The 56,134-nt window shown below is 55.5% G+C and carries 57 protein-coding genes and 1 pseudogene (1 of these 58 running past the window's edge); 26 read left to right on the top strand and 32 right to left on the bottom strand.

What is annotated here, in order from left to right; translation table 11 throughout:
• Positions 1-99 precede the first annotated feature (99 nt).
• Positions 100-765, bottom strand: a complete 666-nt coding sequence (locus tag PUZ33_RS02670) for a MarC family NAAT transporter (protein ID WP_013096626.1) — start codon at positions 763-765, stop codon at positions 100-102.
• A gap of 256 nt (positions 766-1,021) precedes the next feature.
• Here PUZ33_RS02670 and marR point away from each other — a divergent pair, with 256 nt between their 5' ends.
• Genes marR through marB form a run of 3 tightly spaced genes read left to right on the top strand, consistent with a single transcriptional unit; the run spans position 1,022 to position 2,108 of the window.
• A complete protein-coding gene (marR, locus tag PUZ33_RS02665) occupies positions 1,022-1,456 on the top strand; it encodes a multiple antibiotic resistance transcriptional regulator MarR (protein ID WP_014831902.1) in 435 nt (144 codons plus the stop codon).
• Positions 1,457-1,476: 20 nt separating this feature from the next.
• Positions 1,477-1,857, top strand: coding sequence for an MDR efflux pump AcrAB transcriptional activator MarA (gene marA, locus PUZ33_RS02660; protein WP_008502237.1), 381 nt, complete (start codon positions 1,477-1,479; stop codon positions 1,855-1,857).
• 32 nt (positions 1,858-1,889) lie between these two features.
• On the top strand, positions 1,890-2,108 hold the full coding sequence (gene marB / locus PUZ33_RS02655) for a multiple antibiotic resistance protein MarB (protein WP_014831901.1): 219 nt from the start codon (positions 1,890-1,892) through the stop codon (positions 2,106-2,108).
• Between the two features lie 38 nt (positions 2,109-2,146).
• Here the strand turns inward: marB and eamA are convergent, their stop codons facing one another.
• Entirely contained in the window at positions 2,147-3,046 is a 900-nt protein-coding gene (gene eamA, locus PUZ33_RS02650; protein ID WP_014831900.1) for an O-acetylserine/cysteine exporter, read from the bottom strand.
• Between the two features lie 194 nt (positions 3,047-3,240).
• Here eamA and ydeE point away from each other — a divergent pair, with 194 nt between their 5' ends.
• Positions 3,241-4,458 carry an efflux MFS transporter YdeE gene (gene ydeE / locus PUZ33_RS02645; RefSeq protein ID WP_058680448.1) on the top strand — a complete coding sequence of 406 codons (1,218 nt, stop codon included), beginning with the start codon at positions 3,241-3,243 and terminating at the stop codon, positions 4,456-4,458.
• A gap of 47 nt (positions 4,459-4,505) precedes the next feature.
• Here the strand turns inward: ydeE and zinT are convergent, their stop codons facing one another.
• The 8 genes from zinT to PUZ33_RS02605 all read right to left on the bottom strand — a co-directional run bounded on the left by zinT (position 4,506) and on the right by PUZ33_RS02605 (position 12,520).
• A complete protein-coding gene (gene zinT / locus PUZ33_RS02640) occupies positions 4,506-5,144 on the bottom strand; it encodes a metal-binding protein ZinT (protein WP_058680449.1) in 639 nt (212 codons plus the stop codon).
• Between the two features lie 53 nt (positions 5,145-5,197).
• Positions 5,198-5,896: an urea ABC transporter ATP-binding subunit UrtE gene (gene urtE, locus PUZ33_RS02635; RefSeq protein ID WP_062676621.1), complete on the bottom strand. Its 699-nt coding sequence runs from the start codon at positions 5,894-5,896 to the stop codon at positions 5,198-5,200.
• Between the two features lie 9 nt (positions 5,897-5,905).
• On the bottom strand, positions 5,906-6,703 hold the full coding sequence (urtD, locus tag PUZ33_RS02630; RefSeq protein WP_014831896.1) for an urea ABC transporter ATP-binding protein UrtD: 798 nt from the start codon (positions 6,701-6,703) through the stop codon (positions 5,906-5,908).
• Positions 6,703-7,776 (bottom strand): urea ABC transporter permease subunit UrtC, encoded by a 1,074-nt coding sequence (urtC, locus tag PUZ33_RS02625; protein WP_014831895.1) that lies wholly within the window; start codon positions 7,774-7,776, stop codon positions 6,703-6,705. The genes urtD and urtC overlap by 1 nt, the downstream gene beginning before the upstream one ends.
• The gene (gene urtB, locus PUZ33_RS02620) at positions 7,776-9,350 is read right to left on the bottom strand and encodes an urea ABC transporter permease subunit UrtB (protein WP_058680451.1); all 1,575 of its coding nucleotides are present in this window, start codon (positions 9,348-9,350) and stop codon (positions 7,776-7,778) included. The genes urtC and urtB overlap by 1 nt, the downstream gene beginning before the upstream one ends.
• Before the next feature lie 24 nt (positions 9,351-9,374).
• Positions 9,375-10,646, bottom strand: a complete 1,272-nt coding sequence (urtA, locus tag PUZ33_RS02615) for an urea ABC transporter substrate-binding protein (protein WP_013096636.1) — start codon at positions 10,644-10,646, stop codon at positions 9,375-9,377.
• 200 nt (positions 10,647-10,846) lie between these two features.
• Positions 10,847-11,950 carry a cobalamin-independent methionine synthase II family protein gene (locus PUZ33_RS02610; RefSeq protein WP_062676619.1) on the bottom strand — a complete coding sequence of 368 codons (1,104 nt, stop codon included), beginning with the start codon at positions 11,948-11,950 and terminating at the stop codon, positions 10,847-10,849.
• 156 nt (positions 11,951-12,106) lie between these two features.
• The gene (locus tag PUZ33_RS02605) at positions 12,107-12,520 is read right to left on the bottom strand and encodes a rhodanese-like domain-containing protein (RefSeq protein WP_013096638.1); all 414 of its coding nucleotides are present in this window, start codon (positions 12,518-12,520) and stop codon (positions 12,107-12,109) included.
• A gap of 73 nt (positions 12,521-12,593) precedes the next feature.
• On the opposite strand from PUZ33_RS02605, the gene ftrA reads away from it, so the two are divergent.
• Positions 12,594-13,595, top strand: a complete 1,002-nt coding sequence (ftrA, locus tag PUZ33_RS02600; RefSeq protein ID WP_058680453.1) for a transcriptional regulator FtrA — start codon at positions 12,594-12,596, stop codon at positions 13,593-13,595.
• 157 nt (positions 13,596-13,752) lie between these two features.
• On the opposite strand, the gene PUZ33_RS02595 is transcribed toward ftrA, so the two are convergent.
• Positions 13,753-14,115, bottom strand: a complete 363-nt coding sequence (locus PUZ33_RS02595; RefSeq protein ID WP_014831891.1) for a hypothetical protein — start codon at positions 14,113-14,115, stop codon at positions 13,753-13,755.
• Between the two features lie 250 nt (positions 14,116-14,365).
• On the opposite strand from PUZ33_RS02595, the gene PUZ33_RS02590 reads away from it, so the two are divergent.
• Positions 14,366-14,596, top strand: a complete 231-nt coding sequence (locus tag PUZ33_RS02590) for a DUF2554 family protein (protein ID WP_046887478.1) — start codon at positions 14,366-14,368, stop codon at positions 14,594-14,596.
• Here the strand turns inward: PUZ33_RS02590 and PUZ33_RS02585 are convergent, their stop codons facing one another.
• Entirely contained in the window at positions 14,597-16,561 is a 1,965-nt protein-coding gene (locus PUZ33_RS02585; protein ID WP_058680454.1) for a peptidase U32 family protein, read from the bottom strand. It abuts the gene before it with no gap.
• An 80-nt stretch (positions 16,562-16,641) separates the two neighbouring features.
• Positions 16,642-17,169, bottom strand: a complete 528-nt coding sequence (locus PUZ33_RS02580) for a helix-turn-helix domain-containing protein (protein ID WP_058680455.1) — start codon at positions 17,167-17,169, stop codon at positions 16,642-16,644.
• A 92-nt stretch (positions 17,170-17,261) separates the two neighbouring features.
• Between PUZ33_RS02580 and PUZ33_RS02575 the strand changes: the two genes are divergently transcribed.
• Positions 17,262-18,428, top strand: coding sequence for a benzoate/H(+) symporter BenE family transporter (locus PUZ33_RS02575; RefSeq protein WP_058680456.1), 1,167 nt, complete (start codon positions 17,262-17,264; stop codon positions 18,426-18,428).
• Here PUZ33_RS02575 and PUZ33_RS02570 read toward each other — a convergent pair.
• Positions 18,408-19,280, bottom strand: coding sequence for a helix-turn-helix domain-containing protein (locus PUZ33_RS02570; protein WP_013096645.1), 873 nt, complete (start codon positions 19,278-19,280; stop codon positions 18,408-18,410). The two genes, PUZ33_RS02575 and PUZ33_RS02570, sit on opposite strands and share 21 nt — an antisense overlap.
• A 175-nt stretch (positions 19,281-19,455) precedes the next feature.
• Here PUZ33_RS02570 and PUZ33_RS02565 point away from each other — a divergent pair, with 175 nt between their 5' ends.
• Positions 19,456-20,352 carry a DMT family transporter gene (locus PUZ33_RS02565; protein ID WP_014831885.1) on the top strand — a complete coding sequence of 299 codons (897 nt, stop codon included), beginning with the start codon at positions 19,456-19,458 and terminating at the stop codon, positions 20,350-20,352.
• Between the two features lie 32 nt (positions 20,353-20,384).
• Here the strand turns inward: PUZ33_RS02565 and PUZ33_RS02560 are convergent, their stop codons facing one another.
• Positions 20,385-21,059: a DUF3313 domain-containing protein gene (locus PUZ33_RS02560; protein WP_058680457.1), complete on the bottom strand. Its 675-nt coding sequence runs from the start codon at positions 21,057-21,059 to the stop codon at positions 20,385-20,387.
• A gap of 135 nt (positions 21,060-21,194) precedes the next feature.
• On the bottom strand, positions 21,195-22,790 hold the full coding sequence (locus PUZ33_RS02555) for an ABC transporter substrate-binding protein (RefSeq protein WP_062676617.1): 1,596 nt from the start codon (positions 22,788-22,790) through the stop codon (positions 21,195-21,197).
• A 110-nt stretch (positions 22,791-22,900) separates the two neighbouring features.
• Between PUZ33_RS02555 and pepT the strand changes: the two genes are divergently transcribed.
• Positions 22,901-24,130: a peptidase T gene (gene pepT, locus PUZ33_RS02550; RefSeq protein WP_058680459.1), complete on the top strand. Its 1,230-nt coding sequence runs from the start codon at positions 22,901-22,903 to the stop codon at positions 24,128-24,130.
• Here pepT and tehB read toward each other — a convergent pair.
• Both tehB and tehA read right to left on the bottom strand, forming a co-directional pair.
• Entirely contained in the window at positions 24,127-24,720 is a 594-nt protein-coding gene (gene tehB, locus PUZ33_RS02545) for a tellurite resistance methyltransferase TehB (protein ID WP_058680460.1), read from the bottom strand. The genes pepT and tehB overlap by 4 nt on opposite strands.
• Positions 24,720-25,721, bottom strand: a complete 1,002-nt coding sequence (tehA, locus tag PUZ33_RS02540) for a dicarboxylate transporter/tellurite-resistance protein TehA (protein WP_058680461.1) — start codon at positions 25,719-25,721, stop codon at positions 24,720-24,722. The genes tehB and tehA overlap by 1 nt, the downstream gene beginning before the upstream one ends.
• 122 nt (positions 25,722-25,843) lie before the next feature.
• Between tehA and ydcK the strand changes: the two genes are divergently transcribed.
• Positions 25,844-26,824 carry a YdcK family protein gene (ydcK, locus tag PUZ33_RS02535; protein ID WP_058680462.1) on the top strand — a complete coding sequence of 327 codons (981 nt, stop codon included), beginning with the start codon at positions 25,844-25,846 and terminating at the stop codon, positions 26,822-26,824.
• Here ydcK and rimL read toward each other — a convergent pair.
• The 4 genes from rimL to PUZ33_RS02515 form a co-directional block, all read right to left on the bottom strand.
• Positions 26,819-27,367, bottom strand: a complete 549-nt coding sequence (gene rimL / locus PUZ33_RS02530; protein WP_058680463.1) for a 50S ribosomal protein L7/L12-serine acetyltransferase — start codon at positions 27,365-27,367, stop codon at positions 26,819-26,821. The genes ydcK and rimL overlap by 6 nt on opposite strands.
• Positions 27,368-27,412: 45 nt before the next feature.
• Positions 27,413-29,068, bottom strand: a complete 1,656-nt coding sequence (locus tag PUZ33_RS02525) for a glucan biosynthesis protein D (RefSeq protein WP_013096654.1) — start codon at positions 29,066-29,068, stop codon at positions 27,413-27,415.
• A 243-nt stretch (positions 29,069-29,311) separates the two neighbouring features.
• Complete coding sequence (locus PUZ33_RS02520; protein WP_014831878.1) at positions 29,312-30,085, bottom strand: ABC transporter substrate-binding protein; 774 nt, start codon at positions 30,083-30,085, stop codon at positions 29,312-29,314.
• A gap of 10 nt (positions 30,086-30,095) precedes the next feature.
• Complete coding sequence (locus PUZ33_RS02515) at positions 30,096-31,265, bottom strand: pyridoxal phosphate-dependent aminotransferase (protein ID WP_058680464.1); 1,170 nt, start codon at positions 31,263-31,265, stop codon at positions 30,096-30,098.
• A 113-nt stretch (positions 31,266-31,378) separates the two neighbouring features.
• Between PUZ33_RS02515 and PUZ33_RS02510 the strand changes: the two genes are divergently transcribed.
• Positions 31,379-32,221, top strand: a complete 843-nt coding sequence (locus PUZ33_RS02510) for a LysR family transcriptional regulator (protein ID WP_058680465.1) — start codon at positions 31,379-31,381, stop codon at positions 32,219-32,221.
• Here PUZ33_RS02510 and PUZ33_RS02505 read toward each other — a convergent pair.
• Together PUZ33_RS02505 and hglS are read right to left on the bottom strand one after the other, a co-directional pair.
• On the bottom strand, positions 32,208-33,713 hold the full coding sequence (locus tag PUZ33_RS02505; protein WP_058680466.1) for a carboxylesterase/lipase family protein: 1,506 nt from the start codon (positions 33,711-33,713) through the stop codon (positions 32,208-32,210). The two genes, PUZ33_RS02510 and PUZ33_RS02505, sit on opposite strands and share 14 nt — an antisense overlap.
• Positions 33,714-33,755: 42 nt before the next feature.
• Positions 33,756-35,099, bottom strand: a complete 1,344-nt coding sequence (hglS, locus tag PUZ33_RS02500; RefSeq protein WP_058680467.1) for a 2-oxoadipate dioxygenase/decarboxylase HglS — start codon at positions 35,097-35,099, stop codon at positions 33,756-33,758.
• Positions 35,100-35,627: 528 nt separating this feature from the next.
• Between hglS and PUZ33_RS02495 the strand changes: the two genes are divergently transcribed.
• The 8 genes and pseudogenes from PUZ33_RS02495 (at position 35,628) to PUZ33_RS02460 (ending at position 42,152) form a co-directional block, all read left to right on the top strand.
• Entirely contained in the window at positions 35,628-35,813 is a 186-nt protein-coding gene (locus PUZ33_RS02495) for a general stress protein (RefSeq protein ID WP_004150795.1), read from the top strand.
• Positions 35,814-35,902: 89 nt separating this feature from the next.
• Positions 35,903-36,397: a YciE/YciF ferroxidase family protein gene (locus tag PUZ33_RS02490; protein WP_014831873.1), complete on the top strand. Its 495-nt coding sequence runs from the start codon at positions 35,903-35,905 to the stop codon at positions 36,395-36,397.
• A 23-nt stretch (positions 36,398-36,420) separates the two neighbouring features.
• Positions 36,421-36,624: a hypothetical protein gene (locus tag PUZ33_RS02485; RefSeq protein WP_013096662.1), complete on the top strand. Its 204-nt coding sequence runs from the start codon at positions 36,421-36,423 to the stop codon at positions 36,622-36,624.
• 25 nt (positions 36,625-36,649) lie between these two features.
• A pseudogene (locus PUZ33_RS02480) lies at positions 36,650-37,149 on the top strand (ferritin-like domain-containing protein).
• A 15-nt stretch (positions 37,150-37,164) separates the two neighbouring features.
• Positions 37,165-38,037: a manganese catalase family protein gene (locus tag PUZ33_RS02475; RefSeq protein ID WP_020688584.1), complete on the top strand. Its 873-nt coding sequence runs from the start codon at positions 37,165-37,167 to the stop codon at positions 38,035-38,037.
• Between the two features lie 67 nt (positions 38,038-38,104).
• On the top strand, positions 38,105-39,508 hold the full coding sequence (locus tag PUZ33_RS02470; protein WP_013096665.1) for a cytochrome ubiquinol oxidase subunit I: 1,404 nt from the start codon (positions 38,105-38,107) through the stop codon (positions 39,506-39,508).
• The gene (gene cydB, locus PUZ33_RS02465; protein WP_020688583.1) at positions 39,508-40,518 is read left to right on the top strand and encodes a cytochrome d ubiquinol oxidase subunit II; all 1,011 of its coding nucleotides are present in this window, start codon (positions 39,508-39,510) and stop codon (positions 40,516-40,518) included. Before PUZ33_RS02470 ends, cydB begins: the two co-directional genes overlap by 1 nt.
• Positions 40,519-40,526: 8 nt before the next feature.
• Positions 40,527-42,152: an alpha-amylase family protein gene (locus PUZ33_RS02460; RefSeq protein ID WP_058680469.1), complete on the top strand. Its 1,626-nt coding sequence runs from the start codon at positions 40,527-40,529 to the stop codon at positions 42,150-42,152.
• On the opposite strand, the gene PUZ33_RS02455 is transcribed toward PUZ33_RS02460, so the two are convergent.
• The 4 genes from PUZ33_RS02455 to PUZ33_RS02440 are packed head-to-tail and all read right to left on the bottom strand — an operon-like array spanning position 42,153 to position 44,634.
• Positions 42,153-43,139, bottom strand: coding sequence for an SDR family oxidoreductase (locus tag PUZ33_RS02455; protein ID WP_058680470.1), 987 nt, complete (start codon positions 43,137-43,139; stop codon positions 42,153-42,155).
• Positions 43,140-43,156: 17 nt separating this feature from the next.
• Complete coding sequence (locus PUZ33_RS02450; RefSeq protein ID WP_058680477.1) at positions 43,157-43,663, bottom strand: 2-oxo-tetronate isomerase; 507 nt, start codon at positions 43,661-43,663, stop codon at positions 43,157-43,159.
• 11 nt (positions 43,664-43,674) lie between these two features.
• Positions 43,675-44,121 carry a DUF421 domain-containing protein gene (locus tag PUZ33_RS02445; protein ID WP_013096670.1) on the bottom strand — a complete coding sequence of 149 codons (447 nt, stop codon included), beginning with the start codon at positions 44,119-44,121 and terminating at the stop codon, positions 43,675-43,677.
• Positions 44,122-44,130: 9 nt separating this feature from the next.
• Positions 44,131-44,634 carry a hypothetical protein gene (locus PUZ33_RS02440; RefSeq protein WP_058680478.1) on the bottom strand — a complete coding sequence of 168 codons (504 nt, stop codon included), beginning with the start codon at positions 44,632-44,634 and terminating at the stop codon, positions 44,131-44,133.
• Between the two features lie 138 nt (positions 44,635-44,772).
• On the opposite strand from PUZ33_RS02440, the gene PUZ33_RS02435 reads away from it, so the two are divergent.
• From PUZ33_RS02435 to PUZ33_RS02420, 4 genes are all read left to right on the top strand, one after another.
• Positions 44,773-45,162, top strand: a complete 390-nt coding sequence (locus PUZ33_RS02435; RefSeq protein WP_013096672.1) for a YdeI family stress tolerance OB fold protein — start codon at positions 44,773-44,775, stop codon at positions 45,160-45,162.
• Between the two features lie 62 nt (positions 45,163-45,224).
• Positions 45,225-46,109 carry an SDR family oxidoreductase gene (locus PUZ33_RS02430; RefSeq protein WP_048972164.1) on the top strand — a complete coding sequence of 295 codons (885 nt, stop codon included), beginning with the start codon at positions 45,225-45,227 and terminating at the stop codon, positions 46,107-46,109.
• Between the two features lie 165 nt (positions 46,110-46,274).
• A complete protein-coding gene (locus PUZ33_RS02425) occupies positions 46,275-47,198 on the top strand; it encodes a LysR substrate-binding domain-containing protein (RefSeq protein ID WP_014831860.1) in 924 nt (307 codons plus the stop codon).
• A 266-nt stretch (positions 47,199-47,464) separates the two neighbouring features.
• Positions 47,465-49,849 carry a glucose/quinate/shikimate family membrane-bound PQQ-dependent dehydrogenase gene (locus PUZ33_RS02420; protein WP_058680471.1) on the top strand — a complete coding sequence of 795 codons (2,385 nt, stop codon included), beginning with the start codon at positions 47,465-47,467 and terminating at the stop codon, positions 49,847-49,849.
• A gap of 81 nt (positions 49,850-49,930) precedes the next feature.
• Here PUZ33_RS02420 and PUZ33_RS02415 read toward each other — a convergent pair whose 3' ends face one another.
• The 3 genes from PUZ33_RS02415 to PUZ33_RS02405 form a co-directional block, all read right to left on the bottom strand.
• Positions 49,931-51,622 (bottom strand): methyl-accepting chemotaxis protein, encoded by a 1,692-nt coding sequence (locus tag PUZ33_RS02415; RefSeq protein WP_058680472.1) that lies wholly within the window; start codon positions 51,620-51,622, stop codon positions 49,931-49,933.
• Between the two features lie 160 nt (positions 51,623-51,782).
• A complete protein-coding gene (locus tag PUZ33_RS02410; RefSeq protein ID WP_023619503.1) occupies positions 51,783-52,901 on the bottom strand; it encodes an S-(hydroxymethyl)glutathione dehydrogenase/class III alcohol dehydrogenase in 1,119 nt (372 codons plus the stop codon).
• A gap of 31 nt (positions 52,902-52,932) precedes the next feature.
• Positions 52,933-53,208: a metal/formaldehyde-sensitive transcriptional repressor gene (locus PUZ33_RS02405; protein ID WP_058680473.1), complete on the bottom strand. Its 276-nt coding sequence runs from the start codon at positions 53,206-53,208 to the stop codon at positions 52,933-52,935.
• Between the two features lie 560 nt (positions 53,209-53,768).
• Between PUZ33_RS02405 and iraM the strand changes: the two genes are divergently transcribed.
• Positions 53,769-54,152, top strand: a complete 384-nt coding sequence (iraM, locus tag PUZ33_RS02400; RefSeq protein ID WP_306294893.1) for an anti-adapter protein IraM — start codon at positions 53,769-53,771, stop codon at positions 54,150-54,152.
• A gap of 169 nt (positions 54,153-54,321) precedes the next feature.
• Here iraM and PUZ33_RS02395 read toward each other — a convergent pair whose 3' ends face one another.
• Positions 54,322-55,248, bottom strand: coding sequence for a LysR family transcriptional regulator (locus PUZ33_RS02395; protein ID WP_047024778.1), 927 nt, complete (start codon positions 55,246-55,248; stop codon positions 54,322-54,324).
• A gap of 82 nt (positions 55,249-55,330) precedes the next feature.
• On the opposite strand from PUZ33_RS02395, the gene PUZ33_RS02390 reads away from it, so the two are divergent.
• Complete coding sequence (locus PUZ33_RS02390) at positions 55,331-55,807, top strand: GNAT family N-acetyltransferase (RefSeq protein ID WP_029883812.1); 477 nt, start codon at positions 55,331-55,333, stop codon at positions 55,805-55,807.
• Between the two features lie 83 nt (positions 55,808-55,890).
• A protein-coding gene (locus tag PUZ33_RS02385) for an epoxyqueuosine reductase QueH (protein ID WP_058680474.1) crosses the window boundary here: on the top strand, positions 55,891-56,134 show its 5' end (the start). Its footprint extends 425 nt past the window's final position; 244 of the gene's 669 nt are visible here — the first part of the coding sequence; the start codon lies at positions 55,891-55,893; its stop codon lies off the right edge, out of view.

Here is a 56,134-nt window from a genome sequence, read left to right as displayed (position 1 = left end):
AAATAAGTAAAAGAAATAATTTTCAGAATTGATTTATATTCACATAAATTATCGATATAGGCGTAGGCCGGGTAAGCGCAGCGCCACCCGGCAAACACATCAATGATAGGTCTTAATAATCTCCAGCACGCCGTTAATAATAAACTGCACGCCCATACATACCAGCAAGAACCCCATCAGACGGGAAATCGCCTCGATACCGCCTTTGCCGACCCAGCGCATAATTGCCCCGGAACTGCGCAACGACGCCCACACAATAATGCCGATCAGTGCAAATATCAGCGGTGGTGCAACGGTCACGACCCAGTCCGGAAACGTAGTGCCGTCACGTACCGTTGAGGCAGAACTGATGATCATCGCAATGGTCCCTGGCCCTGCCGTGCTCGGCATGGCTAGCGGTACAAAGGCGATATTCGCACTCGGTTCGGTCTCCAGCTCTTCGGATTTGCTCTTCGCTTCAGGCGATTCATGCGCTTTTTGCGCCGGAAACAGCATGCGGAAACCGATAAAGGCCACAATCAGCCCCCCGGCGATACGCAGGCCCGGGATGGAGATCCCGAAGGTATTCATCACCAGCTGACCGGCGTAGTAAGCCACCATCATGATGGCGAACACATACACTGAGGCCATCATCGACTGATGATTACGCTCTGCGCTGTTCATATTCCCTGCCAGCCCGAGGAAAAGCGCTACCGTCGTTAACGGGTTGGCCAACGGCAGCAATACCACCAGCCCAAGACCAATTGCTTTTATCAAATCCAACATAGTGCGTCGTTGTCCTTATCCATGTTTATCACCGCAATTATAGGGTGAAAGTGTGACGTTGAGCCATGCACTCAACGTAACGATTATTTTCATCCGGGCACGATAACCCTGCGTTATCTGTATGATTTGAAAGACCCCAACAAAAGTTCATGAAACGTTTTAGCAATTCGTGGCATCCGCAGATCCATTCAGTTGACTTATACTTGCCTGAGCAATAATATCTGCCGTGACTAAACTACTTGCCAGGGCAACCATTGTGAAAAGCACCAGTGATATCTTCAACGACGTTGTTCCACTGGGTCGTCTTATTCATCTGGTTAACCAGAAAAAAGACCGCCTGCTGAATGACTATCTGTCGCCGCTGGATATCACCGCAACACAGTTTAAAGTGCTGTGCTCCATTCGCTGTCAGGTGTGCATCACCCCGGTTGAATTAAAAAAGGTGCTCTCTGTCGATCTGGGCGCGCTGACCCGCATGCTGGATCGTCTCGTCTGTAAAGGATGGATAGAACGAAGCCCTAACCCGAATGACAAGCGCGGCGTCCTGGTGACACTCACCAGCGACGGTGCGGATATGTGTGAGCAATGTCATCAATTAGTAGGACAAACACTGCATCAGGAACTAACAAAAAACTTAACGGCAGATGAAGTGGCAACGCTTGAGCTTTTGCTTAAGAAAATACTGCCGTAAACAGAAAAAGAGGTATGACGATGTCCAGACGCAATACTGACGCTATCACCATTCATAGCATTTTGGACTGGATCGAAGATAACCTGGAATCGCCGCTCTCCCTTGAAAAAGTGTCAGAGCGTTCAGGTTACTCCAAATGGCACCTGCAACGGATGTTCAAAAAAGAGACCGGTCATTCATTAGGTCAATATATTCGCAGCCGCAAGCTGACGGAAATTGCCCAAAAACTGAAAGAAAGCAATGAACCGATCCTTTATCTGGCGGAGCGTTACGGATTTGAATCGCAACAAACCCTGACGCGTACGTTTAAGAACTACTTCGACGTGCCGCCTCATAAGTATCGAATCACCAGCGTGCCGGGTGAATCCCGATACCTGTATCCGCTAAAACATTGTAGTTAATCATCGCCTGTAAAGACGTAACCGAGGAAATCATGAACCTTACCGCCTCCGCCGCCCTCGCCTTGCTGGTGCTGTTTTCCAGCCAGACCTTCGCGGAGCAAACACCCCGTGCAACGCAGCAAAATAATCATGATACGATGATTTTGCCGTCAGCACATGACCGGTCTCCCTATGATTTCAACCACATGGGGACTGGTAGCGACAAATCCGACGAATTAGGCGTGCCTTATTATAATCAGCACGGCCTCTGATTCGTTTTTGCCCCGCGGATGCGGGGCTTTTTTCTGCCCTATCCCCGCACCCGCGTCGCCCGACGCACGCGCAAGCCAAACACGTTGATATACAGTCCGGCCATGATCAGCACCGCCCCCAGCAGCTGTAATGCACTCAGCTTCTCATCCAGCAGGATTGCAGCGCTGGCCAGCCCGACGACCGGCACCAGCAGCGATAACGGCGCCACGCGCCAGGTTTCGTACCGCCCCAGCAGTGAACCCCAGATACCGTAGCCCACAATGGTGGCGACAAACGCCAGATAAACCAGCGACAGAATGGTGGTAAGGTCGATTTCAACCAGACTCTTCAGCATCACCGCGTGGCCGTCAAAAATCAGCGACGCGACCATAAACGGCACCACCGGGATCAGTGCGCTCCAGACCACCAGCGACATCACCTGCGGGCGTGCCTCATGCTGCATAATCAGCTTGTTGAAGATATTGCCGCAGGCCCAGCTCAGACCCGCCGCCAGCGTCAGCATAAAGCCCAGTAACGCCACATGCTGACCGTTCAGGCTGGCCTCAATCAGCACCAGCACGCCAAACACGGCTAAAGTGATCCCCGCCAGCTGTTTACCCTGCAAACGCTCGCCGAAGACAAACGCGCCAAGAATGATGGTAAAGAACGCCTGCGCCTGCAGTACCAGCGAGGCCAGCCCGGCCGGCATCCCGAATTTGATGGCACAGAACAGAAACGCAAACTGGCCAAAGCTGATGGTCAGGCCATAACCCAGCAGCAAGGTAAACGGAATTTTCGGGCGGGCAACAAAGAACAGTGCCGGGAACGCCACCAGCATAAAACGCAAGCCTGCCAACATCAGTGGGGGCATGTTATGCAATCCCACTTTAATGACCACAAAATTGAGTCCCCATACGATGACCACCAGCAATGCCAGCAGTCCGTCTTTACGCGTCATACCCTGCCCCTGATTTATTAATAATTTGTTAACACTTGAAGGTAACAGAAAAAAGCGCGTTACGAGAAGATCATTAATTCTGGCAGGCAGCTGAAGCACTTACGGATAAATTAGCCGCTATACAAGCCTCTTATGTCGTGATACTCCTTTTAGGACACAACTAAAAAAAGCATAAGCATTTGTCGGGCAGGAATATGAAACCATCTCTCAGGCGCTCAACCGCAGCGCTGCTGGCATCGTCATTGTTGTTAACCATCGGTCGTGGGGCCACGCTGCCGTTCATGACGATTTATCTCACGCGTGTGTTTAACATGAGCGTCGGGAATATTGGTTATGCCCTGACCATTGCGTTAACCATCGGCGTGGTATTCAGTCTGGGATTTGGCATTCTGGCCGATAAGTTTGATAAAAAGCGCTACATGCTGATCGCCATCGTGGCGTTTATCGCCGGTTTTGTGGCGATCCCGCTGGTCAATAACGTCACGCTGGTGGTGCTCTTCTTTTCGCTGATCAACTGCGCCTATTCCGTGTTTTCGACGGTGCTGAAAGCCTGGTTCTCTGACGTGCTGACCTCCAGTGAAAAAGCCCGCGTGTTTTCGCTGAACTACAGCTTTCTGAATATCGGCTGGACGGTCGGGCCGCCTCTCGGCACGTTTCTGGTGATGTACAGCCTGCAGCTGCCGTTCTGGCTGGCCGCGTTCTGTGCCGCCCTGCCGCTGGGGTTTATCCATTTCTTTGTGCAAAAAAGCGTTGCGTTAGATACCGCTGAGCAGAAGACAACGTGGCAGCCGTCGGTATTGCTGAAAGATCGGGCGTTATTCTGGTATACGCTCTCTGGCCTGCTCGCGTCATACCTCGGCGGGTCGTTCGCGAGCTGTATTTCGCAGTATGTCCTGGCCGCGCATGCAGACAGTGATTTCGCCGAAAAGGTGGTCGCCGTAGTGCTGCCCGTCAACGCCGCCGTGGTGGTGACGCTGCAGTACGCACTCGGTCGTAAGATCTCTGCCAGCAATATTCGCCCGCTGATGACCGCCGCGACGCTGTTTTTTATCGTGGGGCTGGGGGGCTTTATGCTCTCCGGGGAAAACCTGATTTACTGGGGCATCGCTGCCGCCATCTTTACGCTGGGTGAGATTATTTATGCGCCGGGTGAATACATGCTGATCGACAACATCGCCCCGCCGGGAATGAAAGCAAGCTACTTCTCCGCCCAGGCGCTGGGCTGGCTCGGCGCGGCAGCTAACCCGATGATCACCGGCATTATCCTGACCAACCTGCCGCACTGGTCATTGTTCGTGATTATGATGGCCGCCATTGTCGTTGCATGGTTGATGATTTTGCGTGGCATGAGCGTGAAAAATGAAGATAGCGTGTCGGGTGGCGCTGCGCTTACCCGACCGACAAAATCCTAATCGCAGGCCGGGTATGGCGTAGCCGTCACCCGGCCTGCAATAAAGCATCAGTGGTGCAACATCTCCTCCACCACCTGCTCTTTGTACATCTCGTTTGGATAATAGGTCGGCCAGTTATCCATCTCTTTCAGCAGCGCCTCGTGAGAGGTATCGCCCATAAAGATGTGGAAGTGGGAAGAGGCTTTTGGCGCAATGGTGTGGTCGCTGAACTGAACAAACTTCGGCGCCTTGCTGCCCGCGTCCTTACACTCAAACAGATAGCGAACACCTTTTTTGCCTGACGCGTAGGTCAGAATTTTGTAGCCGCTGTAATCATACTGACAGCGGCTGACCTCTTTACCTTTGTGGAATTCCATGACGTTATTTTCGATGCCGATAGCCTCCACGTCGGTGGCGTACCCCGTGCGGTAATAGGCTTTGATCTCGTCGAAGGTTTTATTGTCCTTCTGCGCCTTCTTTCTGAAGACCGGATCCAGCGAGCCATCCAGCAGGAAGGGATAAACGGACTGCCAGGTGCCATCCCAGTCGGACAGTTTCCGGTCCTTAACGTCTTTATCTGCAAACACGCCGTTTGCCGCCTTTTGCTCCGCTTCGGTCATCTGGTGACCGTGTGAGTGGGCAAACAGCTGGCCGCTGACCAGCAGCGCCCCCAGAGTCATCGCAAATTTTCCAATATGTGCAGCCACAACAGTATCCTCACTCCGTTTTTATAAGAATGAGGATGTTATATTATAACATTTCAGATCGCAACCAGTCCGCGAACGCCCTCCTGCTCCATGTTGTCTCCCCGTCCTCGCTGGATAATGGTGCCGCGAGACATCAGCAGATAGCTGTCTGCCAGCGCTGCCGCAAAGTCATAAAACTGCTCAACAAGCAGGATCGCCATGTCCCCCCGGTCTGCAAGCTGGCGGATCACGTGGCCAATCTCTTTAATCACCGAGGGCTGAATGCCTTCGGTGGGTTCATCGAGGATCAGCAGCTGCGGACGGCTCGCCAGGGCGCGTCCAATCGCCAGCTGCTGCTGTTGTCCGCCAGAGAGATCGCCTCCGCGTCGGTGCTTCATCTCTTTTAATACCGGGAAAAGCTGCCAGATCTCCTCCGGGACATGCTTTGCTTCGCGGGCTGAGAAGCGCGACAGCCCCATGAGCAGATTCTCTTCCACGGTTAAGCGCGGGAAAATCTCACGTCCCTGCGGCACATACGCGACCCCAGACTGTACCCGCTGGTGCGGCTTGCTGTGGGTGATCTTTTTCCCCTGCCAGATAACCTCACCCGTTTTCGCCGGGATCAGCCCCATCAGACACTTCAGCAGCGTGGTTTTCCCCACGCCGTTGCGCCCCAGCAGGCAGGTCACTTCGCCGGTAATGGCCTCAAAGCTCACGCCGCGCAGAATATGGCTTCCACCGTAGTATTGATTCAGTTCGTTAACCTGTAACATCAAGTCTCCTTAGCGTCCCAGATAGACTTCAATTACCTGCTCGTTGGCCTGTACCTCGCGCAGCGAGCCTTCTGCCAGCACCTGTCCCTGATGCAGTACGGTCACGCGATCGGCAATGGTTTCAACAAATCCCATGTCATGCTCAACCACCATCAACGAGTGCTTGCCTGCCAGGGTCCGGAAAAGCTCGGCGGTATACTCGGTCTCCGCGTCCGTCATCCCGGCGGCGGGTTCATCCAGCAACAGCAGATGCGGATCCTGGACCAGCAGCATACCGATCTCGAGGAACTGTTTTTGCCCGTGCGACAGAAGCCCGGCGCGGCGGTCGCGTTCACTGGCCAGCCGCAGCAGGACCAGCATCTCATCAATACGATCGCGCTGTTCGCCGTTGAGTTTGGCCCGCAGGCTTGCCCAGACGGACTTGTCGGTTTTCATGGCGATCTCAAGGTTTTCCCATACCGTCAGCGCTTCAAAGACCGTCGGCTTCTGAAACTTGCGCCCGATCCCCTGGCGGGCAATGGCGGCCGGTTCAAGCAGGGTCAGATCTACCGACTGGTCATAAACGGCTTTACCGCTTTTTGGCCGCGTTTTGCCGGTGATCACGTCCATCAGCGTGGTTTTCCCCGCGCCGTTGGGGCCAATTACGCAGCGCAACTCGCCCACGCCTATGTTCAGCGTGAGATCCGTCAGCGCCTGAAATCCATCGAAGTTGACGTTGATCTTATCCAGCTGCAGCACCGGGTCCGTCTGCTCGCGATAGCGATCCCCGGGCAGCTGGCGAGTAAATAATCCTTCGGCTGGCTGCATTATTTCTCTCCTTTACGAAACAGGCCGTAGACGCCGCGCGGTAAAAACAGCGTAACCGCGATAAAAATCAGCCCGAGAAACAGCTGCCAGTACTCCGGCATCGCGACGGTGAAGAAACTCTTCGCGCCGTTCACCAGCGCCGCGCCAATCACCGGGCCAACCAGCGTGCCACGGCCGCCCAGCGCCACCCAGATAGCGGCTTCAATGGAGTTGGTCGGCGACATTTCACCCGGGTTAATAATCCCGACCTGCGGGACATAGAGCGCCCCCGCCAGACCACACAGCACGGCGGAAAGCGTCCACACCAGCAGCTTAAACCCCTTCGGATCGTAGCCACAAAACGTCAGGCGGTTTTCAGCATCGCGTACGGCGGTCAGAATGCGGCCAAATTTACTCCTGGCGAGGGCAAAACCGGTGCCGAGCGTCAGGAGCAGCAGCATCACGGTCGCCAGAAACAGCGCGATACGGGTTGTGGTTGCGGTGACGGAAAAGCCCAGCAGCGTGGTGAAACCGGTAAAGCCGTTATTGCCGCCAAACCCGGTTTCGTTGCGAAAGAACAGCAACATCCCCGCGTAAGTCAGGGCCTGCGTCATGATCGAAAAATAGACCCCTTTGATTTTGGAGCGAAAGGCAAACCAGCCAAACACCAGCGCCAGCAGTCCCGGCACCATTACAATCAGTACCAGCGCCCAGGCAAAGTGCTGCGTCCCCCACCAGAACCACGGCAGTTCGCTCCAGGAGAGAAACGACATAAACGCGGGCAGGCCATCACCCGCGGCCTGGCGCATCAGGTACATGCCCATCGCATATCCGCCCAGCGCGAAGAAGATCCCGTGGCCCAGCGAGAGCATGCCGGCGTATCCCCACACCAGATCGAGCGCCACCGCAACGATGGCGTAGCACAGGATTTTGCCGATCAGCGTCAGCATCCAGGTCGACAGCGCCAGCGGATGGGTGGCGGGCAACATCGCAAAGAACGGCAATACCAGCAGACACGCCACCAGCAGGCTGCCTGCAATCTGCGTGGTGCGTGGCGCTTTTCGCGCCAGTTTTAAGGTAAGTGGCTGGCTCATCAGTCAGTGACCCTCCCTTTCAGCGCAAACAATCCCTGCGGGCGTTTCTGGATAAACAGAATGATGGCCACCAGAATGACGATTTTGCCCAGCACGGCCCCCATCTGCGGCTCAAGAATTTTGTTGAAGATCCCAAGGCCAAAGGCCGCCGCCACGCTCCCCGCCAGCTGTCCGACGCCGCCGAGCACCACCACCAGGAAAGAGTCGATAATGTAACCCTGGCCCAGTTCCGGCCCGACGTTGCCCAACTGGGAGAGCGCCACGCCGCCTAAACCGGCAATGCCGGAGCCCAGACCAAACGCCAGCATATCGACGCGCCCGGTCGGCACCCCACAACAGGCCGCCATGCTGCGGTTTTGCGTTACCGCACGCACGTTCAGGCCCAGACGGGTTTTATTCAGGACCAGCCAGGTAAAGAACAGCACCATCAGCACAAAGCCCAGTACCACAATGCGGTTCCACGGCAGCGTCAGGTTGGCAAATACCTGCACCCCGCCGGACAGCCAGGCCGGGTTTGCCACCTCCAGGTTCTGCGCGCCAAACGTCATGCGTACCAGCTGGATCAGCATCAGGCTGATACCCCAGGTGGCGAGTAATGTCTCCAGCGGACGACCGTAGAGATGGCGGATCACGGTGCGTTCCAGGATCATCCCGATGCCGGCGGTCAGGCAGAAGGCGATGGGCAGCGCGACAACCGGATACAGCGCCAGCCACTGAGGCGTCAATCCGGCCATCGCCTGCTGAACCATCCACGTGGCGTACGCCCCCAGCATCAGCATCTCGCCGTGCGCCATGTTGATGACCCCCAGCAGCCCATAGGTGATCGCCAGCCCCAGCGCCGCCAGCAGCAGGACCGAGCCCAGCGACAGCCCCATAAACGCCTGCCCAAGCAGATCGCCCCACATCAGACGGTGCTGGATCTGACTCAGGCTCTCCCCGGCAGCGGCTCGCACACGGGCATCCGGTTCGGTTTGCGCCTGGGTATACGGCATGAGTCGGGATGGCACGTCCGGGTCGTCAGACTGCCCGAGTCGTTCAATCGCCTGAAGACGCACGTCAGCCTGCGGGCTGGCGAGCTGGAGATTAGCCAGCGCCAGCAGCAGCGACTGGCGTGCCACATCGTCCGTTTCACTGTTTACCCGCGTTTGCAGGAGGCCGATCATTTCCGGCTGCGCATCCCGCTGTAACTGACGCGCGGCGGCCCGCCGCTGCGTGACGTTGTCACTGATAAGTTGATGCGTAGCGTTGGCCGTGGCGGCCAGCACCCGCAGACGGTTGGTCAGGCGTACGGCTTTGGTTTGCCCTTCTGCGGCAGGGGAATCTCCCAGCGCCACCATCTCGCCATTGCGTCGCGCAAAGGCATGCTTCTGGCTGTCGGCAAACAGATTTTCGTTTTGCAGCGCCTGCAGTAACGGCAGCCTTGCGGCATCCGGCGCGATGGCCCAGCGGGTCAGCATCTCAGCCTGCTGGCTGCGGCTGGCGGCAACAAATTGATCGGCATCCGATGCCTGCGCCATCCCTGGCAGCAGTCCGGTAAGCCATACAATAGCGATCATCATGCGCATGGCGTTCATGACTTTTCTCCCTGCGGTAATGGCTTAGTTGCTGGCGGTCTTCATCGGCTGATCGGGCTTTTTATCATTCCCGGCGATGAACGGGCTCCACGGCTGGGCGCGTACCGGCTCTTCCGTCTGCCAGACCACGTTAAACTGACCGTTACCTTCGATTTCACCGATCATGACCGGCTTATGCAGGTGATGGTTGGTGGCATCCATGGTGAGCGTAAAGCCGGAGGGTGCCTTAAAGGACTGTCCGGCCATGGCCGCGCGCACTTTATCCACGTCGGTGGTGCCTGCTTTCTCTACCGCCTGTGCCCACATGTGGATCCCGACATAGGTGGCTTCCATCGGGTCGTTGGTGACTACGGTATCGGCGTTCGGCAGCTTATGGGCTTTGGCATAGGCTTTATAGTCCGCCACGAAGGCCTGGTTGGTCGGGTTATCCACGGACTCGAAGTAGTTCCACGCGGCCAGGTTGCCGACCAGCGGTTTGGTGTCAATCCCGCGCAGCTCCTCTTCGCCAACGGAGAATGCCACCACCGGGACATCGGTTGCTTTCAGCCCCTGGTTAGCCAGTTCTTTATAGAACGGGACGTTAGAATCGCCGTTGATGGTGGAGACCACCGCGGTTTTACCGCCTGCGGAGAATTTCTTGATGTTGGCGACGATGGTCTGGTAGTCACTATGCCCGAACGGGGTGTAGACCTCTTCGATATCTTTGTCTTCCACGCCTTTGGAGTGCAGGAAGGCGCGCAGGATCTTGTTGGTGGTTCGCGGGTAGACGTAATCCGTGCCCAGCAGGAAGAAGCGTTTAGCGCTACCGCCGTCTTCGCTCATCAGGTACTCCACCGCCGGAATAGCCTGCTGGTTTGGCGCCGCACCGGTATAGAAGACGTTCGGCGACATCTCTTCGCCTTCGTATTGCACCGGATAGAACAGCAGACCGTTCAGCTCCTCAAATACCGGCAGTACGGATTTACGTGACACCGAGGTCCAGCAGCCAAACACCACGGCCACTTTATCCTGGCTCAGCAGCTGACGCGCTTTTTCGGCAAACAGCGGCCAGTTAGAGGCCGGGTCAACCACCACTGGCTCCAGTTTTTTACCCAGCACCCCGCCTTTGGCGTTGATCTCGTCAATCGTCATCAGGGCGACATCTTTCAGCGGCGTTTCTGAGATCGCCATCGTGCCGGAGAGCGAATGCATAATCCCCACTTTGATGGTATCGGCCGCCTGTGCGCCAAAACTCATCCCCATAGCAACGACTGACGCAGACAACGCGAAGGCTTTTAATAATGTACGACGGTGCATATTTTCACTCCTGAAAAAGAACGCTGTGCGAAGACGTCCGTTACGGCATGGACGCGGAAAAATGTCTCAGCGAAACAGGAGCAAAAAGGATGCCAGGATGAATAACGTGCTATTGCAGGATGTGTAACGCGGGATGTAAAGAGAACGACTCAGAATGGTACAGCGCTGCACTTTTATAATGCAGCGCTGTGACGACGGAATTACCAGACTTCGCTGGCGATCTGTGTGACCAGACGCACTTTGTCCCACTGCTGGGCTTCACTCAGGGTGTTGCCCTCTTCAGTGGAGGCAAAGCCGCACTGCGGGCTGAGGCAGATCTGCTCTTTCGCCACGTATCTGGCCGCCTCCTCCAGGCGCGCCTTCACCCCTTCAGGGTTTTCCAGCTCGCCATTTTTGGTGGTGATCAGGCCAAGCACCACCTGCTGCTTACCCGGGCGGACAAAGCGCAGCGGCGCGAAATCACCGCTACGGTCGTTGTCATACTCCAGGAAGAAGGCATCGACGTTCACCGTGCCGAACAGCACCTGGGCCACCGGCTCATAGCCGCCTTCGGAAATCCAGGTTGAGCGGAAGTTACCGCGACAGACATGCAGACCGATGGTCAGATCGTCTGGTTTACCTTCCAGCGCCTTGTTCAGCACGCGGGCATAGGTACGCGCCAGCTCATCGGCATCTTCCCCGCGCTCGCGGATCTGACGACGCTGGTCATCCGAACAGAGGTAGGCCCAGACGGTATCATCCAGCTGCAGATAGCGGCAGCCCGCGTCGTAAAATGCCCGGATGGCATCGCGCCAGGTGGTAGCCAGATCGTCAAAATAGTCTTTCAGATCCGGATACACCGTGGCATCAATGTCTTTGCGACCACCACGGAAGTGCAGCACGCTCGGGCTGGGAATGGTCATTTTCGGTTGCGCGTTGCCGCTGATGCTTTTCAGGTAGCGGAAGTCTTCCAGCATCGGGTGATCGCCAAAGCCCAGCTTGCCAGTGACGCGCACGCCGTGCGCTTTGGTCTGCACGCCGTTGAACTGAATGCCCTGCTGTGAATCGTAACGCTCAACCCCCTGCAGGCCATCAAAGAAATCGAAGTGCCACCAGGCGCGACGGAACTCACCGTCGGTGACCACGTGCAGGCCGCAGGCGCACTGCTGTTCGACCACCTGGCGGATCGCGTCATCTTCCACCGCGCGAAGCTGCCCGGCATCAATCTCACCGCGGGCAAACTGCTGGCGAGCCTGTTTGATGGCATCCGGGCGTAAAAAACTGCCGACTACATCGGCGCGGTATGGGGCGTGCTGTCGCTGCATGGAAATCTCCTCTGTCTGCCGGCGATAATTGCCAGCAGTGATAATTCATCTCTTGAATCTTTAGACTTCTGGATGTCTAAATGTCCAAAAAAGATGACATACCTGCTCTATCCCGGCAAACGAGAAAATTTCACGACAGTTGAAAATTATTCATGTTCACAGCGCGGCAGCGGTTTCGCTACTGGCAAACGCGTACTGTTCGTCCTCCCAGCCGGTGATGCCCCCAATCATGATTTTCACCGGCAGTCCGAGACGCGCCAGCTTCAGCGCGGCTCTGTCCGCGCCGTTACAGTGCGGCCCGGCGCAGTACACCACGAACAGCGTATCGGCAGGCCACTGCGCCATGCGCGCCTCGGTGATCTGGCTCCAGGGCATATGTATCGCGCCGGGCACATGACGACGGGCAAACTGCTCAGGTTTACCGACAACGTGCAGCAACACAAAGTCCTGCTCGTTATTCGTCAGCGCATGGTGCACATCGGCACAGTCCGTTTCGACGCTCAGGCGACGCAGAAAATGGGTGACGGCTTCCTGCGGCTCGGCAGCCGGAAATTCAGTAACATAACTCATGATCCTTCCTCATCTTTGGCGTTTGTGTTAACACTACTCTATCCAGAAATTGATCACGTGAATGCGTCCACTTATGCCAGAAAACAGCAAAAAGATGACAAACTTAAGACAGGTTTCCCGCCCGCAGGTGGTGGTACTGGCCTATGACGGTTTGTGTACCTTTGAATTCGGCGTGGCGGTGGAAATCTTCGGTTTGCCACGTCCCGAGCTGGGCGACGAATGGTATCGTTTTGCGGTGGCGGGCATTGATGACGGTGAGCTTCGGGCAACCGGTGGGATCCGCATCCTGACCGACGGGGGGCTTGATCTGCTGGCGTCGGCAGACCTGATCGTTGTGCCGGGCTGGCGAGGGATGGATGCGCCTGTTCCCGCGTCGTTGTGCGAGGCATTACGCCGGGCCAACGCGCGCGGTTGCCAGCTGCTTTCTATCTGTTCCGGGGTGTTTGTTCTGGCCGCGTCGGGTCTGTTGAACGGGCGTAAAGCCACCACCCACTGGCGCTATATTGAGGCGCTGAAAGCCCGTTATCCGGCGATCGGCGTGGTCGACGATGTGTTGTATCAGGATGAAGGCGATATTCTGACCTCTGCAGGAAGCGCGGCAGGCATCGATCTCTGTCTGCACGTGGTGCGACGGGATTACGGTATGGAAACCGCCAACAGCGTCGCGCGCCGTCTGGTGATTCCTCCCCACCGGGATGGCTCCCAGCCGCAGCAGCTGAGTCGCCCGGTGGCACAACTGCGGGAGAGCCAGCGTCTGGGACAGTTGTTCGACTTCCTGCACAATCACCTGAGCGTTTCTCACAGCGTGGATTCGCTGGCGCGTCGCGTCGGCATGAGCCAGCGCACCTTTCTGCGCCGCTTTCAGGCTGCCACAGGCACCACGCCTGCGCGCTGGCTGCTTAATGAACGACTCTTACGGGCGAAAGATTATCTGGAGAGCAGCCGTCTCAGCATCGACAGCATTGCTGAACAAACCGGTTTTGGTCAGGCAGCGACCCTGCGACACCATTTCCGCCAGCAGTTCGCGCTTTCCCCTGCCCAGTACCGTAAACAGTTTGCCCGCCCGCCACGCTGATGGCCGGTTCGCAGGCAAAAAAAACCGCCATTATCTGGCGGTAAATGCTTGCATGGATAGATTTGTATTTTCATGTCTACGTCCCGACACTCCATGCCGGGCAGCGGATCAATAACAACCTAACATGCCTGAACTCAACAAAAGCTAAACAGAGCCATTAACCCGCTTTGGTATTAATTTGCAGGTAGCGCATCAGGCCCTGTTCCGCGCTCTGTTTTGCATCATCGTTAATCGCTTCCAGATAGAATGGACGCGAGACGCCATACGGTGCTTTATCTGCTGAGAAAACAGCAAACTGGAATGTTTTACCTTTCGACGGATTGGTACAGCCTAATTCCCAACGCTGGTCATCAATTTGCTTGCTATTACACGCCACGCGTCCGTAGTCGCTGGTTAAATAAGAACCGACCCGAGCTTCCGCTGACTGAATATAATCCGGTTCGCCACTCCAGTTAACGTTCATACCTACAACAGCCCCAACGGCAACCACCAGAAGCGCTATTGACATGACTTTTTTCATTGAATCAGATCCATTCCTTTGTCAGAGAAATCTTATTATATAAGATTAATCCTTAAACCTCTGCCATATTTTGATACCAAATTTTAGGGTATGACAAAGATAATTCTTTTTTAGGAAAAATCTCACTAAGCGCAAAATATATCCTGTTCGCGCAACATGACATATTCTTTGCGCTAATTTGAAAATGCCAATAATAACCCTACGAAACTACGTTCATGCTAGCGTGGCATTTTTATTGAAGGGGAAGTCCATGTTCAAAAAGGGGTTAACGCTTATTATGCTGGTCTGCGCCCTGTTTTCCGGCCAGCTGATGGCAGGACACAAAGGCCATGAATATTTGTGGGTCAGGAATGTTGATCATCAACTTCGGCACGAGGCAGACAGTGATGAATTACGCAGCGCAGCGGAGGAATCAGCGGAGGGTTTGCGCGAACATCACCTGTGGCAAAAATCGCGCAAACCGGATACACACTTTCGTTAATTAATTACCCTTACGTTTCGGCAGGGTTTTCATCAGTTCGTCGGGGCTCACGGAGGCAACAATACTGCCCGGTGGTGGCATTTTGAATATATGGTTTTTCATTTTGCCGATAACGTGCATTTCACACGGACGACAATCAAATTTGAGGGTCAGCACCTCGTCGCCATTCACCAGCTGCATTGGCGTGGCTTTCCAGCTCTTAATATTGCCTTTCGCCTGTTTCGGGCAAAGATTAAAGGCAAAACGCAGACAATGTTTGGTGATCATCACCGGCACATCACCCTTCTCTTCATGCGCTTCATAGGCGGCATCAATTAACTGCACGCCGTGACGATGATAAAACTCACGCGCTTTATGGTTATACACGTTCGCCAGGAAGGATAAATGTGACTCGGGGTAAACGGGCGCTGGCACGGTTTCCGCTTTGCGGCTGCCGCGCGGATAATTCGCCAGTCGCGCGTCATCCAGCATCTCTGCCGTTTCCCGGCGGAACTGGTTCAGCAGGCTATTTGGCACGAACAGCGCATCCGGCAGATTTACCGCAATGTTGCGCGCATAGTAAATGGTCTGTCCCAGCTTCGCCACGCCATCCTTCAGACTATTGAGCGCTTTTTCTGCATTGTTCGCCACCTCAAACAGACCGTCGAGGGTATGCGTGACGCTGATGCCGTCTTCACAGGTCATGGTCAGGATCAGCTGCTCTTCCCAGCCCCCTAACTCGATATCTACCGCAATGCGACGCTCGCTGGAAGTTTTCAGCAGCGCCTGCTGCCAGTTGTGATCGAGGTTACGGTTCAGCGCGGCGTTAGGACGTGCTTTATAGAGATCGGCAGGCATCTCATTCGGCCAGACGCGATAGCGGTTTTCACCGGTCTTTTCCACCGTATTAGCACGGAAGCCCACGACTTCACGTTTGATCATCACGTTCAGACCATCCCCGTTCGCCAGCGGTTCGGTCACCGACACGTCGAGATAATCTTTGGCGACCTTCAGCACTTCACCCACCGGTAAACCGATAAACTTCGGTGAATCAAACGCGCCAATATCGCCTTTGCGGGCATTGACGAAGTAGTCTGTGCTGCCACGGTGGAAGGTTTTATCCGTCGACGGAATAAAGAAATGCTCGGTGCGACCGGCAGACGCGCGCGCCAGGTCACCGCGATCTTCAATGATGGCGTCCAGCATCTGACGATAATGGGCGGTAATGTTCTTCACGTAGCTCATATCTTTGTAGCGCCCTTCAATCTTGAAGGAACGCACACCGGCATCAATCAGCGCGCCCAGGTTGGCGGTTTGATCGTTGTCCTTCATGGACAGCAGGTGTTTTTCGAACGCGACCACGCGGCCCTGATCGTCTTTCAGGGTATACGGCAGACGGCAGGCCTGAGAGCAGTCACCGCGGTTGGCGCTGCGGCCCGTCTGCGCGTGGGAGATATTGCACTGCCCGGAATACGCCACGCACAGCGCACCGTGGATAAAGAACTCAATGGTGGCATCCGTCGCCTGGTGAATATCGCGGATTTGATTCAGGTTCAGCTCGCGCGCCAGCACGATCTGGGAAAAGCCCGCATCGGAGAGAAACTTTGCCTTCTCGACGGTGCGAATATCGCACTGGGTACTGGCGTGCAGTTCAATCGGCGGAATATCCAGCTCCAGTACGCCCATGTCCTGGACAATCAGGGCGTCCACGCCGGTGTGGTAGAGATCGGTGATCAGACGTTGCGCAGGCTCCAGTTCATCATCATGCAGAATGGTGTTCAGGGTCACGAACACTTTCGCCCCAAAACGGTGGGCGAACGGCACCAGCTCGGCAATATCGCTCAGGCTGTTGCTGGCGTTATGGCGGGCACCGAAGCCAGGACCGCCAATGTAGACGGCATCAGCCCCATGAAGGATCGCTTCACGGGCGATGGCGGCGTCGCGGGCCGGGCTTAAAAGTTCAAGATGATGGGATTGCAGGCGCATACTTCGTCGTTATCCGTTATGGTCAAAATGGCGGCTATTGTAGTCAGAAGTATGCATCAGCGAAACAGTTTTGCGAGCCTTTAGCGGGGATAATGAATCAGGGAGTGAAAATGCACCGGTCGGCTGCTGCTGTTGCGGTAGGCATGCGGTTTATCCCCGGCAAAACGCACGCCCTGGTCGGCGTAAAGGGTTCGCCATTCGCCGTCAATTTTCATCTCCAGTTCACCGCTTATCACCACCACGTGTTCAATCACCCCCGCCTCGTGCGGCGTGGATTCACTCAGGGCGTCGGGCGCCAGGGTGATGGAGAAATGATCGAACTTCAGCGTCTCGTCCCACGGGAACAGTGGTTTCACCACCATCGCCTGCTGCTGCGGGTCGAACACCGCCTGCCGGTCTGCTTCCGGCGTGATAAACGCCGAGAACGGAACGTTTAGCCCCGTGGCAATTTTCCACAGCGTCGACACCGTTGGGCTGGATTCATTACGCTCGATCTGTCCCAGCATGGCTTTTGACACCCCCGTCTCTTCTGCCAGCTTTGACAGGCTCCAGCCGCGCACCTGGCGCTGCGTCTTCAGTGTTGTAGCAAGATGTTGTGTGATGTCCATGATTCCTCCCGAGGCGGATAAGCATACCACTTGTACGCTATAACGCACAGTGTTACCTTAGTGCGGACGTTATAACGCACAACGGAGATTTTATGCGCCAGTCAGCCCCTCTTTTTCCCGCCATTCTTGCCGGATTCGTTGCCGTTCTGGTCGGTTATGCCAGCTCGGCCGCTATCATCTGGCAGGCTGCTGCCGCGGCAGGCGCGAGCGCACAGCAGATCGCCGGCTGGATGACCGCGCTGGGGTTCGGCATGGGGATCAGTACGCTCGCCCTGTCATGCTGGTATAAAGCCCCGGTGCTCACCGCCTGGTCAACCCCCGGCGCGGCGCTACTGGCTACCAGTCTGCACGGGATAACGCTTGCAGAAACCATCGGCATTTTCATTTTCGCCAATGGGCTGATCTTACTGTGCGGCCTGACCGGACTCTTCGCCCGCCTGATGAAACTCATTCCCCATTCGCTTGCCGCCGCGATGCTGGCAGGCGTATTGCTGCGCTTTGGCCTGCAGACGTTCAGTCACCTTGACGGCCATTTTCTGCTCTGCGGCAGCATGATTGCGGCATGGCTGGTCGCAAAAGCGCTGGCTCCACGCTACGCCATTGTGGCGACGCTGGTCACCGGGAGCGTGGTGGCCTGGGCGAGCGGTGACGTTGTCACAAACAATCTCACCCTCTCCCTCGTCATGCCACAGTTTATTGCACCAGCGTTTAGCCTCACCAGCCTGGTCAGTATTGGCGTGCCCTTTTTTCTGGTGACCATGGCATCGCAGAATGCGCCAGGCATTGCCACGATGAAAGCGTCGGGCTATCCACTGGCGGTATCTCCGCTGATGATCGCGACCGGCGGGCTGGCGCTACTGCTTTCGCCCTTCGGCGTCTACTCCATCTGCATTGCAGCCATTACCGCCGCCATTTGCCAGAGCCCGGATGCGCATCCGGATACCAGTAAACGCTGGCTGGCAGCGATGGCGGCAGGCGGCTTTTACCTGCTGGCGGGCGTATTCGGTGGATCCCTTACCGGGCTGATGGCGGCCCTTCCGCCGAGCTGGATCCAGACGCTGGCAGGCCTGGCGCTGCTGGGCACCATCAGCGGGAGTTTGTATCAGGCATTGCATAACGAAACGGAGCGTGACGCGGCGATTGTCACGTTTCTGATGACCGCCAGCGGCGTGACGCTGCTCGGGATTGGCTCGGCATTCTGGGGGCTGGTGCTGGGAGGCGTGTGCTTCGCCGTTTTATCACGCCTTCGCCGCGCGTAGCTGGGAAGGCGTCATCCCCATCACGCTGCGAAAGCGGTTGCTGAAATGGCTGGCGGAGTTAAAGCCACAGGCGAGCGCAATGTCCGTCAGCGGCGTCGCCGTATGCTGCACCAGCGTTTTGGCTTTCTCCATGCGGCGCTGCATCACGTACTGGTGCGGTGCCAGCCCGGTTGACTGGCGGAACATGCGGGCGAAATGGTACTCGCTGAGCGCGGCCTGCGCCGCCAGTTCAGCCAGCGTGAGCGGCTGAGCAAGATTCTCTTCGATAAAGGCCAGCACGTTGCGCAGCACAAACGGCGATAGCCCACCGGTGACCACCGGCAATTTCCACTGCACATTCGAATAGTTCTGCAGCAGATGGGTCAGCAGCAGCGTCGAGGCCGTGCTGAGCGTCAGCTGGTTGGCTTTTTGCTGCCAGTCACAGCCGAGCAAAAACTGACGATAGAGCGCAGTGATTTTTGCATCGCTGCCAAAGATTTTTTCATCCAGCGTCAACGACAGCGGGCGTTTGTCCCAGATTTTTTCACCCACATCGCGCAGATGGTCATCGGTGCAGTAGAGGTGAACAAACGACAGGTCATCACGAATATCCCACGTCGATTCACTCTCTTTCGGCATCAGACAAAAACGATCCGGCCCACCGCCGTTTTTCCAGCCGCCCGGCGTTTTTTGATAGCTTTCGTAACCGTCCGCCACGTACAGGCTCAGGGTGTGATGATTGCTTTTTACGGTGATCGTGTCGCGCTTGTTGTACCACGCCGCCAGCTGGATACCGGAATTGAGCGCAACGGTTTCCCGCAGCACGGCGTTCTGTTGGCGGAGCGTTTCAAAGGTATCGTAAGCGTGTGACATAACCGTTAGCGCGTCTGTGAATCAGACTGTCAGTCTAAGAATTGTTGTCTTCCGTTGCCAGACCCCGGAACAGAAAAAAGCGCAAGATTTTGCAAGTCCACCGCAGGACGGTGAAAGCCTGTCAACGCCCCCGTCGCCATACTCTGGGTTTCCGTGGTTTGAGAAGAGAGAAAACATGAACGCATTGTTATACGGACTGGTGGTGGTTATCTGGGGGACGACCTGGATTGCGATTTTTCTGCAGCAGGGTCCCGTGGCGGCTCCGGTGTCCATTTTCTGGCGTTTTGCGCTGGCCAGCGCCACGATGATGGTGGTTCTGCTTGCGCTGCGTCGCCTGCGTAAACTGGCGCTGCGGGATCATCTGTTCTGCGTGCTGCAGGGATGCTGTGTTTTTTGCTTCAACTTCTGGTGTTTTTACACGGCCGCGGCGCATATCAACACTGGCCTGGAGTCGGTGATATTTTCCATGGCGGTGCTCTATAACGCCATCAACAGCTTTATTTTCTTCGGGCAACGCCCGCCGGCACGTTTCTGGACGGCAGCCGCACTCGGTCTGGTGGGGATCATCACCCTCTTCTGGGACGATCTGCTGGCCAGCGGCTGGAGCGTATCGCTGCTGACGGGCATTGGCCTTTCCGCACTCGGTACCTATGGCTTCTCGCTGGGCAATATGATCAGCATGCGTCATCAGCGCAGAGGGCTTGAGACCATGACCACCAATGCCTGGGCGATGCTCTACGGCACGCTGGTGATGGGCTGCATTGCGCTGTTCAGAGGCGACAGCTTCGCGCCGCAATGGACGATGAGCTACATGGGGGCGCTGGTCTATCTGGCCCTGTTTGGTTCGGTGATTGCCTTTGGTGCCTACTTCACCCTGGTCGGACGCATTGGTCCGGGCAAAGCGGCCTACAGTACGCTGCTCTTCCCGCTGGTGGCGCTGTCCATCTCCACGGTGTATGAAGGCTACGTCTGGCACATTAACGGCATTATCGGGTTACTGCTGATTCTGGGCGGGAATATGGTGATGTTTACCAGACCGGAAACCTGGTTCCGACGCCTGCGTACGGCATAAAAAAACGGCCTGCGCTTGCAGGCCGTATATGATTATTTCGCTGTTTTATGCACATCAAACATGGTGGCGTCCGTCGCCATGTCATCAACAACCTGCTTCAGCGTCGCGAAGGTCATTGGCGTATTTTCATTGCTCAGCTCCTTGCCTTCACCTTTACGAACAACCTTGATTACCGGTTTGTTCGTTGCCGCATCAATCAACTCACCCTCGAAAAAGAGATGGGTATCCATGGTGCGATGGCCGGTTGCCATCTGCGTACCTGCCACCACCAGCGCAACAGGCACCACTTCATAGAACTGCAGGCCCTCTTTCTGCGAGCTCACCCCGGTGATCGCCCCGCGGAAAATCAGGCTGTGTTTGCCCGGCGTCGTCACAATTGGCTTGCGTTGGCCAATCGCGGTTTTCAACTTGTTATTGGTATAATTTAACAGCTCATCAAGCGTACGTTGACCAATCTGGGTGGTTGGTTTAGGTGTCGGATAATAGGTAATTGGCGTCCAGATGATACTGTCGTAATTCGCCTCGTTATAAGAAGGATCGACCCAACGCAGGGTTGGTTTCCCCGTTGCGGATGTCGTTTGCTGCAAGCCTGAGTAATCTTTCAAAAAGCCGGAGTATTGTTCAGGCGCGGCGACCTTGGATGAACACCCCGCCAGCGCCAACAGACCAGAAAGCACTGCAACTTTAAAAAAAGTGTGAGTACGCATGATGGTTTTCCATGTTATCTGCAAGTATGCATTTGAAGTTATAGCAAAAGTCAGGCGGGTGCGTTGTGACAAAAAATGATGCTGAGAGCACAAATTGCGAAAAGTCTGCCCGGAGACGGTCCGGGCAGTAAAAAATTACTGATTAATATCCACCTGCCAGAAGATATGTTTGCCAAACGGGTCGATTTCGTAGCCCGTGACGTCCTTACGAACCGGTTCAAAAATCGTGGAATGGGCGATCATCACCGCGGGCATCTGATCGTGCATCATCTGCTGAGCCTGCTTATACAGCGCCACGCGTTTGTCATGATCGGTTATCGATTTTGCCTCGGCGATAATGTCATCAAACGGCTTGTAGCACCATTTGGCCGAGTTTGAACCACCGTTCGCGGAGGTGCAGGTAAAGAGCGGACCAAAGAAGTTGTCCGGATCGCCGGTCGCCGTGGTCCAGCCCATCAGCGCGGCCTGGTGCTCACCGCCCTTCACTCGCTTCAGGTACTCGCCCCATTCGTAGGTGACGATTTTGGTCTGCACGCCCACCTTCGCCCAGTCCGCCTGAATCATCTCCGCCATGCGTTTCGCATTCGGGTTATAGGGGCGCTGCACCGGCATCGCCCATAAATCGATGCTGATACCGTTGGCAAAACCGGCCTCTTTTAACAGCGCTTTGGCTTTTTCGGGATCGTATTCGTAATCCTTCAGCTCGCTGTCGGCCCCCCATACCCCCGGCGGCAGCAGGTTCTTCGCCGCCGTGCCAGTGCCGTGGAACACGGCGTCAATAATGGCCGGTTTGTTGATGGCCATCGCCAGCGCCTGGCGCACTTTCACATTATCCAGCGGAGGCTTCTGGGTATTGAACGCCAGGAAGCCGGTATTCACCCCCGCCTTGCTCATGAGATTGATATCGTTGTTCGCCTTCATCCGCGGCAGATCGGCCGGGTTCGGGAACGGCATCACCTGACATTCGTTTTTCTCGATTTTGGCAAAACGGACCGACGCATCCGGCGTAATGGTAAACACCAGCCGATCCAGCTTCGATTTCCCCTGCCAGTAGTCCGGGAAGGCGGTGAACAGGATGCGGGAGTCTTTCTGGTATTGCGCCAGCTTAAAGGGGCCGGTGCCGATGGGCTCCATGTCCACCTTCTCCGGCGTGCCCGCCTTGAGCATCGCGTCGGCATATTCCGCCGAAAGAATGGAGGCAAAATACCACGCCAGATCGGCGACAAATGGCGCTTCCGGGTGCGCCAGGGTAAAGCGCACGGTATGGTCATCCACTTTATCAATCGCGGTGATTAAACTGCCAAACTCCAGACTTTCAAAGTTGGAATAGCTGCCGTTAGAGACGTTATGGTAAGGGTGATTCGCATCCTTCTGGCGCATAAACGAGAAAATCACATCATCGGCATTAAAGTCGCGCGTTGGCGTAAAGGACTTATTGCTCTGGAATTTCACCCCTTTGCGCAGATGGAAGGTATAGACCTTGCCGTCTTCGCTCACCTCCCAGCGCTCCGCGAGGCTCGGCACCAGCTCCGTGGTGCCGGGTTTGAAATCAACCAGCCGGTTATAGACCGGCACCGCGCTGGCGTCCACGCTGGTACCCGAGGTATATAACTGAGGATTAAAGTTTTCCGGAGACCCTTCGGAGCAATACACCAGCGTTTTCGCGGCCACGGTGGAACTGACCGTGAGCGCGGCGAGTGCCAGAGTTAACGTTGTGAGTTTGCTTTTCATCATTTATTCCTGTCTTTTAATTCGACGGCTAATTAATTCTTTTGCCATTCCATAAATAACATTAAAGTGAGAGAGCAAACACCCGAAAAATAAATAAGGAAGAAAACACTATGGGCTCGCCGCTTTCCAGACAATTAACACAACGCTTTTTCCGTTATCTCGCCATCACCAGCCAGAGCGATGCAAAAGTCAGTACTCTCCCTTCCACTCCGGGCCAGCATGAGATGGCGCGAGAACTGGCCAAAGAGTTGACACAGCTGGGCTTAGACGACATTGTCATCGATGAATATGCCACGGTCACCGCGGTAAAAAAAGGCAATGTGCCCGGCGCGCCGCGGATTGGATTTATTACCCATATTGATACCGTTGACGTGGGATTATCACCGGATATTCATCCACAAATATTAACCTTTACTGGTGAAGACCTCTGTCTGAATAAAGAGAAAGAGATCTGGCTTCGCGTCAATGAGCACCCGGAAATTCTGGCCTATCCCGGCGAAGAGATTATTTTCAGCGATGGAACCAGCGTATTAGGCGCAGATAATAAAGCCGCCGTGACCGTGGTGATGACCCTGCTGGAAAACCTGACGTCGGCGCATCAGCATGGGGATATCGTGGTTGCGTTTGTGCCGGATGAGGAGATTGGCCTGAAGGGGGCAAAAGCGCTGGATCTGAAGCGCTTCGACGTTGATTTTGCCTGGACGATTGACTGCTGCGAGCTGGGTGAAATTGTCTATGAAAACTTTAACGCGGCGGCGGCAGAAATCCGTTTTACCGGCGTCACCGCGCACCCCATGTCTGCCAAAGGCGTGCTGGTGAACCCGCTGCTGATGGCGACGGATTTCATTAACCATTTTGACCGCCAGCAAACCCCGGAGTGCACCGAGGGGCGTGAGGGCTATATCTGGTTTAACGGCATTCAGGCTGGGCAAAACGAGGCCGTACTGAGAGCGAATATCCGCGACTTCGATCAGGCAAGCTTTGCCGCCCGTAAGCAGCAGATTGCCGACGTCGCGGCGCTGATTGCCGCCCGACACCCCACCGCAAAGGTGGAGTACCAGATTGAGGATACCTACAGCAATATCAGCAATGCGATTGGGGAAGATCGCCGGGCCATTGACCTGATGTTTGCGGCAATGGAATCCCTTGGCATCACCCCCAAACCCACCCCGATGCGCGGCGGAACAGACGGCGCGGCGCTTTCAGCCAAAGGGTTGTTAACCCCGAACTTCTTCACCGGCGCGCACAATTTCCACTCACGGTTTGAGTTTCTGCCGCTGTCGTCGTTCGAGGCCTCTTACCACACTGCCCTGCAGCTCTGTCTGCTGGCCGCCCGTTAAGCGGGTTTACGCGCCAGCAGGGTCGCGAAGCGCAGCTTGATGCGGTTGCCGTTCTCGTCGGTGCGGTGCAGTTCGCCGGGATCTTCGTTGTACTTAAGCAGATCCCAGCCTTCGTAATAGTGGCTCAGTTCGCCGGTTTTGAATGCAAACGGGAAGCCGACGGTACAAGGGTAATCCGCGGTATCCATGGCGGCCACAATCAGGTTGTAACCGCCCGGTTTCGTGCAGCGCTGCATATTGGCGATCAAACCAGGGATGGTTTTCGCTTCAAGGAACATCAGCACCACGGTGGAGAGTATGAAATCGTATTCCCCGGCAAAGCTCAGGCTGTTCAGGTCTTTGATCGCCGTCTGCAGATTCGCTATCCCTTCCGCCGCTTTAATGCGTTCGATGTTATCGATGCTCATGGGGTTTTTATCCCACGCCGTCACATCGTAACCGTTAGCGGCCAGATAGAGGCTGTTGCGGCCATTGCCGCAGCCGAGATCGAGCGTTTTACCGGGCTTAACGATCTCTGCGCAGTACAGCACCTCTGAATGGGTACGGGTGAGTCCATATTTCTCGGTGAAGTAGTTTTCGTCGACAGCCATTATTGTTCCTCAGATTGCATAAGCCGTGCTTTCTCAGTGCGCACCAGAAGTTTGCCCTGTATCAGCAGGATGAATGTACGAACCAACAGCATCCCAATGATGAAGTTAGTGAAGATAAAGAGCGGCACAGCAATGGCGTGGAAAAAGCCTGACGCGCTGCTGTGCCCCAGATGCAGACCGGTGGTTGCCAGAGCCGACACGCCAAACGAGAAGCTCCAGAACGATGCGTTAAACGGCTGAGACATATACCACGGCAACAGACGCAACATAAACAGCAGTTGCAACAGGCCATAACCGAACAGCATTTTGGCAAAGGTATCGGCTTCCCCGCCGTTGACGCTAATCCAGGCGCTACAGGCAACCAGCGCCGGGGCCAGTTGAATACCCAGCGACGTACGCAGTGCGGTGGGCAGTTCACCCGCGCTGCGAAGGCGCTGGAGAATAACCGGTTCCAGGCTGAGCCAGGAAAAGACGCCTGCGCCGAGGAAGACTAACCCTGCATCGTTATACCCCAGCGCACCACACGCCATCGCGCTGATAAAATTGTTTGCCACCGTAGGCAGATATAACCCCGGCGTTGTCGCCTCCTGAGGATGGTTACCGCGCCATAGCCCGGCGCTTTGCCAGGCTGAATAGGCAAGCTGCACCACCACGCCCACGGCAAATAACACCAGCGAAACCGGGCGGTACCAGGGGACAAACCCAATGGCAACCAGCATCGTGGTGGCCGGAAAAAGGCTGACAAAGCTGCTCATCACCGGGTGTCGCATTTCCGCCAGCACGCTATGCGGGAAACGCACCGCGCGCGTAATAAACGCCACCGTCAGTAAAAACCAACATACCACCGCAAGGGCAACCAGCCCCTCACCCGGCCAGCGCGTAACTGGCCAGAGGGTGCTGGCGTATCGCCAGGCGAACCCCATGCCGATGATGCCAAGGACCATGCCAAAATAACCTGCGGGCAGGTTAAGTACCTGCCGGGTTTCGTCATTTTTATTCATTAATTTTAAAATTTAAAATGTATTTGAAATGCCATTTTAAGGTGTTTCCGCCTCGGATGCCAGCACAACGCAAAGCTGAAAGTTTGCTACGTTTAGTGAAGACGCTCACCAGGGATAACACGATGAAAAAGTATCGGCTCAGCGATGAAACCCGGCTCTGGCACTGGAAAAACGGCGAAACGCCCCACTCGGCTACATTAAAACAGATTATCGCCACGACAGATTTTAATGACGTAGCCGCCGGGACGAAAGGCGGCTGGATTGAGGATGAACGCGCCTTGTCTCAGGAGGGGAACTGCTGGATCTACGACGAAAACAGCGTGGTCTTCGCCGGTGCGACCGTCTCCGGTAATGCCCGTCTGACCCTGCCGTGCGTCGTCAGCGACCATGCCTATATTAGCGGCAACAGCTGGCTGGACGGGGCAAACGTGAGCCATGGTGCGCAGATAAGTGACAACGTCACCATTCAGAACTCCACCGTACGGGGGGAATGCCATATTTTTGGTGATGCCCGGGTGCTGCATAACAGCATGATTATCGCCGCCAAAGGCTTAACCCCAGACCAGGAGCAGATCCTTAAAATCTACGACAACGCGACCGTCAGCCAGTCGCGCGTGGTGCATCAGGCGCAAATCTACGGCGAGGCCATCGTCAATTATGCCTTTATTGAGCACCGTGCCGAGGTGTTCGACAAGGCGATTCTTGAAGGGAACGATATCAATAACGTCTGGGTCTGCGACTGCGCAAAAGTGTACGGCAACGCGCGCCTGATTGCTGGATTCGACGACGATGCCATTCCTACCGTGCGCTACAGCTCTCAGGTGGCTGAGAATGCGGTGGTGGAAGGCAACTGTGTAATTAAGCACCACGTGCTGATTGGCGGTCAGGCGTGGCTACGCGGGGGGCCGATCATGATTGATGATAAGGTCGTGATTCAGGGACGGGCGCGGATAAGCGGCGACGTACTGATTGAGCACCACGTTGAAATCACCGACGATGCCGTCATTGAGGCTTTCGACGGCGACAGCATTAACCTGCGCGGCGAAAAAGTGGTTAACGGCGAGAGTCGAATCACCCGCACGCCCCTGCTGGGCGCGCTATAGGGGGAAAACTCTGCCGTAAAGGTTCACATCGTCATAACGGCCATTGAGGTATTCCGCTTCCCGCAGGCACCCTTCCAGGGTAAAGCCGTTGCGACGCGCAACGTTGTTGCTGTTCTGATTCGCCACCCGGCACTTGATCACAAAACGGCGGATCTCGCCCCGCTCAACGTAGTAGCGCATAAATGCCTGCAAGGCGCAGGAGAGGATCCCATTCCCCTGATGCGCTTCATCGAGCCAGTAGCCGATGTAGCCCGTTTTATTAACCGGCTCAATGGAATTGAACGACAGCACGCCCACCAGTTCGTCCGCCTGAAAAATAAGAAACATTTTCGCGTAGCCGCGCTGATGTAGCATCTGGTTGCTTTGCACGTTACGTCGGGTGTCTTCTTCCGTTCCCACGTGCTGCGCCCAGTCAAACGCGGTTTGCAGAAAGGTGCGGTTTTTGACAACGAGGTAGTGCAGATCGGCGGTGTAGCGCTCTTCGACGGCGCGAAGTTCGATAGCGTCTGATACCGGGATAATTTCGAATTTTGCTGCGGTCATTGCCCCTCACCCTAACCCTCTCCCGAAGGGAGAGGGAATCGATCGTTAACGCATGACCCGGTCGTCAACGTAATTACGTTTGTCCGGCGCTGGCGGGAAATACTGATACAGCCAGGTTTCACTGATGGCATCGCCCTGACAGCGCAGGAACAGGCGCATATCCACCGGCTCCGTCGAATCCGACGTCGGGTACCAGTCAAACAGAATGCGGTATCCGTCAAACGGCTCAACGTAGAGGATTTCCACCTGCTTCGCTTCACCGCTGGAGAGCGTGATCACCGGCTCAATCCCCTTCGGCGCGGCCGCTTTCAGATCGCCGCCGACAAAGTCGATGGCGAAGCGGCGGGCCCATACTTTCGGGTAGTGTTCACCTGGCGCCCAGCCTTCCGGGAAGCCACCCATACCGGTACGCGTCGCGAAGACGTTGGCCAGCGGGGAACGTACCGGCGGCATGGCGCTCCAGTACAGGCGATATTTGAAGTCCAGCTCATCGCCCGCTTTGACCGCTTTTTCCGGCTGCCAGAAGCAGACCACGTTATCCAGCGTTTCACCCGTGGTCGGGATCTCCATCAGGCCAACCGCACCTTTACCCCAGTCGTTACGCGGCTCCACCCACAGGCTTGGGCGTTTGTTATACCAGCCCATCACGTCCTGATAGTGGGAGAAATCCCGGTCAAGCTGCAGCAAACCAAACCCTTTCGGATTTTTATCGACAAAGGCATTGAACTGCAATTTCTGCGGGTTGTTCAGCGGACGGCAGATCCACTCGCCGTTACCGCGCCACATGGCAAGACGGTCAGAGTCATGGATCTGCGGATGAATGGTGTCGCACATACGGCGCTCGTTATTGCCGCAGCTGAACATACTGGTCATCGGCGCGATACCGAGCTGTTTGATGTCTTTACGCGCATAGAGATGGTTTTCCACTTCCATGATCACCTGGCTCTTCTCGCAGTGGATCACGAACTTATAGGCACCGGTAATGCTTGGGCTGTCCAGCAGCGTATAGACGGTAAAGGTGGTGTCGCCCGGTTTGACAGTTTCAAACCAGAAGGCCGTAAAATCAGGAAACTCTTCCGGCGTGTCGGTAAAGGTGTCCACCGCCAGACCACGCGCCGACAGGCCGTACTGGTAAGTGTCATCCACCGCACGGAAATAGCTCGCGCCGAGGAAAGAGACAATATCGCGACGCGCCAGCTCAGGCGCTTTGAAGGCGCGGAAGCCGGCAAAACCGAGGTCGCTCTGCCCTTCCAGCTGTTTAGTATCTACCCCGGTATCCCCGTAGCTGAACAGCTCCGGGCGGAAGTGGATCTCACGCGCCTGGGAGGTCGACTGATCCAGGGAGAACATCCGCACGCGGCGGCGGAAGCCCATCCCCATGTGGAAGAACTGCACGTCAAGCTGACGGCCTTCAATGTTATTCCACAGGGACTGCTTTTCATCGTACCGGATGGCGTTATAGGCCTGCGGCGTCATGGTTGCCAGCGTTTCCGGCAGCGGACGCGGCGCACCACCCCACGGGGTTTTCGCCAGGTCATGGGCCATGGATTGCAGTACGGAGAAGTCAAAACGACGGCTCTGGCCATCGGCGATGTCAGAGTCAGCGGCATAGGCCGCTCTGGAGAACAGTGAAGCAAGGCCAGAAGTGCCGCTCAGGGCTGCCATTGCCAGCGAACCTTGTAAAAAACGTCTGCGATTCATGCCTGGAAAAACGTCCTTATGGTCGTGTGAATGTGTTTCGCGCTCGGCGAAATGACGGCAAGAAAGAACGCACAGCCTAAACAAAAACGGTTAAGAATCCAATTGTTGGCCGGTGATTATATGAGCAAAGTGAGAAATATTTTCTGTCGACCAGAACGGCCCGAAAGTGGTGTAAAGAAAGCCTGGAAAGTGTGAAGAAAAATGCCCCGGTGCGACATCGACAACCGGGGCGAAATGAGGTGGTTATTTTACGCTGACATCGATACCCGGGAAGTACTTATCAGCGAGTTTTGCGATCGTGCCGTCGGCACGAACTTTATCAATCGCGGCATCAAGCTGCTTTTTGGTGGCCTCATCTCCTTTGCGCAGCCCAAAGCCGATCCCGCTGCCGAGGATGGTGTCGTCAGACACCGGTTTGCCGATAAAGCCAAACCCTTTCCCCTGCGGCTTGCTCAGGAACCCTGCCTGCCCGGCCGCGGACATCACCAGCGAGGCGTCGATGCGGCCATTCAGCAAATCGCCCCACGCCATATTCTGATCTTTATACGACACTACCGTGACACCCTGCTTTTCCCAGTGCTCTTTGGCATAGGTTTCCTGAATGGAACCCTGCAACACGCCAATGGTTTTGCCCTTCAGCCCTTCAGGTGTCGCCTCTACTGCGGTTCCGGCCTTGCCCACTAACTGCGAGGGGATGCGGTAGATAGGTTGGGTAAAATCAATACTTTTGCGCCGCTGTTCGGTGATGTTCATCGCCGAGTTGATGGCATCAAATTTCTTGGCCACCAGCCCCGGAATCAACGCATCAAAGGATGTTTCCACCCAGGTGCATTTCAGCGCTGCGGCTTTGCAAATGGCATTCCCCAATTCAACGTCAAACCCTTCCAGCTCGCCGGAGGCATTGCGGCTCTCAAACGGTGGATATTCCGCTTCCAGTCCGTACCGCAGTTCGGTGGCCGCGAATGACGAAAACGTACACAGCAGTCCCATGCCGACAACTAACGCGCGTAATTTCATCTCAAACTCCTTAGCGTGGTTTAACCCGACACAGGGCCTGGGCACCTGCCCGTAACGTCGCCTCATCTTTGGCAAAAGAGAGACGAATCAATTTATTGTCCGTACCATCCGTATAGAAAGCGGATAGTGGAATGGTCGCGACACCGCACTCAACGATCAGCCGTTTCACCATCTCGCTGTCGGGCTCATCGCTGAATGGGCTGTAATCTGCCAGCAGGAAGAACGAGCCCGCGCTCGGCAGCAGTTTAAACGGCGACTCAGCCAGCAAAGTTTGCAGCAGATCGCGCTTGCGCTGATAAAACGTCGCCAGCGACAGCCAGGTTTGCGGATCGGTCATATGTTCGGCAAACGCATGCTGCATTGGCGTATCGGCAGAAAACATCAAAAATTGATGCACTTTACAAATCTCTTCCATCAGTGCCGCCGGTGCAACACAGTACCCCACGCGCCATCCGGTAACGTGATAGGTTTTTCCGAAGGAAGAGATAATGACGCTACGCTCCGCCAGCTGCGGGTGTGTGGCCATACCGTGGTGCGGCTCATCGTCAAAAACGACGTGCTCGTACACTTCGTCAGACAAAATAATGATATCGGTATTGCGCGTCACGGCCACCAGCTGCTGCAGGTCATTCGCGGAGAACACCTGCCCGCTTGGATTATGTGGCGTATTGATGATGATCATGCGCGTTTTGGGGGTGATGGCCGCGCAGACCTCATCCCAGTTCACGGCAAAATCCGGCACCGTGAGTTTGATGGCGACCGGGGTGGCGCCCTGAAGGCGAACAATCGGCGCGTAGCTATCAAATGACGGTTCGAAGTAGATCACCTCATCGCCCGGATGCACCAGCCCGCTGATGGCGGAATAGAGCCCCTGGCTGGCACTGGCGGTAACCAGCACCTCGCGCCCCGGGTCATACGTGGTGCCGTAAAGGGTGGCAATTTTCTCCGCGATACGCTCTTTCAAAGGCTGCAGGCCGGTCATCGCGGCATACTGGTTATGCCCTGCCTCCATTGCGCGGGTTACGCCCGCAATCAGTTTCGGGTCGCAGGAAAAATTCGGTGCGCCCTGAGAAAGATTGATGGCGTTGTGCTGAGCAGAAAGCTGGCCGATTACGGTAAAAATGGTGGTACCCACATCCGGTAATTTGGAACGGGTTTGTACCGCGGTCTTCAGAGTCATCATTTATCCTTCTCATGGGGATTGCATAACTATTCAAACAACAACGCCGTTGCCGGGACAATCGAATTGTTGTCATAATAGCCATGAGAAAAATGCATAGCTGAGGTGTTTTTATGTCGCGCCGTTCGCTCCCGCTCAATGCCATCGACGCCTTCCTAGTGACCGCGCGTCACCTGAATCTTACCCATGCCGCCAAAGAGCTTTGTCTGACTCAGGGAGCCGTGAGCCGTAAAATCGCCGCTCTGGAAGCGTGGTTTGGCTTTCCGCTGTTTGAGCGCCACGCGCGCGGGCTGCGCCTCTCTTCACAGGGCAGCGCCCTGCTGCCGGAGCTACAATCCGCTTTCGAACAGATGCTGAACGTGGCCGATCGGGCCCGCGCCCAGCATACGGTGATCCGACTTAAAGCGCCCACCTGCGCCATGCGCTGGCTGGTGCCGCGCCTGCTGGAGGTAGAGCGCGAGCAGCCCGATCTGCAAATTGCGTTGACCACCACCACCGATCATAACGTCAACTTTAAAACCGAATCCTACGACGCCGCCATCGTGTTTGGCACGCACATGAGCGCGGGCGATCTGCTGTTCGAAGAGGCGTTAACTCCGGTGCTCAGCCCGCTGCGGGCGGGAGCCGGACTGGGTTCATTGACTTTTCTTCACCCGACACGGGATAAAACCGACTGGTCATTGTGGCTGGCGAAACAGGATGAGCCGGGCGTTGTTATGCACAAAAATCAACACTTCGACACGATGGATCTCGCCATTACGGCGGCCATTCAGGGGCTGGGCGTCGCCATCGCCGATGAAACGCTGGTGGAAGAGGACATCCGCGCAGGAAGGCTGGTGCGGCCTTTTGCGACCAGCATCAAAACCGGTGCGAGCTACCGGCTGGTGCTGCGCGAAGCGCCAGGCACGGAAAACGGCCTGGCCGCATTTCGTGCCTGTTTGCTTAATCGAGGTTAACGTGGTGCTTCATCACCCGTTTAAAGAGGCTCATGCGGGCGCGCATAAAGCGGTTTCCAAGCTTAAAACCTGCATGCTTATTCACACCAATGCGTAACAGGACGTCACGCCCTTTACGGCAGGCTGGCCAGTGCGTCGGCCCAGGCAGGCTGTCACGATGCCCGGCATCGCGGGCAAAACTCACCCAGTAGTCGGCCACGTGGGCGGCGAACTGTAAATCACGCGCGTTCACATACTGACGTGAAGGTTCCACCTCTCCGAGCGTATCAAACACATACGGCACCTCGTTACCGTGCCAGGCACCGTTGATATAGGTGGCGTGCTCCGCTTCGGCCACATAGTCAAACCAGTAGCGCCAGCACGGCGCGCCGACGCGCTGCTGGGCCTGCATCACCACATAGCCCATGGTGGTGAACGCCATATCCCGGCACACCTGCCTTCCCAGCTCTTCATCGCCTTTCACGCCTGGATAGAGCAGCTTGATCAGTCCCAGACCAAAGCGCCGCTCCCGGCGGAGCTTCTGAATTTGTCCGGCGAGATCGATGCCAAACACCGCCATTACGCTCGCCTCGTCGCTGTTGGAGCCAATCATGATGGGGACAGGCTGCTGACGGGCGGCAAAGAAGACGTCCAGCATCGGCTCCGGCAGCACACAATCTCCGGCGACAGGCGCCGGGGCGATATTCAGCGGTGCCGTTAACGGCCAGAACGACTCAGGTGGAATAGCACGCAGCTGCTCCGCTGTCGCGTTCTCCAGCCCAAAATGCGCGGCCAGCGCTTCCCCTTTTCGCAGGGCCTGCTCGCGCGGGGTATCCGGCAAGGTATAGCCACTTTGCACAATCGCTTTATGAAATAACCCTTTCGCCAGCGGCGAGGCCAGCAGCGACAACACGCTGCGTGCGCCAGCTGATTCACCAAACAGCGTGACGTTTTCGGGATTGCCGCCAAAGGCGGCGATATTGTCCCGCACCCATCCGAGAGCGGCGATCTGATCCAGCAGGGCAAAATTATGCACCACGCGATCTTCTTCCCCCTCCAGCGCAGGATGGGCGAAAAAGCCGAGATGACCAAGACGGTAATTGAGGGTGACCACCACCACGCCGCGTTCCGCCAGCGCCCTGCCGTTATAGGGCGGTAACCCACCCGCGCCGAGCGTGAACCCACCACCGTGCAGCCAGACCATCACCGGCAGCGGCTCAACGCGGTCAACGGGCGACCACACGTTAAGATAAAGACAATCTTCTGAAAACTGGCCGGGATCGCCCCCACCCAGCTCCTGACAATATTCGCTGCTTTGCCAGCTTGAGGAAGAGAACGCCGACGCCTGGCGTACGCCGTCCCAGCGCTCGGGCGGACGCGGAGAGCGCCAGCGCCCGTTGCCGACGGGTGGTGCGGCGTAGGGAATGCCGTACCACGCATGAACATTATCATCAGTAAAACCAGCCAGTGCGCCGTAGCGCGTTTCAACCACAGGGGCGGAGGGATATTGCATAACTACCTTCTTTTTCCATCACACCCCTGAAGAGTAACGATTTCAGAGCAAACCGCAACGCTGTTTGCTGCGGGTTTCCGCCTCCTCGTACAGTGCGAACTCGTCATAGACCGGGCAGCCCAGCGCCGCTTCGAAGGCATCCCGGCTGGCGTTACCGTGGCTGCGCGCCTGGGTTTCATTCCCGAGATTGGACTGGAAAATCCCTGCGGCGCTGACCGGCAGGAAATCTTCATAGGTGATCGGCTGGGCGACCACCCACCCGCGTTCAATTAACGGCTGCGGATCGTCGCCCGGACGAAACGCATGACGATGCGCTTCACCCGCTGGCGTCAGGCGATAGCGGAAATACGCCAGCTCCTGTCGGCGCATCATCAGCTCGCTGTCCGGGAAGGCGCTGAACACTTCACGCAGATGAAGCTGATGGGTCAGGTTGTCTTTGCCGGTGCCGGACTCGGCGAGCAAATTGTCATAAAGCTCGCGACCTTTCGGCGTCAACGCCACCCCGCGCTGCTCAATTTCACCAAAGCGCGCGGTATGGGTGCCTTTATGTTCCCCGGCAAACAGCACCGGCTCTTCCAGCGCCTTGAAGCTGGTCTGACGCAATAACACCGGCACCTCGCGGCGCGGCGGCCCTTCAATCAGAATTTTGGGTTCAATGCCGTACTTCGGCATCAGCTCCTGCACCCGGTCAATATCCAGCGTGCGTGGCGTAAGGTGGTTGATGTGGCATCCCGGGAAACAGACCACATCCGCAATCAGGCGATGCTCATTATGCAGCGCCAGATAGGTCTCCTGATCGACCGTCGCATGACGGTGCCAGCGGAAGGTTTCTAACGCTTCCTGAACAAACTCCCGCGCCTGCGCCTCGGTGAACGCCCCTTCTTTTTCATGCAGTTCGATGAGCGCCAGGCAGCGCGGCGTAAAGATGTTGCGGTGAGAGAGGATCTCCGCCGCCCGCTCGCGCAGGGCAACGTTCTCAATCAACTCAAGGCGCAGCAGTGAGGTAAAGATACGAAACGGGTTACGGCACAGCGCCGCATCATCCACCGGGCGAAATGCCGTCGAGTGAACCGGAACGCCCGCCTGAGAGAGATCATAGTAGCTGACCGGGTACATGCCCATGATGGCAAACATACGACGTAAGGTAGAAAGCTCTTTTGCGGTGCCCACGCGGATAGCCCCGTGACGCTCCACATTCAGGCGCGCCAGCTCATCTGCATTCGCCAGTTGTTCATGTAAGAGTGGATTGTTTTCCAGAACCGCCAGGTTTACGTCCGCGACCAGCTCAAGCAAGGTGCCGTACTGCGGAACTTCCTGCTGGTACATCGCCGACATAGCCTGCGAAAAATGTTCCCGAATATCATCAGCCGTGATGGTGTTCGCCATGGTGTCATGCCTCCAGTGAATATTACCTGGAGTGTAGAGAAACCCGTTCCTTCCGGGGGGAAGAATTTACGATTTGTGATCTTACGACGACAGTGGTCAAACCGTGTGCTGCCCGAACCTGTCAGGGCCGTACCTGGCCCCCTTCCTTTCCCCCCGGCCCGTCGTCCAGGAGTTTCCTTATAATTAATGATTATTCTGTTTCCTGGCTATAAAGGAGTAATTTTGGAGGCCATCCCGGCTAAAAATTGAACGAAATTGTGGCGCTACAATTTTTATCCTCACCTTTCAGGTTTTTAGCGGCAACTTAGGATTAATCCGAGCATTTTTTTACAAGTCCTTCCCACTCATCCATATTTTTTCGCCAAACGAAGCGTAAACCCACCAATATTTTTAAATAACGCAACCGTGAATGGCGAAACGCATTTGACGCATGCCGCACAGCGTCTAAAGTTATTACTCGAACGACGAGTGATACGGAATATTTCTGTATCGTACTGACATAACCAATATATGACTATGAGGTTTAATATGGCAGAGCATCGTGGTGGTTCCGGTAATTTCGCTGAAGACCGTGAAAAAGCATCAGAAGCTGGACGTAAAGGCGGCCAGCACAGCGGCGGTAATTTCAAAAACGATCCGCAACGCGCATCTGAAGCAGGTAAGAAAGGGGGTCAGAATAGTCACGGCGGAGGCCGTAAATCTGATAACTCCTGATTTTATTAAGCTGTCTCAGTAATACCAGAGAGCATGCTGCGGGCCGAAAGGCTCGCAGTTCCCTTAACGTTTTAACCGGAGCAAAATATATGAATATGAAAAGTATCGAGGATGTTTTTATTCATCTACTGTCCGATACCTACAGCGCGGAAAAACAGCTCACCCGAGCCCTGAGCAAACTTGCCCGTGCCGCCTCCAGTGAAAAGCTCAGCGCGGCTTTCACCGCCCACCTTGAGGAGACGCAGGGTCAGATTGAGCGTATCGATCAGATTATCGAACAGGAAGACGGTATTAAGCTTAAGCGAATGAAATGTGTGGCAATGGAAGGCTTAATTGAAGAGGCCAATGAGGTCATCGAAAGCACAGAAAAGAATGAAGTCCGTGATGCTGCATTAATTGCTGCAGCGCAAAAAGTGGAACATTACGAAATTGCCAGTTACGGTACCCTTGCCACATTAGCAGAACAACTTGGCTATAAAAAAGCCGTTAAACTTCTTGCCGAAACGCTGGAAGAAGAAAAAGAAACCGATCTTAAACTCACCGACCTGGCCGTAGGAAATATTAACCAAAAAGCGCAAAAATGACGCTATAACACAGGTTAAATATAATGAGCATCAGTCCCAGGACAATTAAACGGTGCCATTTAACGGCAGCTATAATATGGTTCATTCTTGCTATCCCTTCCGTAATATGGTGGAAGAATAGCGTACTATGGGTCATTATCATCAGTATTTACGCCAATATTGTCGGCCATTTATCTGGCTACAGTGCCGCACGTGCCGATCAGGCTGCTGAAAGTGAGACCAAATAAGCGAACCTATAATGAGGAACGAAATATGAATCACGTAGAACACTACCATGACTGGCTACGCGATGCCCATGCAATGGAAAAGCAAGCCGAATCAATGCTGGAATCGATGGCCAGCCGTATTGAACTGATGTTCGCGCCCGTATTGAGCAGCACCTTAATGAGACAAAACGGCAAATCACATTGCTGGAGGAAATCCTCGATCGTAATGATATTTCTCGTTCGGTTTTAAAAGACTCGATGAGCAAAATGGCTGCGCTCGGCCAGTCCATCGGCGGCATGTTCCCGTCCGATGAGATTGTTAAAGGCTCCATCAGCGGCTATGTTTTCGAACAGTTCGAAATTGCCTGCTACACCTCCCTGCTGGCCGCGGCCAAAAAAGCGGGCGACACCGCCTCTGTACCCGCCATTGAAACCATTCTCGCCGAAGAGCGCGAGATGGCCGACTGGCTGATTCGTCATATTCCGCAAACGACGGAACAGTTCCTGCTGCGTTCTGATGCATCAGGTGTCGAAGCGAAAAAATAAACCACAGGAGAGTGTATGTTTCGACACGTCAAACAGCTGCAATACACGGTTCGCGTTGCTGAACCGAATCCCGGCCTCGCCAATCTTCTGCTGGAACAATTTGGCGGGCCGCAGGGTGAACTGGCGGCCGCCTGCCGCTACTTCACCCAGGGCCTGAGTGATGACGATCCTGGCCGTAAAGATATGCTGATGGATATCGCGACCGAAGAGTTGAGCCACCTCGAAATCATCGGGACGCTGGTCGGCATGCTGAATAAAGGGGCCAAAGGCGCGCTGGCGGAAGGGGTAGAGAACGAAGCCGAGCTGTACCGGTCCATGACCGAAAACGGCAACGACAGCCATATTACCTCCCTGCTCTACGGCGGCGGTACCCCGCTCACTAACTCCGCGGGCGTGCCCTGGACGGCGGCCTATGTTGATACCATTGGTGAACCCACGGCGGATCTGCGCTCGAACGTGGCCGCAGAGGCGCGGGCAAAAATCATCTATGAGCGTCTGATCAACGTGACAGACGATCCCGGGGTGAAAGATGCACTGGCGTTTCTGATGACGCGAGAGGCGGCGCACCAGCTCTCCTTCGAGAAGGCGCTTCAGTCTATTCGCAATAATTTCCCGCCGGGGAAATTGCCGCCAATCGAGGAATTCACCAACAAGTACTACAATATGTCTGAAGGTGGCGAGGTCCGCGGAAGCTGGAACAGCGATAAGCATTTCGACTACGTTGAGGCCCCCCAACCTGCGGTTGACGGTGGAGACGGGAGTGCAAGCGTGACGCTCTCGACCGAACAGGCTACGCTCGTCAAGGCGATGTCTGCTCGCACAAAATCCGATCCGAACGCCGACCCGTTAACAGGTGCCGAGCTAGGCGCCGGTAAGAAAAAACCGTAACCGGTTTTGCCAGGCAGCTCCCGCTGCCTGGTAATTCTCGTGCCCCATCGTTCCAGAGGTACGGACCATGTTCGAACTCGACGCGTTTCATCTGGCGAGAATTCAGTTCGCTTTTACCGTCTCGTTTCATATTCTCTTCCCGGCGATCACCATCGGGCTTGCCAGCTATCTGGTGGTGCTCGAAGGGATGTGGCTGCGTACCAAAAACGACGTCTGGCGCTCCCTGTACCATTTCTGGCTCAAAATATTTGCCGTCAACTTTGGTATGGGCGTTGTGTCCGGGCTGGTCATGGCCTATCAGTTCGGCACCAACTGGAGCGGGTTCTCTCAGTTTGCAGGCAGCATCACCGGGCCATTGCTGACCTACGAGGTGTTAACCGCTTTCTTCCTGGAGGCCGGTTTCCTCGGCGTAATGCTGTTCGGCTGGAACAAGGTTGGACCGGGACTGCACTTCTTCGCAACCTGCATGGTGGCGCTGGGTACACTAATGTCCACCTTCTGGATCCTCGCCTCTAACAGCTGGATGCACACTCCGCAGGGCTTCACCATTGAGAACGGTCAGGTGATCCCTGAAGACTGGCTGGCCGTCATCTTCAACCCCTCTTTCCCGTACCGGCTGATCCATATGTCCATTGCCGCGTTCCTGTGCAGCGCCCTGTTTGTGGGCGCGTCGGGGGCCTGGCACCTGCTGCGCGGCAACGACACGCCCGCCATTCGCAAAATGTTCTCGATGGCCATGTGGATGGCCCTGCTGGTCGCCCCCATTCAGGCCGTAGTCGGGGATATGCATGGCCTGAACACGCTTGAACATCAGCCTGCCAAAATCGCCGCCATCGAGGGGCACTGGGAAAATCCGCCAGGGGAAGCCACCCCGCTGCTGCTGTTTGGTCTGCCGGATATGGAAGAGGAGCGCACCAAATACGGGCTTGAGATCCCGGCCCTCGGCAGCCTGATCCTCACCCACAGTCTGGATAAACAGGTCCCCGCGCTGAAAGATTTCCCGAAAGAAGATCGCCCGAATTCCACCATCGTCTTCTGGTCGTTCCGCATCATGGTTGGCATGGGGCTGTTGATGATTGCCCTCGGTGTCCTGAGCCTGTGGCTACGCTATCGCCACCGGCTGTATCACTCGCGCCCGTTCCACTGGTTTGCCCTCTGTATGGGGCCAGCCGGTCTGCTGGCGCTGCTCGCTGGCTGGGTGACCACCGAAGTGGGTCGCCAGCCGTGGGTGGTCTACGGCTATCTGCGCACCATCGACGCGGTCTCTCTGCATAGCACGCTGCAGATGAGCATCAGCCTGCTGGCCTTCATCGTCGTTTATTGCTCGGTGTTTGGCGTGGGCTATGTCTACCTTGTGCGTCTGATTAAGAAAGGACCACAGCCGGTGGACACGCTAACCTCAAACACCTCGGGCACCCCCGCCCGTCCGCTGTCTGCCGCTGAGTCTGTTCCGGAAGAGGAGAGAATCTGATGGGCGTCGATATCTCGGTTATCTGGTTTGCCATCATCGTCTTCGCCACCCTGATGTACATCATTATGGATGGCTTTGACTTGGGGATCGGTCTGCTGTTTAACTTCGTGGGCGATGCCAAAGAGCGCGACGTGATGGTGAACAGCGTGGCCCCCGTCTGGGACGGCAACGAAACCTGGCTGGTGCTGGGCGGCGCAGGGCTGTTTGGCGCCTTTCCGCTGGCCTATGCGGTGATCATCGATGCGCTCACCATTCCGCTTACCGCCATGCTGATCGGTCTTATCTTTCGCGGTGTCGCCTTTGAGTTCCGCTTCAAAGCGACGCCCTCTCACCGCCAGTTCTGGGACTACGCCTTTGCCGGAGGCTCGCTACTCGCCACCTTCAGCCAGGGCGTGGTGGTCGGCGCGGTGATCAACGGTTTTGAAGTAGAAGGCCGACGCTACGTGGGGTCTGCCCTCGACTGGCTGACCCCCTTCAACCTGTTCTGCGGTATCGGGCTGGTAGTGGCCTACACGCTGCTGGGCACCACGTGGCTTATCATGAAAAGCGAAGGTGCACTGCAAAACCGCATGCGCGAGTTGACCCGCCACGTGCTGCTGGCGCTGATTGTCGTCATCGCGGTGGTGAGCATCTGGACGCCACTCGGCTGGCAGTACGTGGCCGAGCGCTGGTTTACCCTGCCTAACTTCTTCTGGTTCCTGCCGGTGCCTCTGCTGGTAGGCGTATTTAGCCTGTGGATCTGGCGCTTGACCCGCAACCCGGCCAGCCACGCGCGTCCGTTCCTGTTGACGCTTGGGCTTATCTTTCTCGGTTTTAGCGGACTGGGCATCAGCCTGTGGCCGAACATTATTCCGCCGCGCATTAGCCTGTGGGATGCCGCGGCCCCGCCCGCCAGCCAGCTTTTTATGCTGGTGGGGACGTTACTGATTATTCCGGTGATCCTGGTGTACACCGCCTGGAGTTACTACGTCTTTCGGGGAAAAGTTTCTGATACAGAAGGTTACCACTGAGGTGCAGGATGGCAGGATGGCATACACGGGCCATTATTTATCAAATTGATACGGCACTGTTTTACGATTTAAACGGCGATGGCTGCGGAGACATCGCCGGAATAACGGCCAAGTTGCGATATATACGCCGCATGGGGGCGACAGTAATCTGGATCACTCCGTTTTACCTTACCCCTTTTCTGGACGAAGGGTATGACGTCAGCGACCACCTGCAGGTCGATCCCCGGTTCGGCAAACTGGCGGATATTATCGCTTTTATTGAGCAGGCACGTGAGCTGGGGATGCAGGTCATTATCGAGCTGTTGATCCAGCATACGTCGGACGCGCACCCCTGGTTTCAGGAGGCCCGGCGCAACCCGAAATCCCCCTTTCGCGACTATTATCTGTGGTCAGATAATGATGATGACGATACGCCTCCGATGTTCCCCGGCGTGGAAAAGAGCATCTGGACATGGGATGACGAGGCGGGCCAATACTACCGGCATATGTTTTATCGCCACGAGCCGGATCTCAACCTCACCTCACCTGCGGTAATTAAAGAGATAGAGAACATTATCCTCTTCTGGCTCAAGCTTGGCGTATCGGGATTCCGTCTGGATGCCGCGTCGCATCTCACCACCCAGGCCGGAGGCGGTGACGAGAAAAAGGGGCTGTGGATCCTGGAGCATTTGCGCCGCCTGATTACCCAACATAACCCGCAGGCGATCCTGCTCGGGGAAGTTGACGTAGAGGTGGAAGCCTACAAGGACTATTTTGGCAATAACGACCGCCTGCATCTGGTGCTTAACTTCTGGCTTAACAAATATTTCTACGTGAGCCTGGCCAGGAAAAGCGCCCGCCCGCTGCGTAATGCGGTGAAGAAAATGATCGTCCCGCCGGACTCCTGCTGCTTTGCCAACTGGCTGCGTAACCACGACGAGCTGGATCTGGAGGGGATCGGTAAAAAGGATAAACAGTTCGTCCTCGACACGTTCGCCCCGGATGAAGAGATGAACGTGTACCAGCGTGGGATCCGCCGTCGCCTGGCGCCGATGCTGAACGGCGACCAGAAGCGGCTGGCGTTCTGCCACGCCGTGCTGTTCTCCCTGCCCGGGGTGCCCGTTATGCGCTACGGGGATGAAATCGGCATGGGTGATGATCTGGATTTAGAAGAGCGTTACGCCGTGCGTACGCCCATGCAGTGGGCGCCCTCTCAGGGCGGTGGCTTCTCTGACGCGGATGCGCAGAGCTTTATCGCGCCCATCATTGACCACGGGCCCTATCGTTATCAGAAAATTAACGTGGCGGATTCGCTGTTGCAACGCAACTCGCTACTGCACCGGATTATCGATATCGCCAACACGCGGTCTGAATTCCCGGAGATTGCCGTGGCGCCGTTTCATCTTATCGCCATCGATAATGATGCAGTGCTGGGAATTTACTACGAGGCTGAAGATCGCAGCATTCTTACCTTTGTTAATTTCAGCGATCAACCGGTGACCTTCACCTCCAGAGGGATCCGCCACGCCACATGGACCGCCTGTCTGGCAGACAAACGCTACGAGGATACGCTGGTCAGCGACAAAACCGTTGAGCTGAATATAGGCGGCTACGGCTATCGCTGGTTCTGGACAAACCGTAGCGCGCTGCGCTGACTACTTTTTGCGGCCGCGCATCAGGCGTGTGAGCACAATCCCTGCGACGGCCAGGGAGCCCAGCAGCACTTTCCCGGGCGCGCCAGAGGAGACGGCGCTGGCGCGCGTTTTCGCCTCAGCAGAGAAATGGCCGTGGATTTTGTGCAGGTCGTTGACCGGCTGGTCGAGATAATCCCGCCGGTCTTCTGCGTTCAGGGTGTCGGTCATCTGCCCTTCCCAGGCCTTTTTCACCATCAGGCGGTCAAGAAAGCCGGGGAAGAGGAACTGGCCGACAATCGACTGGATGGTACTGCTGCCCACCCACAGCTCGCGCACCGGTTTTTGCGCCACCCTGAAAATGGCACTCGCGGCCACTTCCGGCTCAAACACCGGCGGAACCGGGCGCATCGCCCAGGCAAACTTATTCCGAGCCCATTCAAACTGCGGTGTATTCAACCCCGGCATCTGAACCATGGCGACTTGCACCCGGCTGTTCTCATGCATCAGCTCGGTACGCACCGCATCGGTAAAGCCCCGGATCGCGGCTTTGGCGCCGCAGTAGGCGGACTGCAGAGGAATGGAGCGGTAGGCCAGCGCGGAGCCAACCTGAATAATCACGCCCCGATCGCGCGGCACCATCAACTCCAGCGCGGCACGGGTACCGTTCACGTAGCCAAGGTAGGTGACTTCTGTAACGCGGCGAAATTCATCCGGCGTCATGGTCCGAAACGGCGCCAGCACCGCCCCCATGGCATTATTGACCCACACATCAATCGCCCCAAGGCGATACTCAATTTCGTTGGCGGCATCCACCACCGCCTGACTGTCGGCCACATCCGCCTGCACGGCCAACGCATTGACGCCAAAACGGCGTAGCTCTTCCTGGGTCGAGTGCAGGCTTGTCTCCTCGCGCGCAATAATGCCCACATCGTAGCCCGCTTTTGCAAAATGCAGCGCCGTGGCTTTCCCCACGCCCGCCGTCCCGCCAGTAATGACCATCACAGCCATAAAACCTCCGCGTTATTTCAGCCCGATAATTTCGTCACTAATTCAGCCAGCGAGTAATGCACCGCTTTTTCCACCACGTCCTGACAGTCGCCGGAAAAGAGCACCCTGCTCGTTTCCGTCTTTCCGCCAATATTCCAGGCGAAGCACACGGTCCCCGCCACCGTGCCGTCATCTCCCCCTTCCGGCCCGGCATAGCCGCTGATGGCGATACTGACATCGGCCTGGGCAATGTCGCGGATGCTGGCCGCCATCTCGGTGACGGTCTGTTCACTGACGGCGGTAAACCGCGCGAGGGTTTCCGGGCTTACGCCCAGGATCCTCTCCTTCGCGCTATCGCTGAAGACGACCAGCCCCACGTCATAAAAATCGGCAGTGTTCTCTTCCGCGCAGAGCGCCACGGAAAGCTTCCCGCCGGTGCAGGATTCTGCGGTTGTTAAGCGAAGCCCGGCATCGATTAACCTGCTCGCCAGTTTTTTGGTCAGTTCAGCCACGGTAATGGTGTTGTCGTGGTATAGATTGCTCATCATCAGGCCTCTCATTTTTTCTCAGGAATAATGGAAATATGGCCATTACGTTCCAGAATGGCATATTTGATTTCGCTTAACTTTGTAATACCATTATTCTGCCGGGCCGAAACCAGAATATCATCACATGAAACATCGACCTTTTTGAGTTTATCTGCTAAGGGCACGCCGTTCTCAACCAGAATTACCGGCGTGCCATCCAGGATATTCTCCACCGGCGAAAAATACTTTTTCATCAGTCCAAAAATAATATCCACAACCACCAGCGTGGTGATGGTTATCATTGCACCCGTGACCGAAAAATCCTCCCCCAGCAGGGCCTGCTGGGTTGCTTCGCTGATAATTAACAGGAGAATAAGGTCAAAGCTGGTCATCTGCAGCAACGCACGTCGTCCGGCAACTTTGAAGACCACCACCAGAAACAGGTAAATCGCCAACGCCCTAAAAACCATATCCATGGCAGCCTCCTAAGGGTAAATAAATTGCCAGAAAGGAATATCCGGCAGGTTGTTTACACGAATGACGTTGTGCCATTTACCGCCTCTGGTCGGGGTAATGAACAGCCAGACCGAAAAATGTGGCGATTTTTCAAGATGATTATAGACAAAATAGAGCGTGTTCCCGCGGCTGTACATGCTGTCTGGCTGCGGCCAGACGCTGCCCGGCTCGTAGGCGTCGCTGCTCTCGCTGGTCATGCTCACGGTGTATTTGCCCTCGCTGTTGACCGGAAAGGTCACCTGAAGTCGCGACTCCGTTTGCCGACGCGCAAAGCGCTCATAGTTGAGGGTCAGGTTTTTTGCAGAATTGGTTTTCTCCGTGTCACTCACTATCCCACTTGAAAACAGACCGGCAATCGCTGCGATGATAATACTCAGTAACACAATAAATCCGAGCTGGCGAAATGCATATTCAAAACTCAGCAAGCGATAACTCTCATTTATCCCGGGTAACTTTTCATTTTTATCATTCATGGCAGCCATCACCGTTTCGCTTATTTACCAAACGTTCTGTTTTGTATGGCGAATGTTTTTAAGACTTATCACATTTGCCACATAAAGGAATAGCAACAATACTTAATAAGTCAAGACACCTTAAATGAAGGATATCAGATGAAATTATCACTTATTTCCGCTTTTTTAATATTTATGGTGCCAACCGCATGGGCTGATAATAACGGCGGGTTACAAAAGGGTGAAGCGCCGCCTCCTCCGCATGCGCTGGATAGCGGTTATCGCGGCACGGATGATGCCCGTATTATGACCATCGACCAGGCGAAACAAATGCATGATGGCGCGACCATTTCACTGCGCGGCAACCTTATTGACGGTAGCGGCGATAAGTATGTATTTCAGGATAAATCCGGAAAAATCGACGTTATTATCCCAAAAGCAGTCTTTGACGGCAGAACAGTCAAACCAGACCAGATGATCAGCATTAACGGTTCGCTTGATAAAAAGTCATCGCCTTCCGTGGTGCGTGTCGATCATCTGCAGAAATAACTCAGCGAAGCGTTAACGCTGTATTTTCATCCTAACTCACCTATTGGCTTAAGGAGTCAGCTATGAGTGATACTCAACAACGTACGAACGCTTATCCGCAACCCCCTTTCCCGGAACAGCCGCAGACGCCACCAGGACTGGCTTCTGAGATGCAACCTGTTCCCGATCACGGGGAAACGAGCTATAAAGGCCACGGCCGTCTGGCGGGCAAAAAAGCGCTGATTACCGGCGGTGACTCCGGTATCGGCCGCGCGGTGGCCATTGCCTACGCCCGTGAAGGCGCCGATGTCGCCATTAACTATCTGCCTGAAGAAGAGAGAGACGCCGCAGAGGTTATCGACCTGATCAAGGCCGAAGGGCGCAACGCCGTCGCGCTGCCGGGGGATGTCCGGGATGAAACCTTCTGCCAGAACCTGGTGGAGGAAGCGGTGGCTAAACTTGGCGGACTGGACATTCTGGTGAACAACGCCGGTCGCCAGCAGTATCGGGAATCGCTGGAAGAACTCACTACCGAAGATTTCGATGCCACGTTTAAAACCAACGTTTATGCCCCGTTCTGGATCACCAAAGCGGCGCTTCGCCATCTGAAAGCCCCTGCGGCAATTATTAACACCTCCTCGGTGCAAGCGGTAAAACCCAGCCCTGTCCTGCTGGACTATGCCCAGACCAAAGCCTGTCTGGCGGTGTTTACCAAATCCCTTGCCAAACAACTGGGGCCGAAGGGCATTCGCGTTAATGCCGTGGCTCCCGGGCCTTACTGGACGGTGCTGCAATCCAGCGGCGGCCAGCCGATGGAGAAAGTGAAGCAGTTTGGGGGTGACACACCGTTGGGCCGTCCGGGCCAGCCGGTGGAGATTGCACCTTTATACGTCACGCTGGCGTCAGATGAGTGTTCCTTTACGACCGGCCAGGTATGGTGTTCCGACGGCGGTGATGGCGTGATTTAACGTTTCCCTGCCCGAATGTGCAATAAATGAACAAGGACGTTCAGCCCCCCGCCAAAAACATGTTGTAACTCAAACAGATCAAATGTTAAAAATATTTTGCTATCAAGTTATCAAAATTAAACAACTTAGCTTGTCACCCGCATCGCTCTGTTTTTAACATCGCCTATGGAAAAAAATGGTCTGTTCAGTCAGCGCATACGCTTGCGCCATTTGCATACATTTGTGGCCGTCGCTCAACAGGGAACGCTGGGGCGTGCGGCTGAAACCCTTAACCTGAGCCAGCCTGCTCTCTCAAAAACGCTTAACGAGCTGGAACAACTGACCGGTGCCCGTCTGTTCGATCGCGGCCGTCTGGGCGCACAACTGACCCTGGTCGGGGAGCAGTTTCTGACCCATGCAGTAAAAGTGCTTGATGCGCTCAATACCGCCGGACAGGCGCTAAACCGTAAAGAAGAGCAGACGCACGAGATTGTCCGTGTGGGTGCCCTGCCCACGGCGGCGCTGGGCATTCTGCCGCCGGTCATTGGTCAGTTTCATAAACAGCAAAAACATACGACCCTGCAGGTCGCCACCATGAATAACACCATGCTGCTTGCGGGGCTGAAATCCGGCGAGCTGGATCTGGGTATCGGACGGATGTCAGATCCCGAACTGATGGTGGGACTGAATTATGAACTGCTGTTCCTGGAATCCCTGAAGCTGGTGGTACGCCCCAACCATCCTCTGTTGCAGGATACGGTTACCCTAAGCAGGGTGATGGAGTGGCCGGTGGTCGTGTCACCAAAAGGTACGGTTCCACGGCAAAATGCCGAAACGTTACTGCAGATGCAGGGCTGTACGCTGCCGACAGGCTGTATTGAAACCCTGTCCGCTTCCCTGTCACGCCAGCTTACCGTGGATTATGACTACGTCTGGTTCGTCCCCTCCGGTGCGGTTAAAGATGATTTACGCCAGGGCACGCTCACCGCACTGCCGGTGACCTCGCCCGGCGCCGGCGAACCGATTGGCATTTTAACCCGCGTTGATACGCCGCTCTCCTCAGGTGCACAGACGCTGCTGAGCGCGATACGTAAATCGATGCCTGCCTGATTCCTTTCCCCTTGCCCTGACCCTCTCCCCCCGGGACGAGGGTCATTTCTGCGTTCTAATCATTTAATGCGAAATCATTTATTAACAATTGCGCAAAACAATTTAACAGTTTTATCATAGCGACGAATTCACCAAATGGTTCGTAAATGTTTTATCAACCCCGAATTCAAGCGTATTAATCATTATTCCCACTGCATTTATTACCCACCTGGTACACTTCCGGCACGTTGTCGTGCTGAGCAGCGGGGGATCTTAAGGAGAAAGAGATGGCATTTGGCAGCGCGCCACGTGGGATACCCCGTATCCTGCAGTGGCTCCTTGCCGGACTGATGGCGATCGTCGGTCTGGCCGTTGGCGGGTTGGGTTTTAAACTCGTCACCGTAGGCGGAAGTGGATACTTCCTGATCATGGGCGTGGTAATGGTGATTGCCGCGATCCTGATTTTCATCAACCGCAGCAGCGGGATTGTGTTGTATGGCATCGCGTTTATCGCGTCGCTGTTCTGGGCGGTAAGCGATGCCGGCTGGGATTTCTGGCCGCTCTTCTCACGCCTCTTCACCTTTGCGGTTCTGGCATTCCTGTGTGCCCTCGTCTGGCCGTTCCTGCGTGCGGCAAACCGTGCGACGCCGGTGAAAAAAGGCCCGGCCTTTGGCGTGGCGGCGCTGCTCGCCGTGGCAATGCTGGTCAGCCTGGGCTGGATGTTTAAACCCCAAACGCTGGTGGCGGCGAATGAGCCGGTGCCGGTGAAACCGGTCGCGGCTGGCGAACAGCAGAAGAACTGGGAACACTGGGGTAATACCACCCACGGGGATCGTTTTGCGGCCCTCGACCAGATCAACAAGCAGAACGTTAACGAGCTGAAAGTCGCGTGGGTTGCCCATACCGGGGATATCCCCCAGAGCAACGGCTCCGGTGCGGAAGACCAGAACACGCCGCTGCAGATTGGCGACACGCTCTACGTCTGTACGCCGTACAGCAAAGTGCTGGCGCTGGATGTAGATTCCGGGAAAGAGAAGTGGCGTTACGACGCCAAAGCCACGGCCCCGAACTGGCAGCGCTGCCGTGGGCTGGGCTATTTTGAAGATTCACAAAACGTGACAACGTCACAGACAGATGCGCAGCCCGCCGCCTGCCCGCGCCGTCTGTTCCTGCCCACCACCGATGCCCGCCTGATTGCCATCAACGCCGATAACGGTAAAACCTGCGAAGACTTTGGTGACAAAGGTACCGTGGATCTGAGCGTGGGTATGGGTGAGATAAAACCGGGCTACTATCAGCAAACCTCCACGCCGCTGGTGGCAGGAAACGTGGTGGTGGTCGGCGGACGCGTGGCGGATAACTTCTCCACCGGCGAACCGCCGGGCGTGGTGCGCGCCTATGACGTTCATACCGGTAAACAGGCCTGGGCGTGGGATCCGGGTAATCCGGACCTGACCGGCCTGCCGCCGGAAGGCCAGACCTACACGCGCGGTACACCGAACGTCTGGTCTGCAATGTCCTATGACGCAAAACTGAACCTGATTTACCTGCCAACCGGTAACGCCACGCCAGATTTCTGGGCCGGAGAACGCACCGCGCTGGATGATAAATACAGCTCCTCCATCGTTGCCGTTGATGCCACCACCGGCCAGGTCCGCTGGCATTTCCAGACCACCCATCACGACCTGTGGGACTTCGATCTGCCTTCTCAACCGCTGCTGTACAATCTGCCAGACGGTAAAGGCGGAACCACGCCGGTTCTGGTGCAGACCAGTAAACAGGGCATGATCTTTATGCTCAACCGCGAAACCGGCAAACCGGTGGCGAAAGTGGAAGAACGTCCGGTCCCGGCGGGTAACGTGCTGGGCGAACGCTACTCCCCGACGCAGCCGTATTCCGTCGGTATGCCGATGATTGGCAACCAGACCCTGACCGAATCCGACATGTGGGGCGCGACGCCTGTCGACCTGCTGCTGTGCCGCATCCAGTTTAAAGAGATGCGCCATCAGGGGGTCTTTACCCCGCCGGGTCTCGATCGTTCCCTGCAGTTCCCTGGCTCACTGGGCGGGATGAACTGGGGCAGCGTCTCAGTCGATCCGAACAACGGGCTGATGTTCGTCAACGATATGCGCCTGGGTCTGGCCAACTACATGGTACCGCGTGCCAGCGTGGCGAAAGACGCCAGCGGGATTGAGATGGGTATTGTGCCCATGGACGGCACGCCGTTCGGCGCCATGCGCGAGCGTTTCCTGTCACCGCTGGGTATTCCATGCCAGAAACCGCCGTTTGGCACGATGTCCGCGGTTGACCTGAAATCCGGCAAGCTGGTGTGGCAGGTTCCGGTGGGCACCGTGGAAGATACCGGCCCGCTGGGTATTCGCATGCATATGCCGATCCCTATCGGGATGCCAACCCTTGGCGCGTCGCTCTCCACCCAGTCTGGCCTGCTGTTCTTTGCCGGCACTCAGGATTTCTACCTGCGCGCGTTCGATACCGCCACCGGAAAAGAGATCTGGAAAGACCGTCTGCCGGTCGGCAGCCAGTCCGGGCCGATGACCTACGTTTCACCGAAAACCGGTAAACAGTACATCGTCATTAACGCTGGCGGCGCCCGCCAGTCACCGGATCGCGGTGATTACGTTATCGCGTATGCGTTACCCGATAAAAAGTAAGCGATGAAAAAAGGGACCGAAAGGTCCCTTTTTATTTGTAGGTCGGGTAAGGCGAAGCCGTCACCCGACACAACACGCCACTCAGAACGTCTCCCAGTTATCCCCGGAAACCGCTGCCGTCGGACGCAGCGGCGCATTCTTCGCCACTGGCTCAGACGTTGCCGCCCGGCCTTGCTTCGCGCCGCTCAGTCGAAACGCACCCACCGCCTCGGTCAGACGCTCGCCCTGTTCTTCCAGCGACGCCGCCGCGGCGGAAGCCTCTTCCACCAGCGAGGCGTTCTGCTGGGTCACTTTATCCATCTCAGAAATCGCCTGGCTCACCTGCTCAATACCACGGCTCTGTTCATCAGACGCGGCAGCGATCTCCAGCATAATGTCCGTGACGCGTTTAACCGCTTCGACGATTTCATTCATGGTATTACCGGCGGCGACGACTTCGCCCGAGCCCTGGTCAATCAGCGAAACGGATTCGTTGATCAGGCTTTCGATCTCTTTGGCGGCATTCGCACTGCGGCTTGCCAGAGTACGAACTTCGCTTGCCACCACGGCAAACCCGCGCCCCTGCTCACCCGCACGCGCTGCTTCTACCGCCGCGTTAAGCGCCAGAATATTGGTCTGGAAGGCGATACTGTTAATCACGGCAGTAATTTCGGAAATCTTCTTCGAACTGGTAGAGATATTGCCCATGGTTTTAACCACCCCGGAGACCATCTGGCCGCCACGGCTGGCTTTACCGGAGGCATCTTCCGCCAGCTTGCTGGCATGGTGCGCGTTATCGGCGTTCTGTTTCACCGTTGCGGTGAGCTGCTCCATACTGGCTGCCGTCTGCTCAATGGCAGCCGCCTGCTGCTCGGTACGGGAAGAGAGGTCGGTGTTGCCTGCGGAGATTTCGCTGGTGCCACGATAGATCTCTTCCGCCCCCTGACGCACGGTACCGACAGTGTTCTCCAGCGAGTGCTGCATGGTTTGCAGGTCGCGCGTCAGGCGGCCAATTTCGCTGCGTCCGGCCACATCGTCCGGCATGGTGAGGTCGCCTTTGGCGATATTTTCAATGCGTTTCGCGGCGCGCTGCAACGGGGTGATCACCGTGCGACGCAGCACGACAAAGGTCATGGCCGTCAGCACCAGCGCCAGGGCAAACGCGCCCACCATAAACATCAGACCCAGCTGGGTGCGGCTGTGTGCCTTAACCGTCAGGGCGTTCGCGCGCTCGGTGCGGATCTTTATCGCCTTCAGCAGCACGGCGTTGTAGGCATCATCCAGCGGGCGGGCGCTTTCGTTTTCATGGTTAATGATGGCTTCAAACATGCCGTTTTTAGCAAACTTAAGCATCGGCTGCAGGCCTGCGATATAGGCGTCATAGCGTGTTTTCAGATCGGCATCCAGCGCTTCATCCTCAGGCGTACGAACCGGGCGATTGATGTAGGCATTAAACCCTTCCTGAGACTGTTTGATCCGTTTTTCCGCCTCAGCGATGTTTTGCTTCATCGCATCCATTTCCGCGATACGGCTCGCCGCCCCGGCGTGGATCATATTGATACGCGCGGTTCGCAGATGGTTTGAGCTATTCGACAGCCCCATACGCACCTGAATTTCAGACGTGACATCCTGCTGATCGGTGTCGGCCTGTAAAAGGAAATACCCCGCCAGACCTGCGCTCAAGGCAAATAGCAGAATAATGCCACCGAGAATGGAGGAAAACAGCGGAACCAGCCTGATGTGATGCAAGAAGCCCAGCTTGCGCTGCGCTGGCATCGAAGTAGTGTTGTCCATGACCGTCGACTCTCTTGTAGGTAAGATGCGTAAAAACACGCCTGTTAAATAGTCATCGGCACGGCTGAGATTTAGATTACGGCTAAAAACGCCGCACTGGTCACACTTTAGAGAAGATTATTAAAGAAACGCCAGCGGCGAAAAACCGCTGGCGTAAGAGTTACTTGTCGCCGAAATGAATAACGGTACGAATGGATTTACCTTCATGCATCAGATCGAACGCCTCGTTGATCTGCTCCAGCGGTAAACGGTGGGTGATGAACGGATCGAGCTGGATTTTCCCGGCCATCGCATCTTCAACCATCCCCGGCAGCTGCGTGCGCCCTTTCACGCCGCCGAACGCTGAGCCACGCCATACGCGCCCGGTTACCAGCTGGAACGGACGGGTTTTGATCTCCTGGCCCGCACCGGCCACGCCGATGATAATGCTCTCGCCCCAGCCTTTGTGGCAGCATTCAAGCGCAGAACGCATCACGTTCACGTTGCCGATACATTCGAAGCTAAAGTCCACGCCGCCGTCGGTCATCTCAACAATGACCTCCTGAATCGGTTTTTCGTGATCTTTCGGGTTCACGAAATCGGTCGCGCCCATTTCACCCGCCAGTTTGAATTTCTCCGGGTTGGTATCCACCGCGATGATCCGCCCGGCCTTCGCCTGGACCGCACCCTGAATCACCGCCAGACCAATCCCGCCAAGACCGAACACCGCCACGGTGTCGCCCTCTTTCACTTTCGCCGTGTTGTGTACTGCCCCAATCCCGGTGGTGACGCCGCAGCCCAGCAGACAGACTTTATCCAGCGGCGCCTGCGGATTCACCTTCGCCAGTGAGATCTCCGCACAAACGGTGTATTCACTGAAGGTGCTGGTGCCCATGTAGTGGTAAACCGGCTCGCCGTTATAGGAGAAACGGGTGGTACCGTCCGGCATCAGCCCCTTGCCCTGAGTGGCGCGAACCGCCTGGCAGAGGTTGGTCTTACCGGATTTACAGAACTTACACTCGCCGCATTCTGCGGTGTACAGCGGGATTACGTGGTCGCCCGGCTTCAGGCTGGTCACGCCTTCGCCCACTTCCACCACCACACCGCCCCCTTCATGGCCGAGCACCGCCGGGAAAACGCCTTCCGGATCGTCGCCCGACAGCGTAAAGGCATCGGTATGGCACACCCCGGTATGGGTAATTTTGATCAGCACTTCGCCCTTCTTCGGCGGTGCAACGTCGATTTCAACGATTTTGAGCGGCTGGCCAGGGCCAAATGCGACGGCTGCGCGAGATTTCATAGTGTCTTCCCTTATTGTGTGGTGTGTGGGTTTATTTTAGATAAGCGCGCAGTAAATGGCCGATTTCTGCCATGCGCACGGCTCGCTGATCCGGCGTGGTTTCCCCCGTTACCAGCTCATCTTTGAGGTGAATTTCGACCATTTCGCCCATCAGGCCATTGGCAGCACCGCGCACGGCGGCAATTTGCTGCAGGATAGCCAGACAGGGGTCGCCCGACTCCAGCGCGCGTTCAAGGGCATCAACCTGGCCCCGAATGCGACGAACGCGAGTGAGGATACGTTTTTTATCTTCGGGTGAGTGCGGCATACGGCCTCCTGATACTATAGGGGGGTATGGTACCTTTTAAAGCAACATTATGTAAACAACAGCTTTCATAGGGTTATCAGGCTCTTGAATCGCATTATCATACATAAGTAATTCTGAATAATTTCTCTTTGAAATGCTGGCCTCTACATTCGAATTCAGCCATTTTCTATGGCTAAGCCAAAAAAAAGCGTCACCAGTACCCTTTATTCGCTGGAATCGATAAGCAGCATTGATAATAATTCAAAAAAACTTCTAAACCTTAAACCTGGTAACATGTTGAAATGAAATGGTTTCCGCCATGATTAAATTTCCCTTAATAATAAAGGCTTCTACGGAATCTTATTTTTTTGCGTTCAGAACCTGTAAACGGTCAAAAACAAACCACTCCTCTTTGATGTAAGATTTATAATTCAAAATAATTATCGAAACCATATTGCGCAAGCCATTGTTATATATAGAGAAAAATCACAACACTTTAAAATAACGATCAATATCAATGAGTTACAATATTGATCGATATCTGATCACGTGCTAAACCTAAATCCAGGTAAAAATATCTTATGGAGAAGAGTATGATGTCGTGGCGAGTATTAAGTTCTGTCATTTGCCCTAACACAGGAATCGTTTATTCGCACATTGTTGGTTTGAAATTATTAAGATTAATAATTTGGTACGAGAGTGACATCTATCTTTTGCCCGGAGACAGAATACATACAACAAAAAATGGAATTTTTGTAAATGGGGTGTTCAACCACATATCCCTTTATAACGTCTCGCCATACAATGAGAACCTGTGGGACGAAATAAAAAACAAAATGGCCTGTCCTTTTAATAAAAACCTGGATTCTGAAGACTGCTCATACGCTGAGCATTGCAATGCGCGCAAATGCCCGCACGGATTTGAGACAACCCCTTTGATAATAAGAGTGCCCCGCGATAGCTAATCATTTAATAAGTTAGCTTTTGGATCCGCTGTCCCCTGTTACAGGGACCGCATGCTTAACATATATTTTACTGAGATACCAACTGAACCCCTATCAGTTATGGCCCCCGCGCGCCTGCCGATGACTTGCGGCAGGTGCGCGTTCATATTTCAGACAATATATTCATTAATCATTTATCACCCTGTTGCGCCAGCGCTTGCAACTCTTCTTTCAGCCAGCGGGTTGCGCCCCGCTGACCGCTGCGTTTATGGGAGTAAATTTTCACGTCAAATTTTTGAATGGCGAACGGTAAGGTAAAAATGTTGATATTCACGGCCGCCTTCAGCTTTTCGGCTGCATACCGGGGAATGGCCATCAGCAGATCGCTTTGCGCAACGATAAACGGTGCGCTGAGCATTGACGGGGTTTTGATCGCAATGTGCCGGGTATAGCCCAACTCCTCCAGCCGTAAATCCAGCACGCCCTGCTTCTCATTCCAGGGGGTGACAACCAGATGGCGGGCCGCGAGATAATCCTCCAGCGTCAGACGCGTCCGGCTTGCGTTGCTGATGACCACATACTCATCTTCAAACCAGCTTATCTCCTCCAGTTCAGGATGGCGGATCTCCTCCGCCGTGCTGAAACCGAGCGCCAGATCCACTTCGCCCGCCAGCAGCTCCGTCAGCGCCGGGCTGTGTGGCAGATAGCGCAGCTCAAAACGCAAACCCGGCGCGGCATCCTGCAACGTGTGCATCAGGGCCGGGAATATACAAAGCGCGGTAAAATCTGTAATCGCAATGTGCAGACTCTCGCTACTTTTGGCCGCTTCAAACTCCGGCTGCGGGGTAAGCTCATGATTAAGAAACGACAAAGCAGATGCAATGGACGGCGCGAGCTGTGTGGCATACACGCTGGGTGACATGCGATGCCCTTCCCGGAAAAATAGCGGATCATTCAGCGTCGTTCGCAAACGTGACAGCGCATGGCTCAGTGCCGATGTGCTCATCGCTAACTCATCGGCGGCCAGGCGAACCGAACGGTGACGGTAAATGGCGTCGAAAACGGGCAGCAGGTTTAAATCAAGGCGTCTCAGGGCCGGATGCATAATATTCATCATTTGTTGATTTCATTGCACTTAATTCTTCGGACAATACTCCGTATGCTTAGCGCCATCAATCGCAAAACATGCAGGAACAACCATGAGCATTACCATTCGTCAGGCCCGCCCCGAGGATGCGGCGGCCATTTACGCCATGATCTATGAGCTGGCGGTCTATGAAAAAGCACCGGAAGAAGTGATCACCACGCCGGACGAGATCCGCGAAACCCTCTTTGGCGCAGACAGTAAAACCGAAGCGCTGATCGCGGAGTATGAAGGTAAGATCGCTGGCTATGCCGTGTTCTTCACCAGCTATTCAACCTGGCTTGGCCGCAACGGTATCTATATGGAAGACCTGTATGTATCCCCGGATTATCGCGGTAAAGGCGCGGGAAGAGCCTTGCTGAAACATATCGCGCAGCTCGCCGTAAAACGCCAGTGTGGTCGTCTGGAATGGAGCGTACTGGACTGGAACCAGCCGGCAATCGACTTCTACCTGAGCATTGGCGCGCTCCCGCAGTCCGAGTGGGTGCGCTATCGCCTGGATGGAGAAGCGCTGCTGAAATTTGCCGGGTAAACGGTGCGCACTGTGCAGAGATCCCGGCTGTGCGGGATCTATGCTACAATTCCATAAATTTCATTAACATATTGTTGAATACCATGAGCACAGCCCCCTTCATTCGTCCTCAACTTACCCTGCCAAACGGCGCTGACAAACTGCTGCTGCACTCCTGTTGCGCGCCCTGCTCCGGCGAGGTAATGGAGGCCATTCAGGCCTCGGGCATTGATTACACCATCTTCTTCTATAACCCCAATATCCACCCGCAAAAGGAGTATCTCATCCGTAAGGAAGAGAATATTCGTTTTGCGGAAAAACACGGCGTGCCCTTTGTTGATGCAGATT

Source organism: Enterobacter cloacae complex sp. 2022EL-00981 (assembly GCF_028737495.1).
GTDB lineage: Bacteria > Pseudomonadota > Gammaproteobacteria > Enterobacterales > Enterobacteriaceae > Enterobacter > Enterobacter cloacae.
This window is presented reverse-complemented; position numbering and strand designations above follow the sequence as displayed.

Bases quoted from the DNA above. Each gene is read 5' to 3' on its own strand.
- PUZ33_RS02670 (WP_013096626.1), bottom strand. From the start codon at position 765: ATGTTGGATTTGATAAAAGCAATTGGTCTTGGGCTGGTGGTATTGCTG.
- marA (WP_008502237.1), top strand. From the start codon at position 1,477: ATGTCCAGACGCAATACTGACGCTATCACCATTCATAGCATTTTGGAC.
- marB (WP_014831901.1), top strand. From the start codon at position 1,890: ATGAACCTTACCGCCTCCGCCGCCCTCGCCTTGCTGGTGCTGTTTTCC.
- eamA (WP_014831900.1), bottom strand. From the start codon at position 3,046: ATGACGCGTAAAGACGGACTGCTGGCATTGCTGGTGGTCATCGTATGG.
- ydeE (WP_058680448.1), top strand. From the start codon at position 3,241: ATGAAACCATCTCTCAGGCGCTCAACCGCAGCGCTGCTGGCATCGTCA.
- urtE (WP_062676621.1), bottom strand. From the start codon at position 5,896: ATGTTACAGGTTAACGAACTGAATCAATACTACGGTGGAAGCCATATT.
- urtD (WP_014831896.1), bottom strand. From the start codon at position 6,703: ATGCAGCCAGCCGAAGGATTATTTACTCGCCAGCTGCCCGGGGATCGC.
- urtC (WP_014831895.1), bottom strand. From the start codon at position 7,776: ATGAGCCAGCCACTTACCTTAAAACTGGCGCGAAAAGCGCCACGCACC.
- urtB (WP_058680451.1), bottom strand. From the start codon at position 9,350: ATGAACGCCATGCGCATGATGATCGCTATTGTATGGCTTACCGGACTG.
- urtA (WP_013096636.1), bottom strand. From the start codon at position 10,646: ATGCACCGTCGTACATTATTAAAAGCCTTCGCGTTGTCTGCGTCAGTC.
- PUZ33_RS02610 (WP_062676619.1), bottom strand. From the start codon at position 11,950: ATGCAGCGACAGCACGCCCCATACCGCGCCGATGTAGTCGGCAGTTTT.
- PUZ33_RS02605 (WP_013096638.1), bottom strand. From the start codon at position 12,520: ATGAGTTATGTTACTGAATTTCCGGCTGCCGAGCCGCAGGAAGCCGTC.
- ftrA (WP_058680453.1), top strand. From the start codon at position 12,594: ATGCCAGAAAACAGCAAAAAGATGACAAACTTAAGACAGGTTTCCCGC.
- PUZ33_RS02595 (WP_014831891.1), bottom strand. From the start codon at position 14,115: ATGAAAAAAGTCATGTCAATAGCGCTTCTGGTGGTTGCCGTTGGGGCT.
- PUZ33_RS02590 (WP_046887478.1), top strand. From the start codon at position 14,366: ATGTTCAAAAAGGGGTTAACGCTTATTATGCTGGTCTGCGCCCTGTTT.
- PUZ33_RS02585 (WP_058680454.1), bottom strand. From the start codon at position 16,561: ATGCGCCTGCAATCCCATCATCTTGAACTTTTAAGCCCGGCCCGCGAC.
- PUZ33_RS02580 (WP_058680455.1), bottom strand. From the start codon at position 17,169: ATGGACATCACACAACATCTTGCTACAACACTGAAGACGCAGCGCCAG.
- PUZ33_RS02575 (WP_058680456.1), top strand. From the start codon at position 17,262: ATGCGCCAGTCAGCCCCTCTTTTTCCCGCCATTCTTGCCGGATTCGTT.
- PUZ33_RS02570 (WP_013096645.1), bottom strand. From the start codon at position 19,280: ATGTCACACGCTTACGATACCTTTGAAACGCTCCGCCAACAGAACGCC.
- PUZ33_RS02565 (WP_014831885.1), top strand. From the start codon at position 19,456: ATGAACGCATTGTTATACGGACTGGTGGTGGTTATCTGGGGGACGACC.
- PUZ33_RS02560 (WP_058680457.1), bottom strand. From the start codon at position 21,059: ATGCGTACTCACACTTTTTTTAAAGTTGCAGTGCTTTCTGGTCTGTTG.
- PUZ33_RS02555 (WP_062676617.1), bottom strand. From the start codon at position 22,790: ATGAAAAGCAAACTCACAACGTTAACTCTGGCACTCGCCGCGCTCACG.
- pepT (WP_058680459.1), top strand. From the start codon at position 22,901: ATGGGCTCGCCGCTTTCCAGACAATTAACACAACGCTTTTTCCGTTAT.
- tehB (WP_058680460.1), bottom strand. From the start codon at position 24,720: ATGGCTGTCGACGAAAACTACTTCACCGAGAAATATGGACTCACCCGT.
- tehA (WP_058680461.1), bottom strand. From the start codon at position 25,721: ATGAATAAAAATGACGAAACCCGGCAGGTACTTAACCTGCCCGCAGGT.
- ydcK (WP_058680462.1), top strand. From the start codon at position 25,844: ATGAAAAAGTATCGGCTCAGCGATGAAACCCGGCTCTGGCACTGGAAA.
- rimL (WP_058680463.1), bottom strand. From the start codon at position 27,367: ATGACCGCAGCAAAATTCGAAATTATCCCGGTATCAGACGCTATCGAA.
- PUZ33_RS02525 (WP_013096654.1), bottom strand. From the start codon at position 29,068: ATGAATCGCAGACGTTTTTTACAAGGTTCGCTGGCAATGGCAGCCCTG.
- PUZ33_RS02520 (WP_014831878.1), bottom strand. From the start codon at position 30,085: ATGAAATTACGCGCGTTAGTTGTCGGCATGGGACTGCTGTGTACGTTT.
- PUZ33_RS02515 (WP_058680464.1), bottom strand. From the start codon at position 31,265: ATGACTCTGAAGACCGCGGTACAAACCCGTTCCAAATTACCGGATGTG.
- PUZ33_RS02510 (WP_058680465.1), top strand. From the start codon at position 31,379: ATGTCGCGCCGTTCGCTCCCGCTCAATGCCATCGACGCCTTCCTAGTG.
- PUZ33_RS02505 (WP_058680466.1), bottom strand. From the start codon at position 33,713: ATGCAATATCCCTCCGCCCCTGTGGTTGAAACGCGCTACGGCGCACTG.
- hglS (WP_058680467.1), bottom strand. From the start codon at position 35,099: ATGGCGAACACCATCACGGCTGATGATATTCGGGAACATTTTTCGCAG.
- PUZ33_RS02495 (WP_004150795.1), top strand. From the start codon at position 35,628: ATGGCAGAGCATCGTGGTGGTTCCGGTAATTTCGCTGAAGACCGTGAA.
- PUZ33_RS02490 (WP_014831873.1), top strand. From the start codon at position 35,903: ATGAATATGAAAAGTATCGAGGATGTTTTTATTCATCTACTGTCCGAT.
- PUZ33_RS02485 (WP_013096662.1), top strand. From the start codon at position 36,421: ATGAGCATCAGTCCCAGGACAATTAAACGGTGCCATTTAACGGCAGCT.
- PUZ33_RS02475 (WP_020688584.1), top strand. From the start codon at position 37,165: ATGTTTCGACACGTCAAACAGCTGCAATACACGGTTCGCGTTGCTGAA.
- PUZ33_RS02470 (WP_013096665.1), top strand. From the start codon at position 38,105: ATGTTCGAACTCGACGCGTTTCATCTGGCGAGAATTCAGTTCGCTTTT.
- cydB (WP_020688583.1), top strand. From the start codon at position 39,508: ATGGGCGTCGATATCTCGGTTATCTGGTTTGCCATCATCGTCTTCGCC.
- PUZ33_RS02460 (WP_058680469.1), top strand. From the start codon at position 40,527: ATGGCAGGATGGCATACACGGGCCATTATTTATCAAATTGATACGGCA.
- PUZ33_RS02455 (WP_058680470.1), bottom strand. From the start codon at position 43,139: ATGGCTGTGATGGTCATTACTGGCGGGACGGCGGGCGTGGGGAAAGCC.
- PUZ33_RS02450 (WP_058680477.1), bottom strand. From the start codon at position 43,663: ATGAGCAATCTATACCACGACAACACCATTACCGTGGCTGAACTGACC.
- PUZ33_RS02445 (WP_013096670.1), bottom strand. From the start codon at position 44,121: ATGGATATGGTTTTTAGGGCGTTGGCGATTTACCTGTTTCTGGTGGTG.
- PUZ33_RS02440 (WP_058680478.1), bottom strand. From the start codon at position 44,634: ATGAATGATAAAAATGAAAAGTTACCCGGGATAAATGAGAGTTATCGC.
- PUZ33_RS02435 (WP_013096672.1), top strand. From the start codon at position 44,773: ATGAAATTATCACTTATTTCCGCTTTTTTAATATTTATGGTGCCAACC.
- PUZ33_RS02430 (WP_048972164.1), top strand. From the start codon at position 45,225: ATGAGTGATACTCAACAACGTACGAACGCTTATCCGCAACCCCCTTTC.
- PUZ33_RS02425 (WP_014831860.1), top strand. From the start codon at position 46,275: ATGGAAAAAAATGGTCTGTTCAGTCAGCGCATACGCTTGCGCCATTTG.
- PUZ33_RS02420 (WP_058680471.1), top strand. From the start codon at position 47,465: ATGGCATTTGGCAGCGCGCCACGTGGGATACCCCGTATCCTGCAGTGG.
- PUZ33_RS02415 (WP_058680472.1), bottom strand. From the start codon at position 51,622: ATGGACAACACTACTTCGATGCCAGCGCAGCGCAAGCTGGGCTTCTTG.
- PUZ33_RS02410 (WP_023619503.1), bottom strand. From the start codon at position 52,901: ATGAAATCTCGCGCAGCCGTCGCATTTGGCCCTGGCCAGCCGCTCAAA.
- PUZ33_RS02405 (WP_058680473.1), bottom strand. From the start codon at position 53,208: ATGCCGCACTCACCCGAAGATAAAAAACGTATCCTCACTCGCGTTCGT.
- iraM (WP_306294893.1), top strand. From the start codon at position 53,769: ATGGAGAAGAGTATGATGTCGTGGCGAGTATTAAGTTCTGTCATTTGC.
- PUZ33_RS02395 (WP_047024778.1), bottom strand. From the start codon at position 55,248: ATGATGAATATTATGCATCCGGCCCTGAGACGCCTTGATTTAAACCTG.
- PUZ33_RS02390 (WP_029883812.1), top strand. From the start codon at position 55,331: ATGAGCATTACCATTCGTCAGGCCCGCCCCGAGGATGCGGCGGCCATT.